Genomic DNA, 55,216 nt, shown 5'->3' on the forward strand with positions numbered 1-55,216 from the left:
AGTCCTTGGGCCGGCCGTCGAGCGCGTCCACCAGGAACTCGAAGTGGTTGTGCCACCCGGCGAGGCAGTCGCGCCGGAACGAGTCGTCGCTGACCAGCTCGTTGGTGAAGCGCAGCACCGTCCGCCGCGCACCCGCGGGCTCCAGGTGGAACCGGCACCGCCCGTGCAGGTCGATGGTGTACTCCGCGACGACGTCCGGGTCCCACGCGGTGACGCGGCCGGAGTGCACGGCGAGGGCGGGATCCGGACCCGGGGGCGGAGCCCCCTGAGCAGGCACAGTGAGCCAGCGCAGCGTCACGGCTCCGCCGAGGCGCGGCTCCAGCACGTCGGCGGCGGCGAGCCACCCCGGCAGTCCCTCCGGGGTGGCCACCGCCGCCCACACCTCCTCCACCGGGTGCGGCAGCCGCAGCACCCAGTGGAGCGTGTGCGTGTCCCCCTCGGTCCGGCTCGTCCCCCACTCGATGATGTCCCTGGCATCGCTCATGGGCCCAGCCTCACGCACCCGGTGCCCCAGGTCACGTACCCGGAAGGGAGCCGCTAGGGGCGTTCGCCCGCCTTGTCGACGATCTTGCGCTCCAGGACGGCGGTCCTGGCGACCACCTCGCCCTTCTTGGCGTACGGCTTGTCCTCGGTCATGACGGTGCGCTCGCCCAGATACGCCTTGGTCCGCTTGTCGAAGATCAGCTCCTCGCGCTCACCGTCGTCCTCCCAGGCGATGGCCACCCCGTGCCGCCCCGCCGCGTCCACCGCGTCGTCCACCAGCTCCACGCCGGGGATCTTCGCCGCGGCGAGGTAGAGGGCAGCGGCCTGCTCCGGTGGCATCAGGGCCTCGCGGGTGAGGTCGCCGACGGCCACGAACGGCTTGCCGTTGTTCTCCTCGTCGGCCACCTTGTTCAGCCAGTCGAGCATGTTGACCGGGTCGGTCGGCAGCTTCTCCAGGTTGCGGTAGTTGCTGTCGGTCACGAACAGGGGCAGCTCCGGCTTCATGCGCGTGTTCTTGTGGCCGTTCGCGGGCTCGTGCAACAGGCTCGTGTGCCTGCCGTCCACGGAGAGCCAGATCTCCCGCTGGTGCAGGGGCTCGGGCCCTTCGTCGGAGCTGTAGCTGACCTTGCTCTTGATGTAGGTGAACTGGTCGTCCCGCACGTCCTTGGGTGCGGGCGAGCGCTTCGCGGCCGCCGCGATCTCCTTCAGCATGGCCACCGTCTCCTTCGACGGCGCGGCCTCGGCGGAGTCGCCGCCGAACGGCGAGGCGACGAACAGCCCCGCCGCGACGGACGCGGCCACCGCACCCGCGACGAGCGCGGGCCGCAGCCACGGCTTCCGCCGCCGCGCCGTGGCAGGGGCCCCGGGGGTCTCGGCCCGGGTCTGGTCCTGGGACTGCCGGATCTCGGTCATCAGGTGCTCCTTGAGCAGAAGGTGACGGCCCGGCGGGAGGTCCCGCTCGCTCGGAGACGGGAAGTCGGAGTCGGCTTCGGACGTCATCGGTTTCCCTCCTGGATGGGCCTGACCGCTGTCGTGCGGTCACCTCTCACCTGTCCGCGCCCCGGGGGCGGTTCCATCGCTTTCGCGAGTTTTGTACGGGCCCGGGAGAGCCGCGAACGCACCGTCCCCACCGGCGTCCCGAGCGCCGCAGCCGCCGCCTCGTAGCTGAGCCCCGACCACACGCACAGCGCGAGCACCTCCCGCTCCGCACGCCGCAGCTTCGTCAACGCGGCTTGTACGAGGGCGAGTTGCTCCGCGTCGTCGACGCGCCCCGCGACTTCCTCGGCGAAGTCGGCGACGACCTCGTCGCGCGGCAGCCGGGCGACGGCGGCCGTGTGTCTGCGCGTGGCGCGGCGCTGGTTGCGCGTCACGTTGGTGGCGATCCCGAGCAGCCACGGCCGCACCGAACCCCCCGCCACGTCCAGGCGCTTCCGCAGCCGCCACGCCTCCAGGAACGTCAGCGAGACGACCTCCTCGGCCGTCGACCAGTCCCCCGTCAGGCGGTAGGCGTGGTTGTAGACGGAGCGCGCGTAGGCGTCGAAGACCTCGCCGAAGGCGTCGGCGTCCCCTTCCCGTATCCGTACGCGCAGGGCCTGTTGGCGCTCACGGCGCTCCTGCAGTTCCCCCGGTTCCCCTGGTTCCCCCAGATTCGTGTCCACGCCCTGTTGACTGTCCGTACGACGAAGGCCGGTTCCCGTGACCCGTGTCACAGGAACCGGCCTCAGGCCGTGCCGAGGGTGCTCAGACCCCGGCGTACGAGTGCTTGCCGCTCACGAAGATGTTGACGCCGTAGTAGTTGAACAGCCAGCAGCCGAAGGCGATCAGGGCCAGGTAGGCGGCCTTGCGGCCCTTCCATCCTGCCGTGGCGCGGGCGTGCAGATAGCAGGCGTACGCCACCCACGTGATGAACGACCAGACCTCCTTGGGGTCCCAGCCCCAGTAGCGGCCCCACGCGTCGCCCGCCCAGATCGCTCCCGCGATGATCGTGAACGTCCACAGCGGGAAGATCGCGGCGTTCATGCGGTACGTGAACTTGTCGAGCGAGGCCGACGCGGGCAGCCGCTCCATCACGGAGGTCGCGAAGCGGCCGGGCGTCTCGCCGCGCTGGAGCTTGGCCTCGTAGCTGTCCTTGAACAGGTACGCGGTCGTGGAGACCGCGCCCACGTAGAACGCGGCGCCGCAGAAGATCGCCGTGGAGACGTGGATCCACAGCCAGTACGAGTGCAGCGCCGGGACCAGCTGGTCGGAGTCGGTGTACAGGACGGTGACCGCGAGGCCGAGGTCGAGCAGGACCGTGGTGATCAGCGGCAGGCCGATCCAGCGGACGTTCTTCTTCAGGGCGAGCAGCGTCAGGAAGACGCCGACGGCGACCGTGGAGAAGGTGATGTTGAACTCGTACATGTTGCCCCACGGCGCGCGCTGCACCGACAGGGCGCGGGTGAGGACACCGGCGGCCTCGACGAGGAAGCCGAGCCCGATGAGGGAGACGGCGATGCGGCCGTAGAGGTCGCCCTGCTCGTCGCCCCCGGCGGCGCCGGGACCGTCCGGCACGTCGCGGCTGCCCGCGGCGGAGCGCGTGACGACCTTCGGCGCCCCGGAGCCGGCCGCCTTCGCCGCCGTCTTCGGGCGCTCCAGGGTGGCCGTGCCACCCTTGGCCCGGACGGTGACGGCGGGGCCGGCGGAAACAGCCGCCTTGGCGGCGGGCTCGGCGGCGTCGTCCGCGGCCTGCGCGGTGAGCGCGGCGGCGGTGCGAGCGACCTTGCTGCGGCTGCCGAACAGCCACTCCGCCATGAGCGCGAAGAAGGCCAGCAGATACACGGCCATCGCGGAGTAGATCAGCACATTGCTGATGTGTGCGAGGTTCTCATTCGGCTCGGCGGCGAGGGTGGTGGCGAGAGTCACTGCTCAGCCCCTTCGGCAGGAACAACATCGGGGGTGGGGTCGGAGTCGGACGGGGTCTTGGCGTCGGCGTCCGCGTCGGCCGTATCAGCCTTGGTCGACTCGGCGGCCGTATCGGCGTCGGACGACTCGGCGGCCGTGTCGGCCTCGGACCCTGCCTCAGGGGCAGCGTCCGGGTCCGCGTCCGGCGCGCTCGGTGCGGTTTCGTGGAGGGCGGCGGCCAGGACCCCGAGCTCCTCGGGGACCTTCGCGGACTCGCTGCGGCCGAGGCCCGCCATCTCCACGACGGTGACGCCGTCGGCGCCCGCCGTGGCCCGGACCCACACGCGGCGGCGCTGGATGAACAGCGATCCGGCGAGGCCCGCGATCGCGGCGATCGCGCCGCCGAGCGCCCACTTGCTGCCGGGCTCCTGCGAGATCTGGAAGCTCGCCCACTGCTTGAGCTCCTTCTCGAAGGTGATCGAGCCGGCGCCGTTCGGCAGCTTCATGGTCTCGCCGATCTTCAGCCGCTTCTTCAGCAGCTCGCCCTTGGCGTCCTTGAACTTCTCCATCTTCCGCGTGTCCAGCTGGTACACGTTCTGCGGAACACCGGAGTCCACACCGAGGCTGCCGTGGTACGCCGACAGCGCGAGCCGCGGATTGAAGGGCGCCGGGAACTGGGAGAACATCTGGCCGTTGCCCTCACCGGCGAACGTCGGCACGAAGAAGGCGTTGAAGCCGAGCTGCTCCTTCTTGCCGTCCTTGTTCCGGTAGCCGTCGAGGATCTTGATGGCGCCGGTGGCCGTGCCCATGGAGTCGATGGGCAGCAGCGGCACGGACACCCGCTGGACGACCTTGCCCTTGCCGTCGCGGACGGTGACGGTGGGCGCGTAGCCGTGGCCGATCAGGTAGACCTTCGAGCCGTCGACCTCCAGCGGCTCGTTGACCTCGATGGCCTTCTTCTTCTCCGGGCCGTGGGCGCCTTCGCTGTAGGTGACGTGGGCCTTGTAGGTGCGGGCGGTGCCGCGCTCGGGGCCCGACATCTCGTACGAGCCCTCGAAGCGGTCCAGCTTGAAGCTGAACGGCGCGAGGTTCTCGGTGTCGAAGAGGCTGCCGGACTTGAAGTCGTCGTACTGCGTGAGGGTGTTGGAGAAGCCGTCGCCCTCCATGATCAGCTTGCCGCCCTCGGACTTGAAGAGCTGTCCGGCGGCGAAGGCGACCAGCATCACGATCAGCGCGACATGGAAGATCAGGTTCCCGGCCTCGCGCAGATAGCCCTTCTCCGCGGCGACGGACCCGCCCACCAGGTGCGAGCGGAAGCGCCGCTGCTTCAGCAGCCGGCGCGCGGTCTCGTGCACCTCGTCGGGCGTGGCCTCGGTGCGCCACGTCGTGTACGCGGGCAGCCGGGTGAGCCGCTTGGGCGCGGCCGGCGGGCGGCCGCGGAGCTGGCCGACGAACTGCCAGGTGCGCGGCACGATGCAGCCGATGAGCGAGACGAACAGCAGGATGTAGATCGCGGAGAACCACACCGAGCTGTAGACGTGGAAGAGGCCGAGCTTGTCGTAGAGCGGCCCGAGCGTGGTGTGGGCTGCCTTGAAGTCCTCGACCTTCAGCGCGTCGGGGTTCTCCTGCGGGATCAGCGAGCCCGGGATCGAGCCGAGGGACAGCAGCAGGAGCAGCAGGAGCGCGACCCGCATCGAGGTGAGCTGCCGCCAGAACCAGCGGATCCAGCCGATGACGCCGAGCGCGGGCATGTTGGGCCCGGACGGGGCGGACGCGGCGTCGTCGAGGGGGGCGGTGGAGAGCTGCGCGCCCGCGGCACCGAACTCGTCCCGGGCGCCGGTGGCGCCGGTGGCGTCCTTGGTGCCGGGCGCGTCGGCCGCGGCCGCTGCGTTCTTCGCGTCGGTCTTGGTGTTGCTCATGGATCAGATCCCCACCGTGAAGCCCCTGGACCAGACTTGCATCTCCTGCACGATGCCGTCCCACACGCCGGTCAGCATCAGCAGGCCGGTCACGATCATCATCACGCCGCCGACGCGCATCACCCAGACATAGTGGCGCTTGACCCAGCCGAAGGCGCCGAGCGCCTTGCGGAAGGCGACCGCGGCGAAGATGAACGGCAGTCCGAGTCCCAGACAGTACGCGACGTTCAGTATGGCCCCGCGTCCGGCGGTCGCCTGGTCGATGGCCAGCGCGTTGACGGAGGCGAGCGTCGGCCCCACGCACGGCGCCCAGCCGACCGCGAACAGCGCGCCGATCAGCGGCGCCCCGACGAGCCCGGTCGCGGGCTTCTTGTGGAAGCGGAACTCGCGCTGCGACAGCCACGGCATCAGGCCCATGAAGAACAGGCCGAGCGCGACCATCAGGACGCCGAGCACCTTGTTGATGGTGCTCTGGTAGTCCTGCAGGTTCTGCCCGAAGTAGCCGAAGAGCGCGCCGGTGGAGACGAAGACGGCGGTGAAGCCGAGCACGAAGAGCCCGGCGCCCGCCGCCATCCGCCCGCGCCGGGCCTCGGCGAGGTCGGTGCCGCTGACGCCGGTCACGTAACTCAGGTAGCCGGGCACGAGCGGCAGCACGCACGGGGAGAAGAACGAGATGAGGCCGCCGAGCAGCGCGATCGGCAGGGCGAGCGCGAGGGTGCCGCTGTAGACCGTCTGGTTCATCTCGCCGGGCTGGGCGGCGAGGGTCATGAGGGAGGCGGAGGCGGACAAGGCGCTCACTTCTCCGCGATCAGGGGGTCGACCATCTTGCGCAGCTTCTCCTCGTTGAGGGGCTGCTGGGAGCGCGCCGCGATCTTGCCGTCCCGGTCGATGACGATGGTCGACGGGATGAACTGCGGGTTCAGCGTGCCCTTGGGGAAGCGCAGCATCAGCTTGCCCATCGGGTCGTACAGACTCGGGTAGGTGACCTTGTAGTCCTTCTCGAAGGAGATCGCCGGGCCCTTCTCCGGGTCGCGGGCGTTGATGCCGACGAACTGCACGTCGTCCTTGGTGTCGGCCGCGACCTTCACAAAGTTCGGCGCCTCGGCCCGGCAGGGCGGGCACCAGGAGCCCCAGACGTTGAGGACGACGACCTTGCCCTTGTAGTCGTCGATGCTCAGCTGCTTGCCGTCGAGCGTCTCGCCGTCGATGTCCGGCGCGTCGTGCCGGTCACCCTTCTTGGCGGTGGAGATGCCGTCCTTGCTGGTGAGGAAGTTCGTCTTGCCGGAGCCGCCGGAGGTGCCGCCCGAGCCGCACGCCGACAGGGTCAGTGCGGCCGCCGCGGCGCCCGCCGCCAGCAGTGTCGCGCGGCGGCGACGACTGCCCACGCTGGGGCGGAGGCTGCGGTTCGGGCTGCGGGGGGCGCGGCAGGCGGCACTCATGTGAAAAGTTTCGCATGCCCGTTCCGGGGATCTTCGACGCCCCCCGCAGTAGCGGAAAGTCCCATTTCAGACGGGCTTTCCGGGCGAGTTCAGGCCGCGTTGCCCGTGTCCTTCTCGGCGTCCGTGCGGTTGCCGGACGAAGAGCCCGCGAGGTAGCTCTTCCAGCCGCCGGCCGGCTGCTGTCCGACCTCCAGGCCGCGCAGCTTGGCGAGGACCTCGGGCTTCTGCACGTCGAGCCAGTCCACGAACTGCCGGAAGGACACCAGGCGTACGTCCTTCTTCCCGGCCATGCCCTTGAGGGCGTCCTCGACGGCGTCCATGTAGATGCCGCCGTTCCACTCCTCGAAGTGGTTGCCGATGAAGAAGGGGGCGCGGTTGGACTCGTAGGCGCGCTTGAAGCCCGCGAGGTAGGCCTCGGTGGCCTGCTTGCGCCAGCCCGGGTAGTTGGCCGGCGGGGCCTTCGTGGAGTTCTTCGACTGGTTGGCCAGGATGTTGTAGTCCATCGAGAGGACCTCGAAGGAGTGGCCGGGGAAGGGCACGGCCTGCAGCGGCAGGTCCCAGATGCCCATCTTCTTGTCGGGCCACTTCTGCCGGCCGCCCGGCGAGGAGGCGTCGTAGCGCCAGCCGAGCTTCTTGGCGGTGGGCAGCAGGTTGTCCTGGCCGAGCAGGCAGGGGGTGCGGCCGCCGATGAGTTCCTTCTCGTAGTCGAAGGGCAGCGGCGGCAGGTCGTCCCAGCCGGTGTTCGTACGCCACTTCGTCACGAAGGACTTGGCCTGGTCGATCTCGGACTGCCACTGGGCGGACGTCCAGTTCGCGACGGAGCCGGTGCCGGCGCAGAAGTGGCCGTTGAAGTGCGTGCCTATCTCGTGGCCCTCCAGCCAGGCCTGGCGCACGTACTTCAGCGTGTCCTTGATGTGGCCGTCGGTGAGGTAGCCGATGTCGGAGGCGCCGACGCCGTTGTTCGGCGGCCGGTAGAGCCGCTTCTTGGATTCGGGGAGCAGATAGAGCCCGGAGAGGAAGAACGTCATCCGCGCGTCGTGTTCCTTCGCGAGCTTCAGGAAGCGCGGGAACAGGCCGTTGCCGACTTCGCCGGCGCCGTCCCAGGAGAACACGACGAACTGCGGGGGCGTCTCGCCCGGCTCCAGGGGGCGCGGCTTCTCGGGCTGGTTCGGCTGTTTGCCGGTGAATGCCGTGGAACCGTCGCCGATCGGCTTCGCCGGGCGGCTCGGCTCGCCCGGCTTTCCGTTTCCGTCCTTGGCCTTGTCCGCGCCCGATCCCGAATCGCCGGAACCGGAGCCGCAGGCTGTCAGGCCGAAGGCCGCCGCGGCGCCGACTCCCAGGCCGATGGCACCCCGGCGACTCAGGGAGTTCCGGCCGCCTGTGGGCGCTCCACTGCCCATATCCGTGCGGCTGTCGTCGCGCATTCCAACCCCATTCGTCGCGCCTTCGGTCCTCCCTGGCGGAAGGACAACCCCTTAGAGGGTGCGACGAACATGCGGGTTCCGAACGGCTGCGCATATATGGGATCTATTACAGGGGGGAGACATTCCGCGCCATAGGGTGTTCGCGCAATTACGCGGCGCTCACAGCGGGCGCACAGACTCCGAAAAGGCGGGCGCCCCTCCGTTGTTCACGGAGGGGCGCCCGCCATTTCGTGACCGCGCAACTACGGAAAGTCAGGCTCCAAATGCCTTGCTCTTTCCCTTGACCGGCTTGGCGCCCGCCAGAAGATGCTTGGGCACAAGATCCCGCGCAGGCTCCGAGTACCCCACAGAAACGATCTTGTCGCCGCGATAGGTGAACGTAGTAAGAGAGGCAAGCGTGCACTGCCGCTTGCGCGGGTCGTGCCAAAGCCGCCGCTTCTCGACGAAGCTCCGCACGATCCAGATCGGCAACTGATGGCTGACGCACACGGCCTCATGCCCACGCGCAGCGTCCCGCGCGGCGTCGAGCGCGCCCATCATCCGCACGACCTGCTCGATATACGGCTCGCCCCAGGACGGCTTGAACGGGTTGACCAGGTGCTTCCAGTTCTCCGGGTTCTTCAGGGCGCCGTCGCCGACCCCGAAGGTCTTGCCCTCGAAGACGTTCTCGGCCTCGATGAGGCGCGCGTCGGAGGCGACGTCGAGGCCGTGCGTCTTGGCGATGGGCAGGGCGGTTTCCTGGGCCCGGTCGAGGGGGGAGGCCACGACGTGCGTGACGTCCCGCGACGACAGGTGCTCGGCGACGCGGTCGGCCATCTGCCGGCCGAGGTCGGAGAGGTGATAGCCGGCGAGCCGGCCGTAGAGGATCCCGTCGGGGTTGTGCACCTCGCCGTGGCGCATCAGGTGGACGACGGTCAGCTCTTCGCCGGCGGGCGTGCTGGCCGCGGTCATGCGGTGGCCTCCGGGGAGTTCGTCGCCTCGGCCGCCGCGCGCGCGGCGGCCGGCAGGGCGGCGGCGACACGCTCGACCGCGCGCTCGTCGTGGGCGGTGGAGACGAACCAGGACTCGAAGGCCGACGGCGGCAGATACACGCCCTGCGACAGCATCGAGTGGAAGAACGCGGTGAAGCGGAACGACTCCTGCGCCTTCGCGTCCTCGTAATTGCGGACCTCGCGGTCGGCGAAGAACACGGAGAACATATTGGAGGCGTTCTGCAGCCGGTGCGCGACGCCTTCCTTGTTCAGCGCCTCGCTCACGAGTGCGCGCAGCTCGGCGGAGACGGCGTCCACCTTCTCGTACGCCGCGTCGTCGAGCAGCCGCAGCTGCGCGAGACCGGCGGCCGTCGCGACGGGATTCCCGGAGAGGGTGCCCGCCTGATAAACCGGGCCCGCGGGCGCGAGATACCCCATGACATCGGCGCGGCCACCGAAAGCGGCGGCCGGGAATCCGCCGCCCATGACCTTTCCGAAGGTCATGAGATCGGGTGTCACCCCGTCAACTCCGAACCATCCGGCTTTACTTGTCCGGAATCCCGTCATGACTTCGTCGGAGATGAACAGCGCGCCGTTCTTCGCGCACGCGGACTTCAGGCCCTCGTTGAATCCGGGCCGCGGCGGCACCACGCCCATGTTTCCGGCCGAGGCCTCCGTGATCACGCAGGCGATCTCGCCGGGATACGTGTGGAAGGCCTCGTGCACGGCCTCGAGGTCGTTGTACGGAAGGACGATGGTGTCGCCCGCCTGGGCGCCCGTGACGCCCGGCGTGTCCGGCAGGCCGAAGGTCGCGACGCCGGAACCGGCCGCGGCGAGGAGCGCGTCCACATGGCCGTGGTAGCAGCCGGCGAACTTGATGACCTTGGCCCGTCCGGTGAACCCGCGGGCGAGCCGGATGGCGGACATCGTCGCCTCCGTGCCGCTGGAGACGAGCCGGACCTGCTCGACGGGGCCGACCCGGGCGACGATCTCCTCGGCGAGCGCGACCTCGCCCTCGCCGGGCGTGCCGAAGGACGTGCCGCGCGCGACGGCCTCCTGGACGGCCGCGACGACCTCGGGGTGGGCGTGCCCGAGGATCATCGGTCCCCAGGAACACACGAGGTCTACGTACTCACGTCCATCGGCATCCGTCAGGTACGGACCGGTACCGGACACCATGAAACGGGGCGTACCGCCCACCGCGCGGAAGGCGCGCACGGGAGAGTTCACACCGCCGGGCGTCACGGCCGCCGCACGGTCGAAAAGAGTCTGCGAAACTGGGGCGCTATACGGGAAGCTCACATGAACCATGGTGTCAGAGGGTCCGGACATCGTGTCCGGGCCTCCTGTGCGGCGGCTTTCCGCGCTGCCGACCCCCGGCAGGGTCCGATGTGCGGAAATCCTGTGGACTGGTGTTTCACCCCACGTTTCGGCGGGTGACCGTGGGGGAGGTCACTGACACGATGATCGGGTTGCGCGGCAGGGTCCGGGCGCCCTAGAAAAGCAGTCGGGTGGAGATATGCAGCGCGGTGGCGGACTGGGCGAGGGGACCGACGGCCTGGGTCCCCGGCGTGCCCGGCGGGGAAAGCACCGGCGAGAGGCAGAGGCGGTCCCGGCCCCCGAGCAGCGGACGCCGGACAGGGTCAAGCGTGACCGGGCGGGAAACAGGAGCGGCGGGGTGGGGGTGACGTACAAATACTTCGGCGCCCCGGACGGCGCCACGGCGGCTCGCGTACCGATCTCGATGCGCCCCGAGGAGCTCGGCGGCGACGAGCTGGGCATGGGCGGCATGTTCACCAAGATCAAGCCGGAGACGATGGCCGCGATGGTCCTCACCGGCATCGAAGGCATACCCCTGCACAAGGTCCCCCCGCTGGAACTGGTCGTCCTCCACCCCGACTACGCCGTCGTCAAGCTCCCCATGACGGTCGTCGACCCGCTGCGCGGCGTCGGCGAGGAGTCGGTCGGCGCGGCGGCGTTCATCTGGTCCACGGTCCCCGACCGCGGCGGCCCGCGGGACGCCTTCAACGTCTATCAACTCCTGCACGAGTGGCAGGACTTCAGCCACCGCCTGCACGACGCGGGGCACCAGGCGTACTGCCTGGTGTGGCCGTAAGCCCACACCAGAGCACCACACCGGGCAGGGCCTGCCTCAGGACTTCTTGAGGACCGCCTCCATCACCGCCTTCGCGATCGGCGCGCCCAGCTTGCCGCCCGCGATCTCGGAGCGGGAGATGTCCATGTCCTCGGGGTCGACGAGCACGGCGACCGCCACCGGTGACGATCCGTCACTCTGCTTGGCGTAGGACACGAACCACGCGTACGGCCGCTCGTCGCGCACGTCCGCGCCGTGCTGCGCGGTGCCGGGCTTGCCGCCGACCGTGACGCCGTCGATCGCCACCTTGGATCCGGTGCCGTCGGTCACCGTGTACTCCATCATCTGCTGCACCGAGCGCGCCGTGTCCTGTGAGACGGCCTGCTCCAGCTCCTCCGGCTCGCTCTTGTCGATCGTCGACAGATCGGCGCCGCGCAACTCCTCGACCAGGTACGGCTTCATCACCTTGCCGTCGTTGGCGAGCCCCGCGGTGACCATGGCCATCTGGAGCGGCGTGGTGGTCACGCTGCCCTGGCCCATGCCGGTCAGCGCGGTCTGCGGCTTGTCCAGCTTCTCCGGATAGCCGCTCGCGGCGGTCCGTACGGGCATGAACTGCTCCTTGTTGAAGCCGAACCGCTCCGCCGTCTCCCGCATCTTGTCCTTGCCGGTCTTCAACGCGGCGTCCAGGAAGACGTTGTTGCACGACCACTGCATGGCGGTCTTCATCGAGGCCTTGTCGCACTGCGCGTCCGGCACGACGCTGCCGATCTCCGTCGAGCTCTGCGGCAGCCGGTAGGGGGAGCGGGCGCCGGACGAGGCGTTGATGTCGCTGACCGTGCCGTGCTCCAGGGCGGCGGCCGCGGTGAGGATCTTGAAGGTCGAGCCGGGCGGGTAGGCCTCGCGGAACGCCCGGTTGTTCAGCGGCTTGTCCTTCCGCGCCTCCAGTTTCTTGAACGCCCGCCCGTCCTTGCCGGAGATCCCCGCGAACACCGACGGGTCGTACGAGGGCGTGCTCGCCATCGCCAGGATCTTGCCGGAGCGCGGGTCGAGGGCGACCACCGCGCCCTTCGCGTCCAGGTCGGTGAGGCCCTTGTAGGCGGCCTTCTGCGCCTTCGGGTCGATGGTGGTGACCACGTCGCCGCCCTTGGGCCGCTCGCCGGTCAGCGCGTCGACCGGCGAGCCGAGCAGCCGGCTGTCCTTGCCGGTCAGCAGGTCGTCGTGCACGCCCTCCAGGAACGTCTGCCCCTGAGCCTGCGAGAAGAAGCCGGTGACCGGCGCGTACATCGGGCCGTTCTTGTAGGTCCGCTTGTACTTGAAGTCCGAGCCCGGGGTCGCCACCGAGCCGGTGATCGCCTCGCCGCCGACGATGATGTCGCCGCGCGGCTGGCCGAAGGCCGCTATCTTCACGCGCCGGTTCTGGTCGTGCTCGGCGAGGGTGTCGCTGCGTACGAACTGCACCCAGGTGGCGCGCACCAGCAGGGCGAGCACGAGCAGGCCGCAGAAGACGGCGGTGCGGCGGACGGTCTTGTTCATCGGTCGGTACGCTCCGGGGATTTGGTTGCCTTGGCGGCGGGCCGGGAGGCCTGGTCCTTGCCGGCGGGACGGGGTGCCTGGTCCTTGAGGAAGCCGAGCACCGTGCCCGTCGTGTCCAGGGCCTTGCTGGCGGGGCCGAAGCCCTTGGGCGGGGTGACGCGCGTGCCGGGCCAGGTGTGGCCCGCTTCGCGCACGACGAGGAGTTCGACGGGGACCGTGCCGGGGCCGGGGCGCCACACGGTGCGGTCGTAGCCCTTCCGGGACTGCTCGGCGGGGGCCTTCGTGCGTCCCACCGTGGCGAAGGCCTGCGCGCTGGCGCGGGCCGACCTGGTCGCCATGATCGGTTCCTGGCCCTTGGGTGCCGGGCCCGGACGTTCCAGGCCCGTGACGGGGCGTACGGGATCCTTGGCGCCGTAGACGATCATCACCGGCACCGGCCCGCTCGGCCGCACCGCCGCCCGCCCGGTGGGCAGTTGACCGGCCACCGACACGGCCCCCGCCACCAGCTTCGGCCGCTCCGCCGCCACCCGCAGCGCCATCGACCCGCCGTTGGAGAACCCCACCACGTACACCCGCCGGGGATCGGCCTGCCGCGTCCGGATCAGCTGGTCGACCAGCGCCTCGGTGAACCGCACGTCGGCCTCGGGGGCGGGCCGCTGCCGGGTCGGCGCGGCGCCTGCGCCCCACGCCTTGCGCAGGGCCTCGGGGTAGGCGACCAGCATCCCGCGCGCCTCGGCCGCCTTGTTCAGGCCGGACAGCTCGCGCATCTCCGCCGGGTCGGCGCCGCGCCCGTGGAAGGCGACGACGAGCGGGCGGGGGCCCGGGCCGGGGGCGGTGGGCTTGTGCAGGAGGTACGAGCGGGGGGTGCCGTCCACGCGGAGGTGTTCGCGGGTGTCGGCGGCGGACGTACCGCTGGGCGCGTCCTTGGAAGAGGTGCTTGCCGCTTTCGGGGAGCCGGAATCGTCCGGGGAGCCGGAATCGTCCGCGGTGGAGCAGCCCGTGGCAAGAGCGAGGCCCACCACCAGGACGCCGGGCCAGCCGCGCCCGGTGCGTCGGCGACGTACCGAAGAGAGCAAGGTCATGCCCCGAGGAGTACAGCGCCTCGCACCCTATGTCCAAGTTCGATATCACTTACGCATTCATTAATCCGCGATATCGTCGCTGCTTGTGGACCTGATGCGGCACCTGGAGTGCTTTGTGGCTGTTGCAGAAGAGTCACATTTCGGCAGGGCCGCGGAGCGCCTCGGCATGGCCCAGCCACCCCTGTCCCAACGCATCCAGCGCCTGGAACGCCACCTCGGCGTACGCCTCTTCGAACGCACCAGCAGACAGGTGACCATCACCAAGGCCGGGACGCTGCTGCTCGACGAGGCCCGCGAACTGCTCGCCCGGTCCGAGGCGCTGCTCGCCACCGCCCGCCGCATCCGGGACGGCGAGAGCGGCCTGCTGCGCGCCGCGCTCCCGCCGGACATCGCGGGCGAGACCGTCGCCGCGCTCCTCGCCGACTTCCGGCAGCGGCACGCGGGCGTCGAACTGGAGCTGCGCGAGCTGACCACCGCCCAGCAGCTCGACCAGCTCGCCGCGCACGACCTGGACGTCGGCCTCATCCACCACCCCTGCGACGTCGCCGGGCTCGAACTCGGCCCCGTGCTGCGCCGCGAGGTCGGTGTGCTGCTGCCGCGCGGCGCCCCCGCGGCCGCCCTCGACGAGGTCCCGCTCACCGCGCTCACCGGCTACGACCTGGTCCTCTTCCACCGCAGTGCCGCCCCGGCCCTGCACGACGACCTCCTGACCACCTGCGCCCGCGACGGCTACACCCCCGCCGCCGTCCGGCACGGCCAGGGCGCCAGCTTCGTCCGCGGCCTGCTCCTGTCCTCGCACGCTGTCGCGTTCAGCCCCAAGGACGCGCACCCCCCGCACGCGGCGGGAGCGGATCCCGACATCGTCTGGCGGCCCCTCGCGGGCGCCCCGCTGGCCTGGCGGCACTCGGTGGCCTGGCCGAAGGGGCGCGGCGACGCCGCCGTCGCGACGTTCGCGCAGTCCGTCACCGACGCCCTGCGGAGCACCGCCGCCGCGACCGCCGACGCACCCCCGCGCCCGCTCCACCTGCGCCCGACCGCGGAGTACTGGCTGTGACCAAAGCTGCGAGCACCACCGTCATCCGCCTTCAGGAAGCGTTCGCCGAGGCAGGCGTCACGGGCCGGCTGCACGCCCTCGACATCGACTCCGGCGCGGAACTCGGCGCGGGCGCGGACCAGCCCGTCGTCACCGCGAGCGTCCACAAGCTGTGCGTACTCGTCACGCTGTACGAACAGGCCGCGGCGGGCCGCCTGGACCTCACCGAACAGGTCGAGTGCCCCGTGGACGGCCGCACTTCGGGCCCCACCGGGCTCGCCGCCATGCTCGACCCGGTCCGTGTCTCCCTGCGCGACGCCGCGTACCTGATGATGGCCGTCAGCGACAACACCGCCGCCGAACTCCTCCTGGAGCGCGTCGGCCTGGACGCCGTCAACGCCACCACGGCCCGCCTCGGCCTCACCCGCACCCGCGCCGTGCACACCTTCGGCGAGCTGTTCGCGTCCATGCGCGAGGACGCGGGCCCGGAGGGCGCCCAGGCTCTCACCGACCCGTACGTCATCGCGCGCCTGCGCGCCCTGGACCCGGCGCGCACCAACCACAGCACCCCGCGCGACATGACCCGCCTGCTCGGCGCCCTGTGGCGGGACGAGGCCTGCACCCCCGAACACGGCGCGGCCATGCGCCGCGTCCTCGGCCTCCAGGTCTGGCCGCACCGCCTCGCCGCGGGCTTCCCCTTCGACGACGTGCACGTCGCGGGCAAGACCGGCAGCCTGCCGACGCTGCGCAACGAAGTGGGCGTCGTCGAGTACCCCGACGGCGGCCGTTACGCCGTCGCCGTCTTCACCCGCGCCGCCCGCACCGCGGCCACGCTGCCGTCGGCGGACGCGGTCATCGGGACGGCGGCACGGATCGCGGTGGAGGCGCTGCGGGCGCCGTGAGCTGAGCGGGCGCCGGCGGGCGCCGTGAGCGGGGCGCCTGGTAGGGCTTCCTGGGCTGCGGGGGCTGCCGGGTCGGCTCAACTCCAGTACGGGTCCCGGCCGGTCTCCGCGAGCAGCCGCTCGAAGCCCGACGCGCCCTCGCGGACCGGCACCGGTTCCCCGAGGACGCCCATGGAGCGGGCCGTGGGGGCCAGCTCGGCGACGGCTTCGCGCAGTACGCCGACGACGTCGCCCATGCCCTGACCGGCCGCGTGCTCCTGGCCGGAGGCTCCCGCGTACTCCTGGCCGGAGGCCCCCGCGTACTCCTGGCCGGTCGCCCGGGCCAGATCCCACGCGTGCACCGTCAGATCGAGCAGCACCATCGCGCCGACCGTCCTGGCCGGCATGTCCATCGCGCCGGTGCGGCCCTCGTCGGCGCCGGGCGCGGACCAGGCGGCGACCAGCTTCTCCGTCTCCGCCGCGAACCGCTCGCGCCAGTCGGCGCCGCCCGCCAGGTAGTCGGGCTTATCGCCGCCGAAGTCCGCGTTCCGCTTGGCCGCCAGCTCCTGGAACTGAACGACGACGTGGAAGAGGTGGTTCACCAGGGCACGCACGTCGTACTCGGCGCAGGGCGTGCGGGCGTCGAGCCGGTCGTCGGGGAGGTTCCGGACCACCGGGAGGGCGTGGGCCGCGGCGATGCCGAGCAGATCGCCGGTCTTGTGGGTGGTGTTCATGGGGCGACGGTAGGCGGCGGGGGCGCGGCGCGTCTTGAACAAACGCGACAGCCGCCGGACGGCGAGGCGGGCGGGGCGGGCCCCGCCGCCGGACGGCGCTGTACGCCCCCGCTGTCGGACCCTCGCCCTAAGATCGCGCCATGCCTGCCGCTCCCCGCCGCGACACCCGGGGCATCGTCGACGCCTCCGGCCTGCTGACCCGGGTACGTTTCCGACGCCACGCGCCCGCCGAGCCACTGCGGCCCTACCTGGAGCACTACTGGCTGATCGACTGGGACCTCCCCGAGCCGTACGTGTCGCACGTGGTGCCGCACCCGTCGGTGAACGTCGTCTTCCAGGACCTGCCCGGGCGGCGGCCGTTCGGAGAGGTGGCGGGCGTCGGGCTCGGGCTCTTCAGCAAGGAGCTGGCCGGGCGCGGGCGGGTGTGCGGGGTGCAGTTCCGGCCGGGCGGCTTCCGCCCGTTCGCGCCGGGCCGCGCGGTCGCGGAGCTGACGGGGCTCCAAGTGCCCTTGGCCGAGGTCTTCGAAGACGTGCGGCCGGACGCGGCGGGCGAGGAAGACGCAGCGGGCGAGACAGGCGCGGCGGGCGAGGAAGACGCGGCGGGCGCGGCGGGCGAGACAGGCGCAGTGAGCGAGGCAGCCGCGGCGGACGCCGTCCTGGGCCCCGCCGACGAGCACGCGCGCGTGGCCGCCCTCGACGCCTTCCTGCTGCGCCACGGCCCCACCCCCGACCCCCAGGCCGACCTCGCCATGGAACTGGCCGACCGCATCCGCGCCGACCGCGCGATCCGGCGAGTCGGGGACTTCGCGCGCGAGGCGGGCCTGTCGGTGCGGGCGCTGCAACGGCTGTTCTCGGCGTACGTAGGAGTCGGCCCGAAGTGGGTGATCCTGCGGTACCGCATCCACGAGGCCCTGGAGCGCGCGGAATCGGCGGCGGCGGTGGACTGGGCGGACCTCGCGGCCGGTCTCGGGTACGCGGACCAGGCCCATCTCGTACGGGACTTCACAGCCACGGTGGGGGTGCCGCCGACGGCGTACGCGCCGGGATGAGGCGTTGTCAGACCCTCCGCCTACCGTGAGGACATGGAGAGAACAACGGAGCGAGCACAGACATCGAGCGTGCGGCTCGTGCCCTGGTCCGAGGGCGACTTCGAGCTGCTCGTGCGGCACAACACACCGGAGATGACGGCCCACTTGGGCGGCCCCGAGACCCACGAGAAGCTGGTGGACCGGCACCGGCGCTATCTGGGCCTCGACGACCGGGGCCGGATGTTCCGGATCGTGACGGACCCCGAGGGCGAGAGCGCGGGCATCGTCGGCTTCTGGGAGACCACCCACCGGGGCGAGGACATCTGGGAGGCCGGATGGGGAGTCGTGCCGGAGTGCCAGGGCCGCGGCATCGCGGGCGCGGCGGTGCGCCTGGTGGTGGCCGAGGCGCGCCGCGCGGGCCTGCACCGCCACCTGCACGCGTGCCCCTCCGTGGCCAACGCCGCCTCCAATGGCGTGTGCCGCAAGGCGGGCTTCACGCTCCTCGGCGAGGAGGACATGGAGTATCCGAAGGGGCACTGGATGCGGTGCAACAACTGGCGCCTGGACCTGACGGCGGACCAGAAGTAGCCAGACGCAGTCAGACGCAGTCAAAAGTAGTACGAGTCCCCGGTGTCGAGCACCAGCACCGTGTGCTCGTTGTTCCGCGGGTTGCGGTCGACCGCGCCACCGTTCCAGACGGTGCCCACGGTCACCGTCACCTCCCGCGGCTCCCCCCGCAGCCGGACCGCGAGGGCGAGCCGCTCCCCCCGGCCCCCCGCCGGCAGCGCCCCCGTGCGGCACAGCACGCCGCGCTCACCGGCTCGCACACAGGAGTCCGGCAGCCGCATCGCGTCCTCCAGCGGCACGGACCACACGAGCCGGACGGTCGCGCCCGGCACGCCGTCAGGGCCGTGGTTCTCCGGCGTCAGCGAGACCGCCGCGAGCCCCCGGGTCATGGCCACCTGCCCGTGGTACGCGACGTCCGCCTCCGGCCCCGTCCCCCCGCCGGCCACCGCACCCCCGCTCCCCCACAGCACCGCGCCCAGGACGACGGCTCCCACACAGAGCACCCGCACGACAACCTCCACGACGACCGCGAGCAGAACGAAACGCACCTCATCCATGCCACCGACCGCCCCTCCAGACCCCCCAAACCCCCGCATGCCACCCTGTTGACCATGCTCATCGCCCGCTCCGCCGCGCTGTTCGTCGTCGCCGCCCTGTTCGAGATCGGCGGTGCCTGGCTGGTCTGGCAGGGCGTGCGGGAGCACCGGGGCTGGGTGTGGATCGGCGCCGGAGTCATCGCCCTGGGGGCGTACGGCTTCGTCGCGACGCTCCAGCCCGACGCCGACTTCGGCCGCATCCTGGCCGCGTACGGCGGCATCTTCGTGGCGGGTTCGATCGCCTGGGGCGCGGTCGCGGACGGCTACCGCCCCGACCGCTGGGACGTGGCCGGGGCGCTGATCTGTCTGGCGGGCATGGCCGTGATCATGTACGCGCCGCGCGGGGACTGAGGCGGGCACGGCACCAGGCACTGAGCCTTCCGCCCGGCACCCCCGGGAAGCTCACGCCTATGCTGACCGAACAACGTACGCGCGTTGACGGAACCGCGTACGCACGACCCGAGGGAGCCCGCATGTCCGCCGCTGAAGCGACGCCCCGCAAGCCCGGTATCGCGATCGTCACCGGCGCCAGCGGCGGCATCGGCGCGGCGACCGCACGCGGCCTCGCGGCGGCCGGCCACCGGGTCGTCCTGACAGCCCGCCGCAAGGACCGCATCGAGGCGCTGGCCGCGGAGCTGACGGCAGCGGGGCACGACGCGACGGCGTACGCACTGGACGTCACCGACCGCGCGGCCGTCGACACCTTCGCGACCGCCTTCCGCGAGGTCGCGGTCCTGGTGAACAACGCGGGCGGGGCGCTCGGCGCCGACCCGGTGGCGACGGGCTCGCCGGACGACTGGCGCCAGATGTACGAGACGAACGTCATCGGCACCCTGCACGTCACCCAGGCCCTGCTCCCGGCCCTCACGGCGAGCGGCGACGGCACGGTGGTGGTCGTGTCGTCCACGGCGGGCCACGGCACGTACGAGGGCGGCGCGGGCTATGTGGCCGCCAAGCACGCCGAACACGTCCTCGCCGAGACCCTGCGCCTGGAGATCGTCGGCACCCCGGTCCGCGTGATCGAGGTCGCCCCCGGCATGGTCAAGACGGAGGGCTTCGCGCTGACCCGCTTCGGCGGCGACGAGGAGAAGGCCGCCAAGGTCTACGCGGGCGTGGCGGAGCCGCTGACGGCGGAGGACGTGGCGGACACGATCACCTGGGCGGTGACCCGCCCGCCCCACGTGAACATCGACCTCCTCGTGGTCCGCCCCCGAGCCCAGGCGTCCAACACGAAGGTCCACCGGGAGCAGCAATGACCTACGCCGCCGACGACCCCGGCACCCCCGGCGGCTCACCCGACTCCCCCGACCCCCTGGACCGGCTCCGCCACGAACAGGAGTCCCGCCGCCTGGCCCAGGAAAAGAAGAACGAACGCATGGTGTGGTGGTACCTCGCGTACTTCCTCTTCGGCATCCACATCGTGGCGTTCGTCATGATCTACGCGGTCACGCACGGGAAGTAGACGTCCCGAAGGTTCAGCCCTTCACGCACACCACCTGCTTGAGCTTCGCCACCACCTCGACCAGGTCCGTCTGCTGGTCGATGACCTTGTCGATGGACTTGTAGGCGCCAGGGATCTCGTCCACGACGCCGGAGTCCTTGCGGCACTCGACGCCGCGCGTCTGCTCCTCCAGGTCCTGCGTGGAGAACCGCTTCTTCGCGGCGTTGCGGCTCATCTTGCGGCCCGCGCCGTGCGAGGCGGAGTTGAAGGACGCCTCGTTGCCGAGGCCCTTCACGATGTACGAGCCGGTGCCCATGGAGCCCGGGATGATGCCGTAGTCCCCGGAGCCCGCGCGGATCGCTCCCTTGCGGGTGACCAGCAGGTCCATGTCGTCGTACCGCTCCTCCGCCACGTAGTTGTGGTGGCAGGAGATCTCCTGCTCGAAGGTCGGCGCGGCCTTCCTGAACTCCTTGCGGATCACGTCCTTCAGGAGCGCCATCATGAGCGCGCGGTTGTACTTCGCGTACTCCTGGGCCCAGAACAGGTCGTTCCGGTACGCCGCCATCTGCGGGGTGTCCGCGATGAACACCGCCAGGTCGCGGTCCACCAGGCCCTGGTTGTGCGGCAGGTCGCGGGCCACGCCGATGTGGTGGTCGGCCAGTTCCTTGCCGATGTTCCGGGAGCCGGAGTGCAGCATGAGCCAGACCGCACCATCCGAATCGGTGCAGACTTCAACAAAGTGGTTTCCGGACCCGAGCGTTCCCATCTGCTTGACGGCTCGCTCCTCACGGTACTTCACCGCCTCCGCAACCCCCTCGAACCGCCCCCAGAAGTCGTCCCAACCCCCCGTGGCCAGCCCATGGAAGCGCCCCGGCCCGACGGGGTCGTCATGCATCCCCCGCCCCACCGGAATCGCCTGCTCGATCTTCGACCGCAGCCGCGACAGATCGTCGGGCAGGTCGGCGGCCGTCAGCGAGGTCTTCACGGCCGACATCCCGCACCCGATGTCGACGCCCACCGCCGCCGGGCACACCGCACCCCGCATCGCGATGACGGAGCCGACCGTCGCGCCCTTGCCGTAGTGGACGTCCGGCATGACGGCCAGGCCCTTGATCCAGGGCAGCGTGGCGACGTTCCGCAGCTGCTGCATCGCGGCGCCCTCGACCGTCTTGGGGTCCGCCCACATCCTGATGGGCACGTTCGCGCCCGGTACCTCGACGTACGTCATGACTTCCTCATTCCCCCGTACAACAACAAAAGACTTGAAGCGCAAATACTGGTGCCAAGGTCGACGTATGGGATAACGGACCGGCATCCACAGCGGCGCGTGCGATACACATTGTGTCCACCGGCCGTCCGCCGGCGGCAACCGAATAACCAGGCCGGACGGGCCCGGCGGTCCGGCCCCGCGGCCGGCGGACCGGAACCGTCCACGTCGAGAGGAGCCAGCACGGTGCAGCGGAGGGTCTACGTACCGGGCGTCGCCGCGCTCCTCGTGGCGCTGCTCGCCGGCTGTACCGGCAGCTCGGGGACCGAAAGCGGGGACGACGGCAAGTCCGGCGACTCCGGAAGTTCCACGGCGGCCGCCGAGCCCGGCAAGTACCGCACCCTGCCCGAGCCCTGCGGCGCGGTCGACCAGTCGACGCTCGACTCGATGCTGCCCGGCATCCAGGACATCGAGAACGCGGAGCAGCAGGAGAAGGCGTACGAGGGCGTCGCCACGGCCACGTACGACACCGACCGGCGTGTGGGCTGCCGCTGGAAGGTCGAGTCGCCGGACGCCACGCACCACCTCCTCGTCGACTTCGAGCGCGTGGTGTCGTACGACGGGACGGTCAGCGACGAGGATCGGGCACACGGGATCTATCGCACGAAGCTCCGCGACTCGGGCATTCCGGAGCCGTCTTCGTCGGAGGAGTCGGAGGAGCCGGACGGGTCCGATGACCCGGGCGAGCCGGATGATCCGGATGTGTCGGAGGGGTCCGGTGGTTCGGAGAGTCCCGGCAGCAGCCCGGGCGGCTCCGACGACGCCAACGGCTCGGACAGCGGCAACGACACCGACGCGAGCGGCGCCAACAGCTCCCACCAGGCCCAGCGCGCCTCCGCCGTCGGCGCCAAGAAGGGCTCCAAGAACGGCGACAGCGGCGCTGCGGCCGAGGGCGACCAGGAGCCCGGCAGCAGCAGCCCGGAGGGCGACGCGTCGGGCGAGGCCACACCCCCCGGCTACGAACCGCGCACCCTGGACGACGTGGGCGACGAGGCCTTCCTCGACGACGCGCTCACCACCGCCGCGTCGGCCACTCGCCAGCGCACCGTGACTGTGGTGTTCCGCACGTCGAACGTGATCGTGACGGTCCAGTACGACGAGCAGCCGGCCCGCCGTACAGAGGTCCCCGACTCCAAGGAAATGCAGGACAACGCGCGGGAACTGGCCGAAAGCCTGGCCGACAGGTTCGACGACTGACGCGCGTCGGGGGCGCATACGGGCTGCCCGGAAGCCGGGTCGCCGACGCCGGGCACCGCGTACCGTGACCCAACGGACCCATCGAACGGCACGGACGCCAACGAGCGAACACGAGTGAAGGAACCATGCACCGACCCGCACAGCGACAGCGACAGCGACTCACCCGCGTTCTTGTGGGCGCGGCCGCCGTACCGGTGATCCTCTTCGCCTCCGCCTGCAGCAGCGACTCCGGATCGGACGGGGACAAGAAGGACTCCGGCGCCAAGCCCTCCGCGTCCGCCTCCGGCGGCGCCGGCAGCGGCTCCGGCGGCCAGGCCGCGACCGTGGAGAAGGCCGCGTTCGCCAAGCTCCCCGAGCCCTGCGAGACGCTCTCCAAGAAGACGCTCGGCGAGCTGGTCCCGGCCGCCAAGGACAAGTCCGGCAAGACGGGCACGTCGGATGATGTGTCCACGCGTGGCAACTGCACCTGGGACAGCCTCGACAACAACGGCGTCGACGGTTCGCAGTTCCGCTGGCTGCGCGTGTCGCTGAACCGCTTCGAGTCCGACCAGTCGCTCGGCAGCGGCGCCAAGCGCGCCCAGACCAACTTCACCAAGCAGGTCACCGACGCCCAGGCGGCCAAGGGTGCCAAGGGCGTCAAGACCACGCCCGTGCAGGGTGTGGGCGACCAGGCGACGCTGGTCAGCTATGACGTGAAGAAGGACAAGGACACCTTCAAGCAGCAGACGCTCGTGGCGCGCGTGGAGAACGCCGTCGTCACGGTCGACTACAACGGCGCGGGCCTCGCGGGCGACAAGTCGCCGGACGCGGGCGACCTGGCCAAGGACACGCAGAAGGCCGGCAAGGAGGCCGTCGCCGCGGTCGCCGCCGCGAACAAGGCGGGCGGCTCCGGCACTTCGGGCAAGCCGTCCGGCGGCGCGGACAAGTCCAAGGACGGCTCGGACAAGCCGAAGGACGGCAAGGACGGCGCGGACGACTCCAAGGACGGCTCCGGCGCCAAGCCGAAGACCGACACCAAGCCGAAGAGCTAGTCCAACGCGGCGCTTGCGCAAGGAAGTTACCGGAGCCCGGCCGTCCGCACGGCCGGGCTCCTGCCGTCTCCGCTCGGCTGCCGTAGCGGCACAGGGCTCACAACCCCTCGGCCCGCGCGTGGAGCGCCCCCGCCGCCGCGCCCAGGACCTCGCCCCGCATGACCGACCCGCCCTCCGCCGCGTCGCCGGAGCTGTTCACGGACACCAATTTGCCGCGGCCCGACTTCTCCTCGAAGTCGGCCAGCCAGGGCCCGCCGCTCGCCCCGCCCTCCATCGGGCAGCGCACGCTCTGCGTACCGTCGGGCGTGGCCGACGTGGTGCCCGCGCAGTGCATCAGCCGCTCACCGCGCTGCTCCCGGCTGTCGGGGTAGCCGAAGACGGTCACCTTGTCGCCGGGCTTGCGGCCGACGGCCACGGCCTGGCCGCCAACCGCGTCGGTCAGTGACGTGCCGTCCCGCGGGTCCACCACGACGGCGGCGATGTCGTTCTTGCCGTCCTGCTCCCAGCCGCGCGGCATCACGACCGCCCGCACCACGAACGCCCCGTACGGGCGCTCGCCCTCGCTGTAGCCCGGCACGAAGACCATGTTGCTGTAGTGGTTCGCCGGGGAGGCGGGCAGCTGGACGCAGTGCCCGGCGGTCAGTACCGCGGAACGGTTGCGGCTGCGGACCGCGGTGGCGGTGCAGTAGGAGTCCTGGCCCTTCTCGTTGGTGAAGAAGAGCCGTCCCACCGTCTTCATGGCCGGGCCGCGCCAGGGTGTGACGGACGCGGCGTCGTGCCCGAGGTCGACACCGGCGGCGACCTCCCGCATCCGGTCCGCCGTCCAGTACGCCAAGGTCTCGCGGCGCTCGGCCGCGGTGAACGTCACCGTACTGAGCGCCGGATCACCGCTGGGCGTGCCGCCGAGTGTGCTGCCGGGCGCGCTCCCGGCAACGACCGCCACAACGGAGGCGACGGCCAGCGCGGGTGCAACGATCCGGGGTGCAACGATCCGATGCATGCCTCGCACCTCCTTGCCCACGCACAACCCATGGGCCCGGGACACACCCCGTACACGACGATAGGCAAGGCCCGGACGATCCGCCCGTCGAGCGCCGCTCATTGGGTTGCCGCAGGTCAGCCGGGTCGGAGTGGAAGCCGGACGCGCAGGCCTGGGCGCAGGCACTGGGCGAGCCGGACCTGGCCCGCGGTCACGTGGCGTCCAGCGCTGACGCCTGCTCCCGGAGGGCGTCGATCAGGGTCGCGAGCTGGGGGTGGTCGCGGCGGCGGCCGATAGTGGCGACGCCGATGTGCCGGGTCGGGCCCGGCTCCTTGACCGGGACGGTGCGCACGCCCGGCACCTCCGGGGCCAGCACGATGGAGGGGATCAGTGAGATCCCCAGGCCCGCCGCGACGAGCGAGCGCGCGAAGAAGTAGTCGGTCGTCGTGCCCCGCATCTCCGGGTCGAACCCGGCGCGCTCGGCGTACCGCAGCAGGTACGCCTCTGTCTTGTGGCAGCCGAACACCCAGGGCTCGGCGGCCAGTTCGGCGATGTCGAGCGTGGCGCGGTCGGCCAGTCGATGGCTCTCGGGCAGCACGACGCGCAAGGGGTCTTCGAGCAGCGCGGTCCACTCCATGCCGGAGTTCTGGCTCACCCCGCCGGGCAGCGGGCCGTCGAAGTGATAGGCGAGTGCGAGGTCCACGGCGCCCTGGCGGACCAGCGGCAGGGTGTCTTCGGGCTCGCCCTCCCTGACGTGGAGCACGGTGCGGGGATGGGCTGCCGTCAGCCGGGCGAGGGCGCCGGGCAGCAGGAGCCTGCCGCCGCTGGTGAACGTGGCGACGGTGAGCTGCGAGCGGCCCGTGCTGAGCTGGTCGACCTGCTGTTGGGCGTGCGCGAGCTCCGCGGTGACCGACTCGGCGGCCTGGACCATGATCCGGCCGGCCGGGGTGAGGGCGACCCCGCGGGTGCTGCGCGCCACAACCTGGGCGCCGAGGCTGCGTTCCAGGACCGCCACGTGCTGGGAGACCGCCGAGGGCGTGAGGTGGAGGGCTGCTGCCGCCTGGTTGAAGCTGCCGTGTTCCGCCACAGCCCGCAGTACGCGAAGGCGCTGCACATCGATCAACAGTATTCCTTAATACCCATCCAGTAAGTGTGCACTTCTGCTGGCGACAGTAGATCCCCACGATGGGGGCATGCAAAGAATCTGCGTCATCGGCGGCAGCCGGTATGCCGGAAAGCTCCTGGTCCGGCGCCTGTTGGCCGCCGGGCACCGGGTCACGGTGATCAACCGCGGCTCCATCCCGCCCCCGCCCGGTGCCGAGCACCTCGTCGCCGACCGCGACGACGAGACCGCCCTGGCCGCCGCGCTCGGCTCCCGCACCTTCGACGTGGTCGTCGACCAGGTCTGCTACACCCCCGTGCAGGCCGCCGTCGCCGCTCGCGTCTTCCGCGCCCGCACGGCCCGGTACGTCATGACGTCCACGATCGAGGTGTACGACCCGGCGACCGCCGCACTGCCCGCCGTCCCGGACGGCACCCCGGTGCCGGAAGACATCGTGGACCCTGCCGCCTGGCTCGTGCGGATGGACTTGCCGTGGCACGACCCTTCGTACCTGGAAGCCCACTACGCCGAGGGCAAGCGCCAGGCGGAGGCCGTCCTCACCCGGGACGGCGGGTTCGCCTTCGCCTCCGTGCGCAGCGCCCACGTACTCGGCGGCGGCGCACGGGAGTTCACCGGCCGTCTGGCGCACTACACCGAGCGCGTCGGCCGGGGCACGGAGATCGCCGTACACGCCGAGGCGCTGCCCACGTCCTTCATCCACTACGAGGAGCTGGCGGACCTGCTGCTGTGGGCGGCCGTGGCCACGGACTTCGCCGGCCCGGTGAACGCCTGCTCCGACGGGCTGCTCGACGTACGCGGTCTGGCCGCCGTCGTCGCGGCGCGGACCGGCCGGGAACCCGTGTACCGGACCGTCGCCGCGGGAGAGGCGGCCTCGCCCTTCTCCTTCGACCGCCACTACGCCATGAGCAACGCCCGCGCGAAGGCGCTGGGTTTCGCCTTCTCCCGCACAAGCGACTGGCTGCCCGGCGCAGTCACCGAGGCCTTCGACGCACCCACCGCCCAAGCCACCTGAGAAACAGAAGGAACAGACCACCATGCGGTACCGCACCATCGGGAACACCACCGTCAGCGCCGTCGGCCTGGGCGCCATGCCGCTGTCCATCGAGGGGCGACCGGACGAGGAGCGGGCCGTCGCCACCGTCCACGCCGCCCTCGACGCGGGCGTCACGCTCATCGACACCGCCGACAGCTACCACTGGCACGCAGGCGAGAGCGGCCACAACGAACTCCTCGTCGCCCGCGCCCTGGCCAGCTACGGCAGCGACACCTCCGGCGTCCTCGTCGCCACCAAAGGCGGCCGCGGGCGGCCCGGCGACGGCAGCTGGACGGTCACCGGCACCCCCGGACACCTCAAGCGCGCCGCCGAGGCGTCCCGGAAGCGGCTCGGTGTCGAGGCCATCGGCCTCTACCAACTCCACAAGCCGGACCCGGCCGTGCCCTGGGCCGACTCCGTCGGCGCTCTGCGCGAACTGCTCGACGCCGGCACGATCCGCGCCGCCGGGATCTCCAACGTCGACACCGCGCAGATCCGCGAGGCGCACGCGATCCTCGGCGACGGGCTCGTCTCCGTCCAGAACCAGTACTCACCCGCCGTGCGCGACAGCGAGCCCGAACTGCGGCTGAGTACGGAACTGGGCCTGGCCTTCCTGCCCTGGAGCCCCCTGGGCGGCATCGCCCGCAGCTCCCTCGACGGCCCCTCGGGCCCGACGTCCGCGGGCACCGCCTTCCACCGCGTCGCGGCCGAGCGCGGCGTCAGCCCTCAACAGACGGCCCTGGCATGGCTGTTGACCCGCTCCCCGGCCGTGATCCCGGTGCCGGGAGCCAGCCGCCCGGCATCCATCCAGGACTCGGCGCGGGCCGCCGAACTAGAGCTGAGCACGGCGGAACTGGCGCAGCTCGACGACGCGCCACCGGCCTGAACCTCCTGCGTCGTCGTACCGGGCCACACTCCCCCGCACACGTGTGCCAGGCTATCGCTCGCAACACACCGAGCAGGGAGGGGTTCGCGGGTGGCCGCGATGCAACTGACACGCACACACCGGATACTCATCGGGGTGGTCGTCTTCGGTGCGCTCGTCATCGCCGGGATCGGCTTCGCCGGCTCGTACGCCGCCGTGCGCGAACTGGCCGAGAAGAAGGGCTTCGGCACCTTCTCGATCGTCTTCCCCATCGGCATCGACGCGGGCATCTGTGTCCTGCTCGCCCTCGACCTGCTGCTGACCTGGCTGCGCATCCCCTTCCCGCTGCTTCGCCAGACGGCGTGGCTGCTGACCGCGGCCACCATCGCCTTCAACGGCGCGGCCGCCTGGCCGGATCCGCTGGGCGTGGGCATGCACGCGGTGATCCCGGTCCTGTTCGTGGTCGCGGTGGAGGCGGCCCGGCACGCGATCGGCCGGATCGCGGACATCACGGCCGACAAGCACATGGAGGGCGTGCGCATCAGCCGCTGGATGCTCTCGCCGCTGCCCACCTTCCTCCTCTGGCGCCGCATGAAGCTGTGGGAGCTGCGCTCCTACGACCAGGTGATCAAGCTGGAGCAGGAGCGCCTGGTCTACCAGGCCCGCCTGCGCTCCCGCTTCGGCCGCGGCTGGCGCCGCAAGGCTCCGGTGGAGTCCCTGATGCCGCTGCGCCTGGCCCGCTACGGCGTCCCGCTCGCCGAGACGGCCCCCGCGGGCCTTGCCGCGGCCGGCATCGAGCCCGCGCTGCTCCCGCCCGCGCCCGCGGCCACCCATACGGCGGAGTTGACGAAGGCTCAGCCCGCGACCCCGGCGGCCCTGACCAAGGACCCGTCCCCCGACCCCCGCCCCCTCCCGGAGCCCGAGCCCGAGCCCGAGGAGCACCCGCACCCCGAGGAGCAGCAGCCCGGCGCCCACGTGAGCCCCTGGTTCGCGGCCCCGCACCCGCCGCAGCAGTACGGGGAGGGCCCGGTGTCGTACGACCCCGAGGCCCCGTACGACGAGTGGTACGAGGAACAGGCGCAGCAGCAGGGGTACGACGAGCGGGCCTACACCGAGCAACTGGCGTACGAGCAGCAGCAGTACGCCGACCAGCAGGCCTATGACCAGCAGCAGTACGTCCAGGGCCGGCAGCACGCGCAAGGTCGGCGGTACGCCGAAGGCCAGGCGTACCCGGAGCAGGGCCACGAAGTCCTCGAAGACGCCCCCGAAGCGGCCGACGACGGCTCGGGCTTCCGGGTCCCGGCGGGCCCCGGCCGCACCCGCCCCCTCGCGAACGCCCACCTGATCCCGGGCCCGCGCGGGGAACAGGCCCCCGCCGCCGCGCCCGCCCCCGAACCCGCCCCGGAACCGGAGCCCCTGCCCGAACCGGCGGCCGCGGAAGGCTCCGGACTACCGGACGACATGACCCGCGAAGAGGCCTACTTCAACGCGTTCCGCAAATACGTCAGCGAAATGGGCGACTACCCCAACGCCCGCCAGTTCAGCCTCTACTTGATGGACCTTTACGGCGTCACGGGCCAGTCCGGCGGCCCGCTCACGGAGAGCACCCTCCGCCCCTACCTCCGCGGCTTCCGCGACCGTTACCAGCGTTCCCTTGACGAAGACGCCGCGGACGCCGAACACATCGCGTAGCCCCGAAATGCGGCGGCGCGGTATGGGCGTTATCGCGTAGCCCCGAAATCCGCCCAGCCGTACCGCAGTCGCTCGAACACGGCCTTCAGATCCTCCGGCGAGTGATCGCCGTACGTGGCGAGGAAGTTGGCGTCCAGCACGAAGCGGGCGAGGGTTTTCGCGAGCAGGTCGTCCTCCGGAACCCCGACCTCCTGCGCGAGGGTGGCGGCGAGGCTGGCCTCCCAGCGGTGCCGCACCCGGCCGGCGTAGTCCAGCAACGCCGGTGTGGACTTGACGAGTTCGACGAAGTCCTCGCCCGACGGGCCGCCCGCCGCGGGCGGCGCCACCGGCACGAGATGCGCCTCGAGGGCGTCCAGGATCGAGACGCCGGCGTCGCGGTCGCGGACCGCGGCCGTCAACGCGCGCTCGTACTCGTCCTCCGCGTCGAAGACCAGCGCCTCTTTGCAGGGGAAATAGGCGAAGAGCGTACTCACGGCCACTTCCGCGGCGTCGGCGATCTCCGCGACGGTCACGTTCTCGAATCCACGCTCGCGAAAGAGGATGAACGCGGTGTCCGCCAGACGCTTTCGCGTCTGCGCCTTCTTTCGTTCTCGCAGTCCCGACACTCCGGCAACCCCTCGCAATCAAGAGACGTTTCACATCGTCGTCCGCGGACCGTATGGGCCCCGCCCGATCGCCCCTGACTCCTCGGCAGAAGGGGACGGCCCGACGCCCGGATAGCGGAAAAGGCGCCGCCGGCCTGCAAGGACGCGAGTACACGGATGGTATCCGGCGCGGAAGCCGCGAGCTCAGCACCCTTCGGGCACCACGCCCCGCAGCACCCATCCACACCCCACCCGCGAGGCCCACCCGCAGCCCACCTCGGCGCGGGCCCGAAGCGAGCCCGGAAGACGAGTGGGTCCACATTGACATCCATGCGTATCCCGTATCTACTTTGAACTCGTAGTGACTTCGGAAATGTGAGGGACCCCATGGAAGTGACGGCCACGCGCCGCTGGCTGGCCCTCGGTGCGCTCGCGCTCGCGATGCTCACCGTCGGGCTCGACATGACCGTGCTCAACATCGCCCTGCCGACACTCGCCCGCGACCTGGGCGCCGGCACCGCGGCCCTGCAGTGGTTCAGCACCGCCTACACGCTGACGCTGGCGGGCGTGATGCTGCCCGCCGGTGCGCTGGGCGACCGGTTCGGGCGGAAGAAGGTCGTGTTCGGCGCCCTGGTGCTGTTCGGCGCGGCCTCGGTCTGGTGCGCGTTCGCCGGGTCGTCCGGCGAGCTGATCTCGGCCCGCGTGCTTCTGGGCGTCGCGGCGGCGGCGCTGATGTCCCTGTCGATGGGGATGATCCCGGTGCTGTTCCCCGACCCGGCGGAGCGCGGCCGGGCCACCACCGTGTGGATCACCGCGGTGACGCTCGGGATGCCGCTCGGCCCCATCGTCGGCGGCCTGCTGCTCAACCACTTCTGGTGGGGCTCGGTGTTCCTGGTGAACATCCCGACCGTCGTCATCGGCGCGGTCGCGGTGGGCCTGTGGATGCCGGAGTCCCGCAGCCGGGTCCGCCGGCCCATCGGCCCGGTCAGCGTGGCGCTCTCGGCGGCCGGCCTGGTCGGTCTCACCTACGGTCTGATCCGGTTCGGCGACCTGGGCTGGGGTGACGGCGCGGCCTGGGGCACCTTCCTCGCGGGCCTCGCCCTGATCGCGGGCTTCATCGCCTGGGAGCGGACCCGGGAACACGCCCTCGCGGATCTCAGCCTCTTCGGGGACCGCGGATTCCGCATGGGCACCATCTACCAGCTGATCAACGCCTTCGCGATGTTCGGCCTGTTCTTCACCATCCCGCTGTACTTCCAGTCGGTGCTCGGCGTCGATTCGCTCGGCAGCGGCCTGCGCATGCTCCCGATGATCGGTGGCCTGCTCGTGGCCTCGAACTTCCTGGAGGGCCTGCGCGACAAGATCGGCCTCAAGCCGACCCTGATGATCGGCTTCGGTCTGCTCGCGGTCGGGATGGGACTCGGCGCGCTGACCGACATCGGCACCTCGTACGGCTTCGTCGCCACCTGGATGGCGATCGTCGGCCTCGGCATCGGCCTGGTGCTGCCCACCTCCATGGCCCTGGCCGTGGGCGCGCTCACCCCCGAGCGGGCGGGCGCCGGATCGGCCCTGCTCTCGGCCCTGCGCCAGGCGGCCGGCACCACCGGCGTGGCGGTGCTCGGCACGGTGCTGTCCACCCGCTACCACTCCGAACTCGGCCCGCTCAACCACAAGCCGGTCTCCGACGGCGTCGGATCCGGCGTGGCCGTCGCCGATTCGCTCGGCGACAAGGCGATGCTCCACGACGTCCAGACGGCCTTCGTGAGCGGCATGAACCTGCTCCTGATCGTCTGCGCCGGAATCGCGGTGGTCGGCCTCGTCCTCGCGGCGGTCACCACCAAGAGCCGCACCACCGAACCCGAGGCACAGCTGCCCGAGTCGGAATCCGCGCCGGTCGCGTAACCAAATATCGATTTTTTCCCACGAGGAAGTGATGAACATGCGCAGCATGGTTACCGTCTCGAAGATGGATCACAATTCCATCCCCGAGGTTTCGAAGCTGTTCACCGAGTTCGACAGTACGGAAATCCCGAACCTGATCGGACTCTGCCGCCGCCAGCTCTTTGTGTGCGATGACATCCAGATCCATCTGTACGATTTCGCCGAGCAGGCCGACCAGTCCGCGCTCGCCAAGGTGAAGGGCGATCCGCGCATGGCCCGCCTTTCGACGGACCTGCAGCCGTTCGTCGCGCCGTACGACCCCGGGACCTGGAATTCCCCGGCCGATTCCGCGGCTTTCTGTTTCTACGACTGGGAGGACGAGCCGATCGAGAACGCAGGCCGGACGAACACCACCGTCACCATCGCCCGGATGGACCAGGCCTCGATTCCCGTCGTCACGAGCATCTTCCGGGAGTCCGACTCCGCCGAATCCCCTCGATTGATGGGCACCCGGCGGCGCCAGCTGTTCGCCTACAAGGATCTGTGCATCCACATTCAGGACCACGCCGGCTGCAATGGTGCGGACATCGCGCAGAAAGCCGCATCGGACATCTGGTTCGGCAAGGTGGTCCGGGACCTGCCGCAGCTCGCCCCCCAGGAGCCCGCGGCGGACGGCCACGCAAGCCGCTTCTACGGCTGGGAAGCACCGTGACACGCTGAGCCGCCGAGCGTGATGGATCGTGACGCTGAGTGAGGGATTCCGGTCCACTCACACAGCGTCACAGATCTCCGCTGGTGAGAGCCCCGCCGAAGAGCGGAGCGGAGAGAATTACATAGCGACTATGATTACGATGTGACTCCGATTCGGGTACGCTGGACCCGCGCCCAGGCGGGGCGCCGCCGGGAGCGCGCCGGCGCCGACCGCGCGGCCGGAGGCGATACGACGACCCCTCCACCCCCCTATTCACGGAACGTCACATCACCGTAGTTGGCCACACTCTGCGATTACCTCCTCAACGTATACGGATTGAAAAGACCTGATAAAAAACCGGCGGTAACCCCTTCTGGTTCGTGCAAGTCGAAACTACTCGGTCTACGGTGATGATCGTCACGCCCTCTATAGTTGCGTGAGCACGAGAGGAGTTGCACGATGTAATAATGAGCATTAACCATGCAGATGCCGAAGTAAGTTCGCTTCTCGACCGCTATGTTCTTGGGCTCGACTACGACAAACTCGATGACGAGTGGGCGTACAGTCTTTTCACGAATGATGTGCTCATCGAGTTCCCCATCAGTCGGCATACGGGGATCGACGGCCTCGTCGAATACCACCAGAAGGCACTTTCGATGTGGGCCAGGACGCATCATGTGAATACGCCGTCGATTGTGGAAGTCGACGGCGACCGCGCGACGCTTCGGGCCAATATGACGGCGGTGCGTGTGCTGCACGAGCAGGAGGGCGAGACGCTGCCGCACTACTCGACCGGTACCTACATCACCGGCGACGCGGTGCGCACCGAGCACGGCTGGCGCCTTTCACGTCTTTCATTCGAACTGATATGGAAGACGGGCAACCCGCCGGCCTAGCGGGATGGGCATTCATGGCCCAGGAGGAAAAAGCTGAGAACGGGGGAGGTCAACACAGATGAAAGCGATTCCTCAACAGGAGCTACTCGAAACCCACGACGCCGAGCACAGCGCGACGGTCCGGTCGATCTTCGGCAGTCGGCGCGGCGCCCCGGCATCACCGCAGGCGCCGCCCCGGAACGTCTCGGACACCTGGCGGATCCTCGTCGTCGAGGGCAACAAGGCCGATCGCGCGACCCTCACTGAAGCGCTCGCGCGACAGGGTCACGATGTCGGTGCCGTCAACTCGGGCGGGGACGCGCTGGCGTCGTACGAGGCCGCGGACCTCGTCGTGCTGGACCTCGATCTGCCGGATCTGGACGGCCTCGAGGTGTGCCGCGAGATCCGGGCGGCCCGCGACACCCCGGTCATCACCGTCACCTCACGAGGGTCGGAGCTCGACTGCGTTCTCGCTTTACAGGCCGGAGCGGACGACTATGTCGTCAAGCCCTATGGGCTCCGGGAACTCATGGCCCGGCTGAACGCGGTGATGCGGCGTTCGCGCCGGACCGCGTGCGCGGGCGCAAGCCCCGATGATGCGGCTGTCCTCGAGCACGGCCCGCTCCGGATCGACAACGACTCGCGCGAGGTCGAGATGCGCGGCCGGCCGATTCCGGTGACGCGCAAGGAATTCGATCTGCTCGCCCTACTGGCCAGCGCTCCGGGACGGGTGATCTCGCGGGAGTCCATCATGCATCAGGTCTGGGGCGAATCCTGGTCACGCCGTACCGTCGACACACACGTCAGCAGCCTCCGGAACAAGCTGGGCGGGCCCGAATGGATCGTCACCGTCCGTGGCGTGGGCTTCAAACTCCGCAGTATGCGCTGACACTTCATTTGCAGCGAATTGACATTCGTTGAACCTGGCCGTGTATATGCCCTGGCTATCGTGAGTCCGCAGGAAGTGCAAACTCCGATCGAGGGACCTCATGGCGAACGCCGATATCGACGAAACCAACGAGCTCGTCAGTTTCCCAATTCAACGCACCTGCCCTTTCGCTGTGCCGCCGGTCTACACCAAGTTCCGGGAGGAGTCACCGATCACCCAGGTGGTCCTCCCGGACGGCGGAAAGGCCTGGTTGGTCACCAAGTACGACGACGTGCGGGCCGTGATGGCCAATCCCAAGCTCAGCTCGGACCGCCGCGCGCCGGATTTCCCGGTCGTGGTGCCCGGCCAGAACGCGGCCCTGGCCAAGCACGCCCCGTTCATGATCATCCTCGATGGCGCGGAGCACGCGGCGGCGCGACGGCCCGTCATCAGTGAATTCTCGGTGCGGCGGGTCGCCGCGATGAAGCCGAGGATTCAGGAGATCGTCGACGGATTCATCGACGACATGCTGAAGCTGCCGAAACCCGTCGACCTGAATCAGGTCTTCTCCCTGCCGGTTCCTTCGCTCGTGGTCTCCGAGATCCTCGGCATGCCCTATGAGGGCCACGAGTACTTCATGGAACTGGCCGAGATCCTGCTGCGCCGCACCACCGACGAACAGGGCCGGATCGCCGTCTCGGTCGAGCTGCGCAAGTACATGGACAAGCTGGTCGAGGAGAAGATCGAGAATCCCGGCGACGACCTGCTCAGCCGGCAGATCGAACTGCAGCGGCAGCAGGGCGGCATCGACCGGCCGCAGCTCGCCAGCCTGTGCCTGCTGGTACTCCTCGCCGGGCACGAGACCACCGCGAACATGATCAATCTCGGTGTGTTCTCCATGCTCACGAAGCCGGAACTGCTCGCGGAGATCAAGGCGGATCCCTCGAAGACCCCGAAGGCCGTCGACGAGCTGCTGCGCTTCTACACGATTCCGGACTTCGGCGCGCACCGTCTCGCGCTGGACGACGTCGAAATCGGCGGCGTTCTCATCCGCAAGGGCGAGGCCGTCATCGCCTCCACCTTCGCGGCGAACCGCGACCCCGCGGTGTTCGACGATCCGGAGGAGCTCGACTTCGGCAGGGACGCACGGCATCACGTGGCCTTCGGCTATGGGCCGCACCAGTGTCTGGGCCAGAACCTCGGCCGCCTGGAGCTTCAGGTCGTGTTCGACACGCTGTTCCGGCGACTGCCGGATCTGCGCCTTGCCGTGCCGGAAGAGGAACTGTCGTTCAAGAGCGACGCGTTGGTCTACGGCCTCTACGAACTGCCCGTGACGTGGTGAAAGAGAAGGCCATGAAACTCGAGAAGAATCACGACCGCTGCATCGGCGCGGGTCAGTGTGTGCTGACCGATCCGACCCTCTTCGACCAGGACGACTGGGGCCTGGTGAACATCCTGGTCGAGCGGCCGCAGGGCGCCGACCAGGACGCCGCCCGCAAAGCGGTCTACATCTGCCCGGCGAAGGCGCTGTCCCTCGTGGAGGAGTGAGCCGGTACGAAACCGCGCCGGGGCCTTCCCTGAATGGGAAGGCCCCGGCGCGGTTTCACTCGTTGTCAGTCGTCGTGCATTCCCTGATCGTCACCCGTGGTCCAGACAGGCTCGATCTCGATCCGGGACAGCAGCCACGCCCCGTCGGCCGTCCGCACCGCGGTGAAGGTATAGCGGGCGCCCAGGTCGAAATGCTTGGCCGCCCCGTCCCGGCTCACATGCACCGCGGTGACGTTCGCGCGAATGGTCGCGCTGTCGCCCTCCGGCTCGGGCAGCACATTGCTGATGTAGTGCATGGTGGTCGCCCACATCCGGTCGTCACGCAGCATGCCGGCCAATTTCTCACGGCCGTCTATGCGGATGTCCGGCACCACTTCCATCGTCACATCCGGAACGAATACCGTGGACAGCGCCTCGTGGTCACGGGTGTCGACGGCGTGCGCGAATCGCGTCACCAGATCCTGCAATGCGAAGAGATCTGCCATGCGCTCGATCGCGGTGGTCGTATCCATGTCTGTATCTATGTTGGTCTTCATGTTGGTCATGCCGCGATTCTGCGCCGCGAAGCACCGGCCCTGCCTCGGCTGCACGGTCCTCTGACGAAGATCTGACGAAGATTTACCTCTGTGCACATCGTTGAATCTCTCGCGCCGAAATACCACAGAGTCCTGAAGTTGCCCGTATTGAAACCTGTATCGGGCGCCGGAAGACTCGTTCCTCGTCACCGGCTCGATCAGTGCAGAAGTGCGGAGTAAAAAGCATGCACAGCAGTGTCATCGTGGGCAGGCTGAAACCTGGATCCACCGAAGAGGTAGTCGGCGCCTTTGCGAAGCTGGACGGCGAGCCGTCCGGTACCCGGAATCTCCTGCGCCGCCAGCTCTTCGCGTACAAGGGCGTCTACATCCACCTCCAGGACCACACCGAGGAGAACCTGACCGAGGTCGTGGAGCACGGCCCCGGCACGGCGTTGGCCCCGTTCGTCGACGTCTACGACCCGGCCACCTGCACCGCACCGTCGGACCTGGTCGCGACCAAGTTCTACGAGTGGCACGGGCAGCCGGTGACCGACGAGCACCGGATGTACAGCACCATGATCGTGGCCCGGCTCGACCCCGCCGACATCGGCACCGTCGCCAAGCTGTTCGGGGACTTCGACAGCGGCACCGAGCTGCCGCACACCATGGGCACCCGGCGCCGGCAGCTGTTCGCCTACAACGGGCTCTACTTCCACATCCAGGACTTCGAGTCCGACAACGGCGGCGAGCTGATCGAACAGGCGAAGTCCGACCCGCGCTTCGTGCAGATCCAGAAGGACCTGCTGCCGTACATCCACGTCTTCGACCCGGAGACCTGGCGCTCGCCCTCCGACGCCATGGCGTCGCGCTTCTACACCTGGCAGGTCGCGGCATGAGCGGGCGTCGCGTGGTCGTCACCGGGATGGAGGTGCTGGCCCCCGGCGGTGTGGGCACCGACAACTTCTGGTCCCTGCTGAGCGAAGGCCGCACGGCCACCCGGGGCATCACCTTCTTCGACCCCACCCAGTTCCGCTCGCGCGTGGCCGCGGAGATCGACTTCGATCCGTACGAGCACGGCCTGACCCCGCACGAGGTACGGCGCATGGACCGTGCCGCGCAGTTCGCGGTGGTCGCGGCGCGCGGTGCCGTCGCGGACAGCGGCCTCGAGACGGACGCCCTGGACCCCTACCGGATCGGTGTCACCATCGGCAGCGCGGTGGGCGCCACGATGAGCCTCGACGAGGACTACCGCGTTGTCAGCGACGCGGGCCGGCTCGATCTGGTCGACCACACCTACGCCGACCCCTTCTTCTACAACTACTTCGTGCCGAGCTCCTTCGCCGCCGAGGTCGCCCGGGTCGTCGGCGCGCAGGGGCCGAGCAGCGTGGTGTCGGCGGGGTGCACGTCCGGCCTCGACTCGGTCGGGTACGCCGTCGAGCTGATCAGGGAGGGCACGGCGGACGTCATGGTCGCCGGCGCCACCGACGCGCCGATCTCGCCGATCACGATGGCCTGCTTCGACGCGATCAAGGCGACCACGCCTCGGCACGACGAGCCGGAGCACGCCTCCCGGCCGTTCGACGACACCCGCAACGGCTTTGTGCTCGGGGAGGGCACGGCGGTGTTCGTCCTCGAGGAGCTGGAGAGCGCGCGACGCCGCGGTGCACGGATTTATGCGGAGATCGCGGGATACGCGACGCGTAGCAACGCCTACCACATGACGGGCTTGCGCCCCGACGGCGCCGAGATGTCCGAGGCGATCACGGTGGCGCTCGACGAGGCCCGGATGAACCCGACCGCGATCGACTACATCAACGCGCACGGCTCGGGCACCAAGCAGAACGACCGGCACGAGACCGCCGCCTTCAAGCGCAGCCTCGGCGAGCACGCGTACCGCACCCCCGTGAGCTCCATCAAGTCCATGGTGGGGCACTCGCTGGGCGCGATCGGCTCGATCGAGATCGCGGCGTCGATCCTGGCGATCCAGCACGACGTGGTCCCGCCGACGGCGAATCTGCACACCCCCGACCCCCAGTGCGACCTCGACTACGTCCCCCTGAACGCACGCGAGCAGATCGTCGACGCCGTGCTCACGGTCGGCAGCGGCTTCGGCGGCTTCCAGAGCGCGATGGTGCTGGCCCAACCCGAAAGGAACGCGGCATGACGGCCTCTGTGGTGGTGACCGGACTGGGCGTCGTCTCGCCCAACGGGCTCGGTACGAAGGACCATTGGAGCGCGAGCCGGGTCGGCAAGAGCGCCATCGGCCCGCTCACCCGCTTCGACGCGACGCCGTACCCGGCGAAGCTGGCCGGGGAGATCAGCGGCTTCGCGGCCGAGGAACTGCTGCCCAGCCGCCTGATGCCGCAGACCGATCAGGTAACCCGGCTCTCGCTGGTCGCGGCGGACTGGGCGTTCGCCGACGCCGGTGTGAACCCCGCCGAGCTGGACCCCTTCGACATGGGCGTGATCACGGCCAGCTCGGCCGGCGGCTTCGAGTTCAGCCAGAACGAGCTCAAGAGCCTGTGGAGCAAGGGCGGGGAGTACGTGAGCGCGTACCAGTCGTTCGCTTGGTTCTACGCGGTCAACACCGGCCAGATCTCCATCCGCAACGGGATGAAGGGCCCCAGCGGCGTCGTCGTCACCGACCAGGCCGGCGGTCTCGACGCGGTGGCGCAGGCCCGGCGTCAGATCCGTAAGGGCACCTCCCTCGTGGTGGCCGGCGCCGTGGACGCGCTGCTGTGCTCCTGGGGCTGGGTGGGGCTGCACACCAGCGGTCGGCTGAGCACCGAGCAGGAGCCCGGCCGCGCCTACCTCCCCTTCGACGACCGGGCGGCCGGCCATGTGCCCGGCGAGGGAGGCGCCCTGCTCATCCTGGAGTCCGCCGACTCCGCCCGCGCCCGCGGAGCCGAGGTGTACGGCGAGATCGCCGGATACGCCGCCACGTTCGACGGACGCGAGCCGGGCCTGCGCAAGGCCGTGGAACTGGCCCTCGACGACGCCGGCATGACGGCGTCGGACGTGGACGTGGTCTTCGCGGACGGTGCGGCCGAGCCCGAGCTCGACCGGATCGAGGCCGCTGCCCTCGTCGAGGTGTTCGGCGAGCGGGGCGTCCCGGTCACCGCGCCCAAGACGATGACCGGCCGCCTGTACGCGGGCGGGGCCGCCCTCGACCTCGCCACCGCCTTCCTCGCGATGAAGGAGGGCCTGATCCCGCCGACCGTCCACACGGAACCCGCCGACCGGTACGGCCTCGACCTGGTCGTCTCGCAGCCGCGCAGCGCCGACGTGCGCACGGCGCTCGTCCTCGCCCGCGGCCACGGCGGCTTCAACTCGGCGATGGTCGTACGTTCCTGAGCCGCTCTTCGCCCCTCAAGCCCACCCTCACGAAAGGCAGAACCCTCATGTCCCAGTCCACCTTCACCCTCGACGACCTCACGCGGATCCTCCTCGAAGGCTCCGGCGCCCCCGAGGGCGGCGGCCTCGACGGCGACATCCTCGACACCGAGTTCACCGACATCGGCTACGACTCGCTCGCGCTGCTCGAGACCGCGAGCCGGATCGAGCGCGAGTACCGGATCGAGCTGGACGAGTCCGTCATCGGCGAGGCCACGACGCCGCGCGCCTTCATCGCCGCCGTCACCGGACACCTCGCGGTCGCGGCCGCCTGAGTACACCCGGCCCCACCCAGCCACACAAGATCCGAGAAGACAGCAAGACCCTCGAAGGGGAGACATGACACAGCAGGAACAGCGCGTCGCTCTGGTGACCGGCGCCACCAGCGGAATCGGTCTGGCCGTGGCCCGGCTGCTGGCCGGGCAGGGCCACCGGGTGTTCATCGGTTCGCGTACCGAGGACAAGGTGCGTACCACGGTCAAGCAGCTTCAGGAGGAGCAGCTCGACGTGGACGGCACGGTCCTCGACGTGCGGTCGACGGACTCGATACGCGACTACGTCCAGGCCGCCGTCGACCGCTTCGGCAGGGTCGACATCCTCGTCAACAACGCGGGCATCAGTGGCGGCGGCGTGACGGCCGACATCGCCGACGACCTGTGGGACGACATCATCGACACCAACCTCAACAGCGTGTTCCGGCTGACCCGGGAGGTCCTCACCACGGGCGGCCTGCGGGACAGGAGCTGGGGCCGCGTCATCAACATCGCCTCCACCGCGGGCAAGCAGGGCGTGGTGCTCGGGGCGCCGTACTCCGCCTCCAAGCACGGCGTCGTCGGCTTCACCAAGGCGCTGGGCAACGAGCTGGCGCCCACCGGCATCACCGTCAACGCCGTCTGCCCCGGCTATGTCGAGACGCCGATGGCCGAGCGGGTACGGCAGAACTACTCCCGCCTCTCCGGCGCTCCCGAGAGCGCCATCCTGGAGAAGTTCCAGGCCAAGATCCCGCTGGGCCGCTACTCGACCCCCGAGGAAGTGGCCGGTCTCGTGGGCTATCTGGCCTCCGACACGGCGGCGTCCATCACCTCCCAGGCCCTGAACGTCTGTGGTGGCCTCGGCAACTTCTGATCGCACCGCACCCGTTTCTACCCGAGGATCCCCATGCCGTCCGAACTGCGCACATCCGAGCACGAGATCAAGATCGCGGCACCGGCCGAGAGCGTCTACCGGCTGCTGGCGCACGCGGAGAACTGGCCCCAGCTGTTTCCTCCGAACATCTACGTCGACCATGTGGAGCGCACCGAGCGCGAGGAGCGCATCCGCATCTGGGCGACGGCCGGCGACACCGTCAAGAACTGGACCTCGCGCCGCACCCTGGACCCGGACAAGCTCCGCATCGACTTCCGGCAGGAGGTCAGCACGCCCCCCGTGGCCGCCATGGGAGGAACCTGGCAGATCGAGGCTCTCCCCTCGGGAGAGACCCTGGTGCGCCTGGGCCACGACTTCCGGGCGACCGACGACGACGGCCTTACCTGGCTCGAGGAAGTCGTGGACCGCAACTCCCGCTCCGAGCTGGAGTCGTTGAAGGCGCTCGCCGAGCCGACGGGCGCGGCCACCGGCGAACTGACGTGTTCCTTCGAGGACACGGTGCAGATCAAGGGCGACGCCCAGGACGTGTACGACTTCATCTATGAAGCCGACCTGTGGTCCGAGCGGCTGCCCCACGTGATGACGGTGCGCCTGGACGAGCCGGTGCCGGGGCTGCAGACCCTGGAGATGGACACGCTGTCCAAGGACGGCAGCACCCACACCACGAAGTCGCACCGGGTGGGCCTTGCTCCGCACCGGATCGCGTACAAGCAGACGACGCTGCCCGCCCTCATCACGCTGCACACGGGCTACTGGACGTTCACGCCGAACGACGACGGTGTCGCGGCGTCCTCGCAGCACACCTTCACGGTCAATACGGACAACATCGCCAAGGTGCTCGGCGCGGACGCGACGGTGCAGGACGCGATCGCGTACGTACGCACCGCGCTCAGCACCAACAGCATGGCGACCCTCGGCATCGCGAAGACGTACGCGGAAGGGCTCGCCGGGGCAGGCCGGTCATGACCACGGCACCCGTTGCCCCGCCTCCGGGGCGGTCGGTCGGCCAACGCGTCGACCGGCGCCACATCACGCTGGACGCGGACGGCGTCACGCTGTCCGCCCGGCTCGCCCGGCCGGCGCACGTCCCGCCGCGGGCCACCGTCGTCGCGCTGCACGGGGCGGGGATGAGCGCGGGGTACTTCGACGGCCCGGCGCACCCGGAGACCTCGCTCCTGACGGTCGCCGCGGAACTGGGCTTCACGGCCGTGGCCGTCGACCGCCCCGGATACGGCCGGTCGGCCGACCAACTCCCCTACGGTCAGGGGGTCTTGGAGCAGGCCGACACTCTGGCCGCGGCACTGCGCGGTCTGCTCGCGCGGCACGAGACGGGCGCGGGGATCTTCCTGATGGGGCATTCGTTCGGGTGCAAGCCCGCGTTGCGGATCGCGGCGGACGGCACGGTGCCTGAACTCCTCGGCCTCGACCTGTCCGGCTGCGGGGCCGAGTACCTGACCTCTCCCGACGCACCGGCCACCCGCGCCGGCAGCTGGAAACTCAACTGGGGCCCCCTGCGGCTGTATCCGCCCGGGACGTTCCAGTCCAGCATCGATGTCGTCGCCCCGGCCCCGGCACGTGAGCTGGCGGACGCCGCCCACTGGCCGACCGTGTTCCCCGCACTCGCGGAGCGGATACGTGTTCCGGTCCGGTTCACCTTCGCCGAGCACGAGGCCTGGTGGCGCCGCGACCACGAGGCACTCGCGCGGCTGCGGAACCGGCTGGCCGCGGCACCTCGCGTCCTGATCGACCACCAGCCCGACGCGGGCCACAACATCAGCCTCGGCTGGGCGGCACGCGCCTACCACCTGCGGGCGCTCGGCTTCGCGGAGGAGTGTCTGCGCCGGTACGCGGCCCACGGCAAGGTCGTGTACCCGTGATGGCCGCCCTGGTGCACGTCCCGCTGCCGCCCGTCACGGACGGCGAACACCCCCTGGTCGCCGTCCTCGACATCTTCGCCCCCGGCGCCACGGGCACGTCCCGCGGCGCGGAGCGGGAGCCGGAAGACGACGCGGCCTCCGTTCCGCAAAAGGCCGCCGTCACCGCCTAGGCGCGCCGCCTGCGTCGTACGACGAAGAAGGCGCCCGCCGCGACGGCGACAACCGCTCCCGTGGCGAGGCCGACGACCGTTCCGCTCCCCCCGTCGGAACCGGCCTCGTCACGGGCCCCCTCCACGCACTCGGAGCCCTCGGCCGGGCCACCGGCCTCGACCCGCACCTTGCCGCCGTACGTGTCGTCGGGCGGGATCGACTCGGTGAAGCGGACGGCATGGGTGCCGGGCTTGGCGTCGCAGCGGATCTGTGCGCGGCCTTTCCACATCACCTTGCCGGGGCTTTCGAGTCTCACCGTGCCGGCGAAAGCCCCGGACTCCACGACCGCGTTGCCGTCGTCGAGTTCCGTGTTCACCACGGACAGCCGGACCCAGTCGCCGGGACGGACCGCGCCGGGCGACACCACCAGTTCGCCGTTGTCGCCCGGCCCCGCCACCGCGCTCGGAACGGCCGTCAGACAGACGGCGAGGGTCATCGCTCCGACAGCGGCGGGGCGCAAGCGGGTCATCAGGTGCGGTCCTGGGCAGGTCACGTACAGAAGGCCCTAGGCGCCGAGCAGCTTCCGCACCCGCTCCGCCCCCACGGCAAGCAGCAGCGTGGGCAGCCGCGGACCCGTGTCGCGCCCCACCAGCAGGTGGTAGAGGAGCGCGAAGAAGGTCCGCTGGGCCGTCTTGATCTCCGGCGGGAGCTCCTTGGGCCCGGCGTCGGCGGAGAAGCCGGCGCGGACCTTCGGGACGCCGTACACGAGGTGGGTCAGGCCGTCCAGGGACCAGTGGGAGTCCAGGCCGTCCAGGAGCAGCCGGAGCGACTCGCGGCTCTCGTCGTCGAGGGACGACAGGAGCTCGGCGTCCGGGGCCTCGCGGACGATCGTGCGCTGGTCGGCCGGCACCTGCGTGTTGATCCACGCCTCGGCCCGGTCGAGCCGCGGCCGCACCTCGTCGAGGGAGGCGAGCGGCGCGGACGGGTCGAGCTCGGAGAGGATCCGCAGCGTCTGGTCCTCGGCGCCGGCGGTGATGTCGGCGACAGAGGCCAGCGTGCGGTACGGCAGCGGCCGCGGCGTCGCCGGCAGCGGACCGGCCGCGGTGCCCACGGCGCGCGCGTACGCCGCCGAGTCGGCGGGCAGCACCGTCCCGTCGGCGACCTTCGCGCCGAGCTTGTCCCACTCGTCGTACAGCCGCTGGATCTCCTGGTCGAAGGCGATCTTGAAGGCCTGGTTGGGCTTCCGGCGGGCGTACAGCCAGCGCAGCAGCGGCGCTTCCATGATCTTCAGCGCGTCGGCGGGCGTGGGCACGCCACCGCGCGAGGAGGACATCTTGGCCATGCCGCTGATGCCCACGAAGGCGTACATGGGACCGATGGGCTGCACGCCGTCGAAGATCTGCCGGACGATCTGGCCGCCGACGACGAACGACGAGCCCGGCGAGGAGTGGTCCACGCCGCTGGGCTCGAAGATCACGCCCTCGTAGGCCCAGCGCATCGGCCAGTCGACCTTCCAGACCAGCTTGCCGCGGTTGAACTCGCTCAGCCGCACGATCTCCTCGAAGGCGCACGCCGTGCACGCGTAGGCGAGCTCGGTCGTCTCGTCGTCGTAGGAAGTGACGGTGGTGAGGTCCTTGCCGCACTGCCCGCAGTAGGGCTTGTACGGGAAGTAGCCGCGGAAGCCGCTGCCGTCGTCCTCGGTCGCGGCGCCGGAGCCCTCGGCGGCCTCCAGCTCGGCCTCGTCCACGGGCTTCTGCTGCTTCTTGCCGCCGCCCTTGGCCGGGTCCTTCTTCGTGCGGTACTGATCGAGGATCGCGTCGATGTCGGCGCGGTGCTTCATCGCGTGCAGGATCTGCTCGCGGTACGCCCCCGACGTGTACTGCTCGGTCTGGCTGATCCCGTCGTACTCCACGCCGAGCTCGGCCAGCGACTCGGCCATCGCGGCCTTGAAGTGCTCCGCCCAGTTCGGGTACGCCGACCCGGCGGGCGCGGGCACGGAGGTCAGCGGCCTGCCGATGTGCTCGGCCCAGGACTCGTCGACGCCGGGGACGCCGGCCGGGACCTTGCGGTACCGGTCGTAGTCGTCCCAGGAGATCAGGTGCCGGACCTCGTGGCCGCGGCGGCGGATCTCGTCGGCGACGAGGTGCGGGGTCATGACCTCGCGGAGGTTGCCCAGGTGGATGGGGCCGGACGGGGACAGGCCGGAGGCCACGACGACCGGTTTGCCCGGGGCACGACGCTCCGACTCGGCGATGACCTCGTCCGCGTAGCGGGAGACCCAGTCGGTGGTATCGGTGCTCTGAGCCACGATCGGCACGTCCTCTTGTTTCCTCGGGATTCAGGGAATCTGGCGTAAGCCATTCTCCCAGACGGCGGGACCCGGTCGCGGGTTGCGTCGCGGAGGCCCCGCCCGGGGCCCCGGTCGTCCAGGCGCCCCGGTTGTCCGGGCGCCCCCGGTGATCCGGGCGCCCCGGTTATCCAGGCGAACCGGCGTCCCTCCCCATGGGACACTTGACGCTCACCCTGATGCACGCCATTTACCAGAACGGAAGCTCATGGCCCCGGTCCAGTCCCTCAGCGCGTCGGTCCACCAGCGTCTCGCGGACGCCCTCTCGGCAGCCCTGCCGGAGGCCGCCCCCGCGGATCCGCTGCTGCGACGCAGCGACCGGGCCGACTTCCAGGCCAACGGCATCCTCGCGCTCGCGAAGAAGGCCAAGGCCAACCCCCGCGAGCTGGCCACGAAGGTCGTCGACTCCCTCGAGGGCACCGACGCCCCGGAGCTCCTGAAGGACGTCGAGGTGTCCGGCCCCGGCTTCCTGAACATCACGGTCTCGGACCGGGCCATCGTCGAGACGCTCGCCGCCCGCGCCGCCGACGGCGACCGCCTGGGCGTGCCGTTCGCCGACGAGCCCGGCACCACGGTGATCGACTGGGCGCAGCCGAACGTGGCCAAGGAGATGCACGTCGGCCACCTGCGCAACTCGGTGATCGGCAACGCCGTCGTGCGGATCCTCGAATTCACCGGCGAGAAGATCGTCAGCCGCCACCACATCGGCGACTGGGGCACCCAGTTCGGCATGCTCATCCAGTACCTGCTTGAGCACCCGCACGAGCTGGACCACAAGAAGGCCACCGAGGGCGAGACCGCGGGCGAGGAGGCGATGTCCAACCTCAACCGCATCTACAAGTCGGCCCGCGTGCTCTTCGACTCCGACGAGCAGTTCAAGACCCGCGCCCGGCGCCGGGTCGTGGACCTCCAGGCGGGCGACGAGGAGACCCTGGCGCTCTGGCAGCGGTTCGTGGACGAGTCGAAGATCTACTTCTACTCGGTCTTCCACAAGCTGGACGTCGAGATCGCCGACGAGGACATCGTCGGCGAGTCCGGGTACAACGACATGCTGGCCGAGACCTGCCGCCTCCTGGAGGAGTCGGGCGTCGCGGTCCGCTCCGAGGGCGCGCTGTGCGTCTTCTTCGACGACGTGAAGGGCCCGGACGGCAATCCGGTGCCGCTGATCGTCCAGAAGTCCGACGGTGGCTTCGGCTACGCGGCGACCGACCTCTCGGCGATCCGCGACCGCGTCTTCAACCTCAAGGCCGACACGCTTCTGTACGTGGTCGACGCCCGCCAGGGCCTGCACTTCAAGATGGTCTTCGAGACCGCGCGCAGGGCGGGCTGGCTGACCGACGACGTCAAGGCGGTGCAGCTCGCCTTCGGCACGGTCCTCGGCAAGGACGGCAAGCCGTTCAAGACCCGCGAGGGCGAGACGGTCCGCCTGATCGACCTCCTGGACGAGGCGATCGACCGGGCCACGGCCGTCGTGCGGGAGAAGGCCGAGAAGGTGGGCCTCACCGAGGAGGAGATCGTCGAGAACGGCCGGCAGGTCGGCATCGGCGCCGTGAAGTACGCGGACCTGTCCACCTCGGCGGTGCGGGACTACAAGTTCGACCTGGACCAGATGGTCTCGCTGCACGGCAACACGTCGGTCTACCTCCAGTACGCGTACGCCCGCATCCAGTCCATCCTGCGCAAGGCGGGCGACGCCAGGCCGGCGGCCCACCCGGAGCTCGCCCTGGCCCCGGCCGAGCGCGCCCTCGGCCTGCACCTGGACCAGTTCGCGGAGACGCTGGCCGAGGTGGCCGAGGAGTACGCGCCGCACAAGCTGGCGTCGTACCTGTACGAGCTGGCGACGCACCTCACGAGGTTCTACGACCAGTGCCAGGTGCTCAGCGACGACAACCCCACCGAGGTCGTGGAAAACCGCCTGCTCCTGGTCGACCTGACAGGCCGCACCCTCCACCAGGGCATGGCCCTCCTGGGCATCAGGACGCCCGAGCGCCTCTAGCTGCGTCCCACCCGCTCCCGCTGTGGGCAGGCGTTCCGCACGGCGGATCCCGACCCTTAAAGGCAGCCCCAGGCCAACAGCAACTGTTACGACAGCCCGAGCCGAAGCCGACGCAGCCCTTCGGCGATCTCCTCCGGCGTCTGAGTAACAAAGCACAGCCGCAAAGTCTCAGCCTCCGGCGCGCCCGCGTAGAACGGCGCCCCAGGAACGTACGCCACGTCGTGCGCGACAACCCCACGCAGCAGCGCCGTCGCGTCAGACCCCTCAGGCAACCGCACCCAAAGAAACATCCCGCCCTCGGGCCGATTCCAGGTGGACCCCGCGGGCAGTGCCCCCGGCAGCCCCGCGAGCATCGCGTCCCGCCGCTCCCGATACACCCCGGCGACCCGCGCCACATGAGCGTCGAGATCGAACTGCTCCAGATACCAGGCGGCGGCAAGCTGGTTGACGGTGGGAGTGTGCAGGTCGGCGGCCTGCTTGGCGACCGCGCAGGCCCGCCGCAGGGCGGCGGGAGCCCGCAGCCACCCGAGCCGCAGCCCCGGCGCCATCACCTTGGAGAAGCTCCCGAGGAGCGCGGTCCGGTCCCCGGCCCCGGGGTACGAGGCGATCCACGGCACCCGCTCCCCCTCGAACCGCAGCTCCCCGTACGGATCGTCCTCGACGATCCACAGCCCGCGCCGCGCGGCGACCGCGGCGACGGCGGCCCGCCGTCCGGCGGGCATGGTCCGCCCGGACGGGTTCTGGAACGTGGGCACGGTGTAGAACAGCTTGGCCCGGTGCTCGGTGACGAGGGCGTCCAGGGCGTCCGGGTCGACCCCGTCGGCGTCCCCCGGAACGGGCACGACCCGCGCGCCCGCGAAGGCGAACACCTGGAGGGCCGCCAGGTAGCAGGGGTTCTCGACCAGGACGGTGTCGCCGGGCTCGACGAGCGCGGTGGCGATCAGCGACAGGGCCTGCTGCGACCCGGCGGTTATCAGCACGTCGTCGGCGCCGGTGGCGAACCCGCGGGCCGTGTACCGCTCCGCGACGGCCGCCCGCAGCGTGGGCTCGCCCTCGGTCGTCGAGTACTGCAGCGCCTGGGCGGGCGCCTCGGCGAGCACGGCGGCGTACGCGGCGGCCACGCCCTCCGCGTCGAAGAACTCGGGCGCGGGCAGCCCGCCCGCGAAGTTGATGACCTCGGGCCGCGCCGTGACCGCGAGCATGTCCCGTACGGGCGAGCCTCCGATGGCGGCGGCACGCGCGGCGAGCGGCGGCGTGGGGGCATCGGCGGGGGCACTGCTGGTGACGGTCATCGGGGTTCCCTCTCCTCCATGGGTCCCCGGCAGGGTAGACACGTGAATGCCGTCTACAACAGGCATTTCGCGATAAGGAGCGCGCGCTACCCCAGCTCTTCCTCGGACCCGTTGGCGTGGCGGCGGATCGCGACCCACTTCTTGCTGTCGAGCGAGAACCCGAACACGGGACGGCCCTGGTCGCCGCTCGTACGGAACGGCTTGCCCGTGTCGTCGATCCGTACGGTGCCGTGGCGGCCGCCGCTGGACCACTCCAGCTCCAGGTACCAGCTCACGTCGCGCGTCTTGACGGTCGCGTCGACGAAGAAGGCCTCGGGGTCGTTCTCGCTCACCTTGTACGGGAAGTTGGTCTCCCCCGACTTGGGGGCCGGGCGCGGGACCGACGCGTCGAGGTTCAGGTCGAAGGAGTGCTGGGGCACCTTGCCGCCGCAGCCGACGCCGACGTACCCCATCTCGTAGCTGTTCCGCGCGAGCGGCTTGCCGCTGCCCGCGACACGGACGTTCAGCGACTCCAGGACGACGGTGTCCTTGCCCGTGCCCTGGACGGTCAGCTTCACGGTCTGCCGCCCCGCGGGGACCGCGCCGTTCGCGGCCACCCAGCCGGGGGCGTCCTGCTCGTTCGGGGGCGGCGAGAGGAGGTTCGGCTCCCGGGCGACGAGGTACGGCTGGCCGCAGGGGTCGTACCAGTAGTGCGGCTGCGTGGACACCGTCAGGGGCACCGCGCCGGACGCCGGGCCGTCGCCGGCGTCCCCGCCGCCACCGGAGGCCCCGGGTACCGAACCCCCCTTGCCGGTACGCCCCTTGTCCCCGCCGGCCTTCCCGTCACCGCCACCTTCGCCCCCGCCGCGCGCGCCCTTCCCCTTCTTCCCGGCCTCCTGCCCCGGGGACGACTTGGCCGAGGGACTCTGCTTGCGCTCCCCGCCCTCGGCGGCCTCGTTCCCGGCGGACGGGCCGCTCCCGGACGCTCTGTCGCCCGACGAGCCGCCCGACGCCCCGTCGGACGCGACCTGCAACGCGAGCGCGGTCCCACCGAGGGCAAGCACGGCACCGACGGCGGCAACCACGACAACCTGCCGCCGCTTCCGCCGCGGCCCGGCAGCGGGGCTATGGGTGACGAGAGGAGGCTCGGGCTGCGCCGGGCCGACTCGCGCTTCCTGTTCCGGCTCGGGCTGCGCTTCCTGTTCCGGTCCCTGCTCGGGCGCAGGCGCAGGCCGCGCCTCCTGTTCCGTTCCCCGCTGTGGGCAATCGTCCCGCAGGGCGGGACGGGTGGGCACAGCCCCACGCCCAGGGTCACCGGACTCGGTGGTCAGCCCAGCTTCCGCTACGGGAGCAACAGGCTCCGGCACCGACCCCGCCCCAGGCCGCTGCCCGCGGCTCGCGTCGGCGACGATCCACCTCCGGTGAAGCTCCAACAGCTCCGAAGGCGACGCCTTGCAAAGGCGAGCCAACCGCTCCACAGGAGCGAACTCCACCGGCACAGCCGTGCCGTTCACGTACCGGTGCAACGTCGACGTACTCACGTGCAACCGCTTGGCCAACACCCCGTAACTGAGCCCCGACCGCTCCTTGAGTTCCTTGAGCAGCCCCGCGAACCCCTCGGCTCCCACCATTCCTCCGTCCCGCCCGACCGTTCCAGGCACGGCCCATTCCCCCAGGTCAGAGCCAGTACGGCCGTTCCGGCGTCCCGTACTTCCCGCCTGGGCTGGCCCCCGGGACGGGACGGCGTACAAGCTTCCGTCATCCAAGCACGCCGACCGGGGCCCTCAGCCAGGCGGCTCGCTTCACCCCCCGCGTCATCTCTCTCACTCACCGACCCTCGAAGGGGATCACCCATGCGCACCCGCATGCTCGCCGCCGCCACCGTCGCCCTCGCCGCGCTGTCCCTGACGGCGTGCGGATCCGAAGAAAAGGTGCGCGACGAGGGCGCGTCGAAGCCGTCCACGTCCACGTCCGAGGAGGCGGCCGGAGGCACCTCGGCCGGATCCGGGAGCGACGACGCGACCCCGAGCGGCGACCGCACGAAGACCCCGGGGAACAGCGACACCGGAAGCACCGGCACCAGCGGCGGCAAGGGCACGACCGCGGGCAACGGCACCGGCACCGCCGACGGCTCCGACCCCAACGCCCCCGAGAACCGCGTCCCGTGCACCGCCTCCAACACGTCGATCACGGCCGCCCCCGTCTCCCGCCCGCTGAACCACATGCTGATCACCGTCACCAACACCGGCTCCAAGATGTGCGACCTGCCGGGCCACCCGATCCTCAAGTTCGAGGGCGCCCAGTCGGTGCCGCCGGTCGTCGAGGACAGCAAGCCGCAGGCGGTCACGTCGCTGAAGCCCGGCGGCAAGGGCTACGCGGCGGCGATCCTGTCCGCCGGCGACGGCAGCGGCGGCGAGGGCCGCACGGCCACGAGCCTCCAGATCGGCTTCCAGGGCAGCGACCGCATGGCCGACGCGGCGCTCCAGGCGCGCGGCGTGCACATCGACGACTCCCTGCGCGTCACCTACTGGCAGTCCGACCCGGCGACGGCCCTCGCCTCCTGACCGGCGCCGACGAACCACCTCGACTCACCAAGAGAACTCAACTCACCACACACCAGACCGGAAAGGCACCACCACCATGCGCATCAAGCAGCCCCGCGCCTTCACCACCGCCGCCCTCGCCCTGGCCACCGCGGCCCTGACCGCGACGGTCTCCGCGGGCACCGCCCAGGCCGCCGCCCACTCCGCCCCGGCGAAGCCCGCCGCCTGCACCGCCGCGAAGACCAAGCTGACCGTCCAGAAGGTCGACCGCCCGATCAACCACCTCCTGCTGAAGGCCACCAACACGAGCGGCAAGACGTGCTTCGCGTACAACGCGCCGCACCTGCGCTTCGACGAGGCGCAGTCCCCGACCCAGGTCTACGAGGACAGCAAGCCGCAGGCGGTCGTCACGCTCAAGCCGGGCCAGTCGGCGTACGCGGGCATCACCACGTCGTCCCCGGAGGGCTCGGACGGCTACGAGGCCCGTGACCTCGGCGTGCTGTTCGCCAACCGCGCGGCCACCGGCGGCGTGGGCGGCGAGAAGACCCTGAAGCTGCCCGGCGGCGGTGTGTACGTGGACAGCTCGGCGCGGGTCACGTACTGGCAGCAGGACATCGCGGACGCCCTGGTCTGGTAGTCGGCGTAGGCGGCGCAATCGGTGCCGTCGGCGGCCAGTTCACTTACCTGTTCGTAAGTACCGCACTAAATAGTCGGTACTTGTCGGGCAGTTCGGGCACGGCGAGGATCAAGGTGTTCCGCAGAACCCCGCAGCTTCATCTCCGAAGGAGCCCCGCCGTGCCCGCCACCGACGTCACCCCCGCCGCCCACCCCGTCTCCGTCTTCGGGCTCGGCATGATGGGCTCCGCCCTGGCCGCGGCCCTGCTGAAGGCGGGCCACCCCACGACGGTCTGGAACCGCACGGCCGCGAAGACCGGGCCGCTCGTCGCGCAGGGCGCGGCCCCGGCCGACACCCCCGCGGCCGGGGTCACCGCGAGCCCGCTCGTGATCGCCTGCCTGACGACGAACGACAACGTGCGCGAGCTGTTCGGGCCGCTCACCGCGGAGCTGCGCGGCCGCACCCTGGTGAACCTCACCAACGGCACGCCGTCCCAGGCCCGGGAGTTGGCGGCCTGGGCCCAGGAGCACGGGATCGCCTACGTCGACGGCGGCATCATGGCCGTACCGCAGATGATCGCGGGCCCGGGGGCGTACATCCTCTACAGCGGCGACGAGGCGGCGTACGCGGCGCACCGCGACACGCTCGCCGCGCTGGCCGACACCAAGTGGGTCGGCACGGACGCGGGCCTCGCCGCCCTGTGGGACCTGGCCCTGCTGACCGGCATGTACGGCATGGGCATCGGCGTCGCCCAGGCCTACGCACTGATCGGCAGCGCGGGCGTGCCCGCGAAGGACTTCGCGCCGCTCCTGGCGGACTGGGTCATCGCGATGACCCAGGGGATCGTGCCCGGCACGGCCGAGGCAATCGACTCCGGGCAGCACCTCACGGACGTGTCCAGCCTGGAGGTGAACCGGGCGGCGGTGCCGAACCTGACCGCCACGTTCGCCGAACACGGCGTGAGCGACCTGCTGTTCGGCTCCATGCAGCCGCTCCTGGATCGCGCGGTCGCCGAGGGGTACGGCGCCGACGGCCTGTCCCGGCTCGCCGAGCTGCTCAAGACGCCGTAGGGCAGGAGGGCACCCAGACGCCACGGCATCACGGGACGAGCACCACCTTGCCGGTCGTCTCCCGCCGCTCCAGCGCCGCGTGCACCTCGGCGGCGTGGGCCAGCGGGAACGACTGGACGGCGGGGACCAGCCGCCCCGCGGCGGCGGCAGCGAGGGCACGCCGCTCGTGGTCGGGCCGGTCCGAGGGCCGCTCGAGCAGCCGCAGCAGAGCGTTCACGTACGTGATGCCCCGCTCGGCGAGCACCGCATCGCTCGGCACGAACTCCACCTGGGACGCGGCCCCGATCGACACGAACCGCCCGCCGTCGGCGAGCAGCCCGAACGCGGCGGCGGCCGTCTCACCACCCACCCCGTCCAGCACGACGGTGACCCGCCGCCCACCGACGCGGGCCCGCACTTCGGCGTCCCACCCGTCCTCGCGGTAATCAACGGCAACAACTTCCGAGCGCCCGGAATCATCGCGACCGCCCCCGCTACCGAGCTTCCGCACCGCGGCGACCTTGGCGGCACCACCGGCCACACCCACGACCGTCGCACCCAGCTCGTGCGCGTACTGCACGACGAGCCGCCCGACGCCCCCGGCGGCCGAGGTCACCAACACCACGTCGTCCGCGGTGAGTTCGGCGATGTCGAGCAGCCCGATGGCGGTGGTCCCGGTGACGACCATGGCGACGGCGGCCTCGAAGCCGAGCCCGCCGGGCACCGTGTGCAGCTCCCCGACGTCGGCGACGGCCAGCTCGGCATAGCCGCCGGGCGTACCGTGCGCGGTCACGACGGACCGCCCCAGCCACTCCTGCCCCACCCCGGGCCCCACGGAGTCGACGATCCCGGCCACTTCCCCACCGAAGATCGACGGCAACTCGGGCGCGGGCGGCGCCAGCTCCCCGGCGGTCCCCGCCCGCAACACGGTCTCGATGAAGTGCACCCCCGCGGCCCGCACGGCGATCCGCACCTGCCCGGGCCCGGGCTCGGGGTCGGGCACGGTCTCGTACGAAAGGTTCTCGGCGGGCCCGAACTCATGAAGTACGACGGCGTGCATCTGGTCCTCCCGGAACATGGGAAACGAGTCGATGCCCCCACCCTCAAACCTCAACAGCGGTTGAAGTCAAGTGACTCCAACCGCTGCGCGGGCCTCTCCGAGCGTGCTTGGGCTTACAGCCCCCGGGCCACCTCGGTGGCCCAGTACGTGAGAATCATCTGCGCCCCCGCCCGCTTGATGCCGATGAGCGACTCCAGGATCGCCTTGTCGCGGTCGATCCAGCCGCGCTCGGCGGCGGCCTCGATCATCGCGTACTCGCCGCTGATCTGGTACGCGGCCACGGGCACGTCGGACGCGTCGGCGACCTTGGCCAGGATGTCGAGGTAGGGCCCCGCGGGCTTCACCATCACCATGTCGGCGCCCTCTTCGAGGTCGAGCGCCAGCTCGCGCAGGGACTCACGGCTGTTGGCCGAATCCTGCTGGTAGGTCTTCCGGTCGCCCTGCAGCGACGAGCCGATGGCCTCCCGGAACGGCCCGAAGAACGCCGACGCGTACTTCACCGTGTACGCGAGCACCGCCACGTCCTCGTGCCCGGTCTGGTCGAGGGCGTCCCGGACGACGCCGATCTGGCCGTCCATCATCCCGCTCGGCCCGACCACGTGCGCCCCGGCGTCCGCCTGGACCTGCGCCATCTCGGCGTACCGCTCCAGGGTCGCGTCGTTGTCGACCCGCCCCTGCGCGTCCAGCACCCCGCAGTGCCCGTGATCGGTGAACTCGTCCAGGCACAGGTCGGACATGACGATCAGGTCGTCCCCGACCTCCGCCCGCACATCGCGCAGCGCGACCTGCAGGATCCCGTCCGGGTCGGTACCGGCGGTGCCGAGGCCGTCCTTCTTGGCCTCCTCCGGCACCCCGAACAGCATGATCCCCGAGACCCCCGCCTCGGCCGCCTCCACGGCGGCCTTCTTCAGGCTGTCCCGGCTGTGCTGGAAGACGCCGGGCATCGCCCCGATCTCCACCGGGTCGCTGATCCCCTCCCGCACGAAGGCGGGCAGGATCAGATCGGCCGGATGCAACCGCGTCTCGGCGACCATGCGCCGCATGACGGGAGTGGTACGCAGCCGCCGGGGCCGCGTACCGGGGAAGGAACCGTACGTGCTCACTGCAGAATCCACCTCACCGTGAGAATTTCAGCCCCTCCGGCGTTTGAGGAGCGGGGGTCTGGGGGCAGAGCCCCCAGTTTCGGGAAGGGGCGGGGCTGGGGCGCCCCCGCGAGGGCACCCTACGGCGCCGCAGCCCGCCGCCGACGGGCCCCCGGCCGCCGCTCACTGGGCCGGGTGACGGTCTCCCCGGCCTCCACGGCGGCAGCCCGCCGCTGCGCCCCGAACTCCGCCAGGGCCTCGGCCAGCTTGTGCACGGAAGGCTCCGGAGCCATCACATCCACCCGCAGCCCATGCTCCTCCGCGGTCTTCGCGGTGGCGGGCCCGATGCAGGCGATCACGGTCACGTTGTGCGGCTTCCCGGCGATACCCACCAGATTCCGCACCGTCGAAGACGACGTGAAGAGCACGGC

Annotated in this window: 57 protein-coding genes and 2 pseudogenes (2 of these 59 running past the window's edge); 32 read left to right on the plus strand and 27 right to left on the minus strand. The window is 70.6% G+C overall.

Features of this window, described 5'->3' with window-relative positions:
• The 10 genes from AC0KTA_RS16055 to hemL form a co-directional block, all read right to left on the minus strand.
• On the minus strand, positions 1-484 hold the 5' portion of the coding sequence (locus tag AC0KTA_RS16055) for an SRPBCC domain-containing protein (RefSeq protein WP_481055799.1). Its footprint begins 53 nt before the window's first position; the window shows 484 of its 537 coding nt (coding positions 1-484); the start codon lies at positions 482-484; its stop codon lies beyond the left edge, outside the window.
• A gap of 53 nt (positions 485-537) precedes the next feature.
• Complete coding sequence (locus tag AC0KTA_RS16060; protein ID WP_481055800.1) at positions 538-1,482, minus strand: CU044_5270 family protein; 945 nt, start codon at positions 1,480-1,482, stop codon at positions 538-540.
• Entirely contained in the window at positions 1,479-2,072 is a 594-nt protein-coding gene (locus tag AC0KTA_RS16065) for an RNA polymerase sigma factor (protein WP_481056441.1), read from the minus strand. Before AC0KTA_RS16065 ends, AC0KTA_RS16060 begins: the two co-directional genes overlap by 4 nt.
• Before the next feature lie 151 nt (positions 2,073-2,223).
• Complete coding sequence (gene ccsB, locus AC0KTA_RS16070) at positions 2,224-3,384, minus strand: c-type cytochrome biogenesis protein CcsB (protein ID WP_481055801.1); 1,161 nt, start codon at positions 3,382-3,384, stop codon at positions 2,224-2,226.
• On the minus strand, positions 3,381-5,282 hold the full coding sequence (gene resB, locus AC0KTA_RS16075; protein ID WP_481055802.1) for a cytochrome c biogenesis protein ResB: 1,902 nt from the start codon (positions 5,280-5,282) through the stop codon (positions 3,381-3,383). Before resB ends, ccsB begins: the two co-directional genes overlap by 4 nt.
• A 3-nt stretch (positions 5,283-5,285) precedes the next feature.
• A complete protein-coding gene (locus AC0KTA_RS16080) occupies positions 5,286-6,050 on the minus strand; it encodes a cytochrome c biogenesis CcdA family protein (RefSeq protein ID WP_481056442.1) in 765 nt (254 codons plus the stop codon).
• 26 nt (positions 6,051-6,076) lie between these two features.
• Positions 6,077-6,721 carry a TlpA family protein disulfide reductase gene (locus AC0KTA_RS16085; protein WP_481055803.1) on the minus strand — a complete coding sequence of 215 codons (645 nt, stop codon included), beginning with the start codon at positions 6,719-6,721 and terminating at the stop codon, positions 6,077-6,079.
• 89 nt (positions 6,722-6,810) lie between these two features.
• The gene (locus AC0KTA_RS16090; protein WP_481055804.1) at positions 6,811-8,145 is read right to left on the minus strand and encodes a polysaccharide deacetylase family protein; all 1,335 of its coding nucleotides are present in this window, start codon (positions 8,143-8,145) and stop codon (positions 6,811-6,813) included.
• A gap of 252 nt (positions 8,146-8,397) precedes the next feature.
• Positions 8,398-9,096 carry a histidine phosphatase family protein gene (locus AC0KTA_RS16095; RefSeq protein ID WP_481055805.1) on the minus strand — a complete coding sequence of 233 codons (699 nt, stop codon included), beginning with the start codon at positions 9,094-9,096 and terminating at the stop codon, positions 8,398-8,400.
• A complete protein-coding gene (hemL, locus tag AC0KTA_RS16100; protein WP_481056443.1) occupies positions 9,093-10,427 on the minus strand; it encodes a glutamate-1-semialdehyde 2,1-aminomutase in 1,335 nt (444 codons plus the stop codon). Before hemL ends, AC0KTA_RS16095 begins: the two co-directional genes overlap by 4 nt.
• 367 nt (positions 10,428-10,794) lie before the next feature.
• Here hemL and AC0KTA_RS16105 point away from each other — a divergent pair, with 367 nt between their 5' ends.
• Positions 10,795-11,232 carry a hypothetical protein gene (locus AC0KTA_RS16105; protein WP_030565229.1) on the plus strand — a complete coding sequence of 146 codons (438 nt, stop codon included), beginning with the start codon at positions 10,795-10,797 and terminating at the stop codon, positions 11,230-11,232.
• A 36-nt stretch (positions 11,233-11,268) separates the two neighbouring features.
• Here the strand turns inward: AC0KTA_RS16105 and AC0KTA_RS16110 are convergent, their stop codons facing one another.
• Positions 11,269-12,744 carry a peptidoglycan D,D-transpeptidase FtsI family protein gene (locus AC0KTA_RS16110; RefSeq protein ID WP_481055806.1) on the minus strand — a complete coding sequence of 492 codons (1,476 nt, stop codon included), beginning with the start codon at positions 12,742-12,744 and terminating at the stop codon, positions 11,269-11,271.
• Positions 12,741-13,826 (minus strand): CE1 family esterase, encoded by a 1,086-nt coding sequence (locus AC0KTA_RS16115; protein WP_481055807.1) that lies wholly within the window; start codon positions 13,824-13,826, stop codon positions 12,741-12,743. Before AC0KTA_RS16115 ends, AC0KTA_RS16110 begins: the two co-directional genes overlap by 4 nt.
• Before the next feature lie 85 nt (positions 13,827-13,911).
• On the opposite strand from AC0KTA_RS16115, the gene AC0KTA_RS16120 reads away from it, so the two are divergent.
• Entirely contained in the window at positions 13,912-14,880 is a 969-nt protein-coding gene (locus AC0KTA_RS16120; RefSeq protein ID WP_481055808.1) for a LysR family transcriptional regulator, read from the plus strand.
• Complete coding sequence (locus AC0KTA_RS16125) at positions 14,877-15,761, plus strand: serine hydrolase (protein WP_481055809.1); 885 nt, start codon at positions 14,877-14,879, stop codon at positions 15,759-15,761. The genes AC0KTA_RS16120 and AC0KTA_RS16125 overlap by 4 nt, the downstream gene beginning before the upstream one ends.
• Before the next feature lie 77 nt (positions 15,762-15,838).
• Here AC0KTA_RS16125 and AC0KTA_RS16130 read toward each other — a convergent pair whose 3' ends face one another.
• Positions 15,839-16,474 (minus strand): TIGR03086 family metal-binding protein, encoded by a 636-nt coding sequence (locus AC0KTA_RS16130; protein ID WP_481055810.1) that lies wholly within the window; start codon positions 16,472-16,474, stop codon positions 15,839-15,841.
• Positions 16,475-16,614: 140 nt separating this feature from the next.
• Here AC0KTA_RS16130 and AC0KTA_RS16135 point away from each other — a divergent pair, with 140 nt between their 5' ends.
• Positions 16,615-17,523: a DUF6597 domain-containing transcriptional factor gene (locus AC0KTA_RS16135; RefSeq protein WP_481055811.1), complete on the plus strand. Its 909-nt coding sequence runs from the start codon at positions 16,615-16,617 to the stop codon at positions 17,521-17,523.
• Positions 17,524-17,556: 33 nt separating this feature from the next.
• Positions 17,557-18,090 (plus strand): GNAT family N-acetyltransferase, encoded by a 534-nt coding sequence (locus tag AC0KTA_RS16140; protein ID WP_481055812.1) that lies wholly within the window; start codon positions 17,557-17,559, stop codon positions 18,088-18,090.
• Positions 18,091-18,110: 20 nt separating this feature from the next.
• On the opposite strand, the gene AC0KTA_RS16145 is transcribed toward AC0KTA_RS16140, so the two are convergent.
• Entirely contained in the window at positions 18,111-18,626 is a 516-nt protein-coding gene (locus tag AC0KTA_RS16145) for a hypothetical protein (protein ID WP_481055813.1), read from the minus strand.
• Between the two features lie 54 nt (positions 18,627-18,680).
• Between AC0KTA_RS16145 and AC0KTA_RS16150 the strand changes: the two genes are divergently transcribed.
• The 3 genes from AC0KTA_RS16150 (at position 18,681) to AC0KTA_RS16160 (ending at position 20,127) form a co-directional block, all read left to right on the plus strand.
• Positions 18,681-19,016, plus strand: coding sequence for a YnfA family protein (locus AC0KTA_RS16150; protein ID WP_481055814.1), 336 nt, complete (start codon positions 18,681-18,683; stop codon positions 19,014-19,016).
• A gap of 122 nt (positions 19,017-19,138) precedes the next feature.
• Complete coding sequence (locus AC0KTA_RS16155) at positions 19,139-19,921, plus strand: SDR family NAD(P)-dependent oxidoreductase (protein ID WP_481055815.1); 783 nt, start codon at positions 19,139-19,141, stop codon at positions 19,919-19,921.
• Entirely contained in the window at positions 19,918-20,127 is a 210-nt protein-coding gene (locus tag AC0KTA_RS16160; protein ID WP_481055816.1) for a hypothetical protein, read from the plus strand. The genes AC0KTA_RS16155 and AC0KTA_RS16160 overlap by 4 nt, the downstream gene beginning before the upstream one ends.
• Before the next feature lie 13 nt (positions 20,128-20,140).
• Here AC0KTA_RS16160 and AC0KTA_RS16165 read toward each other — a convergent pair whose 3' ends face one another.
• Positions 20,141-21,334 (minus strand): RtcB family protein, encoded by a 1,194-nt coding sequence (locus AC0KTA_RS16165; RefSeq protein ID WP_481055817.1) that lies wholly within the window; start codon positions 21,332-21,334, stop codon positions 20,141-20,143.
• Positions 21,335-21,559: 225 nt separating this feature from the next.
• On the opposite strand from AC0KTA_RS16165, the gene AC0KTA_RS16170 reads away from it, so the two are divergent.
• Positions 21,560-22,570 carry a DUF3558 domain-containing protein gene (locus AC0KTA_RS16170; protein WP_481055818.1) on the plus strand — a complete coding sequence of 337 codons (1,011 nt, stop codon included), beginning with the start codon at positions 21,560-21,562 and terminating at the stop codon, positions 22,568-22,570.
• Between the two features lie 125 nt (positions 22,571-22,695).
• Positions 22,696-23,601, plus strand: a complete 906-nt coding sequence (locus AC0KTA_RS16175) for a DUF3558 domain-containing protein (RefSeq protein ID WP_481055819.1) — start codon at positions 22,696-22,698, stop codon at positions 23,599-23,601.
• Between the two features lie 97 nt (positions 23,602-23,698).
• Here AC0KTA_RS16175 and AC0KTA_RS16180 read toward each other — a convergent pair whose 3' ends face one another.
• Positions 23,699-24,601, minus strand: coding sequence for a trypsin-like serine peptidase (locus AC0KTA_RS16180; RefSeq protein WP_481055820.1), 903 nt, complete (start codon positions 24,599-24,601; stop codon positions 23,699-23,701).
• Between the two features lie 190 nt (positions 24,602-24,791).
• Positions 24,792-25,703, minus strand: a complete 912-nt coding sequence (locus tag AC0KTA_RS16185) for a LysR family transcriptional regulator (RefSeq protein ID WP_481055821.1) — start codon at positions 25,701-25,703, stop codon at positions 24,792-24,794.
• 70 nt (positions 25,704-25,773) lie between these two features.
• On the opposite strand from AC0KTA_RS16185, the gene AC0KTA_RS16190 reads away from it, so the two are divergent.
• The 3 genes from AC0KTA_RS16190 to AC0KTA_RS16200 all read left to right on the plus strand — a co-directional run bounded on the left by AC0KTA_RS16190 (position 25,774) and on the right by AC0KTA_RS16200 (position 29,293).
• Positions 25,774-26,715, plus strand: coding sequence for an NAD-dependent epimerase/dehydratase family protein (locus AC0KTA_RS16190; RefSeq protein WP_481055822.1), 942 nt, complete (start codon positions 25,774-25,776; stop codon positions 26,713-26,715).
• 22 nt (positions 26,716-26,737) lie between these two features.
• On the plus strand, positions 26,738-27,622 hold the full coding sequence (locus AC0KTA_RS16195) for an aldo/keto reductase (protein WP_481055823.1): 885 nt from the start codon (positions 26,738-26,740) through the stop codon (positions 27,620-27,622).
• A gap of 99 nt (positions 27,623-27,721) precedes the next feature.
• Positions 27,722-29,293, plus strand: coding sequence for a DUF2637 domain-containing protein (locus AC0KTA_RS16200; RefSeq protein WP_481055824.1), 1,572 nt, complete (start codon positions 27,722-27,724; stop codon positions 29,291-29,293).
• A gap of 29 nt (positions 29,294-29,322) precedes the next feature.
• Here AC0KTA_RS16200 and AC0KTA_RS16205 read toward each other — a convergent pair whose 3' ends face one another.
• The gene (locus AC0KTA_RS16205) at positions 29,323-29,898 is read right to left on the minus strand and encodes a TetR family transcriptional regulator (RefSeq protein WP_481055825.1); all 576 of its coding nucleotides are present in this window, start codon (positions 29,896-29,898) and stop codon (positions 29,323-29,325) included.
• A gap of 366 nt (positions 29,899-30,264) precedes the next feature.
• On the opposite strand from AC0KTA_RS16205, the gene AC0KTA_RS16210 reads away from it, so the two are divergent.
• The 6 genes from AC0KTA_RS16210 to AC0KTA_RS16235 all read left to right on the plus strand — a co-directional run bounded on the left by AC0KTA_RS16210 (position 30,265) and on the right by AC0KTA_RS16235 (position 35,740).
• A complete protein-coding gene (locus AC0KTA_RS16210) occupies positions 30,265-31,779 on the plus strand; it encodes a DHA2 family efflux MFS transporter permease subunit (RefSeq protein WP_481055826.1) in 1,515 nt (504 codons plus the stop codon).
• A 37-nt stretch (positions 31,780-31,816) separates the two neighbouring features.
• A complete protein-coding gene (locus AC0KTA_RS16215; protein WP_481055827.1) occupies positions 31,817-32,470 on the plus strand; it encodes a TcmI family type II polyketide cyclase in 654 nt (217 codons plus the stop codon).
• A gap of 446 nt (positions 32,471-32,916) precedes the next feature.
• A complete protein-coding gene (locus AC0KTA_RS16220) occupies positions 32,917-33,345 on the plus strand; it encodes a nuclear transport factor 2 family protein (protein WP_481055828.1) in 429 nt (142 codons plus the stop codon).
• Between the two features lie 58 nt (positions 33,346-33,403).
• The gene (locus AC0KTA_RS16225) at positions 33,404-34,213 is read left to right on the plus strand and encodes a response regulator transcription factor (protein ID WP_481055829.1); all 810 of its coding nucleotides are present in this window, start codon (positions 33,404-33,406) and stop codon (positions 34,211-34,213) included.
• Between the two features lie 100 nt (positions 34,214-34,313).
• A complete protein-coding gene (locus AC0KTA_RS16230; RefSeq protein WP_481055830.1) occupies positions 34,314-35,534 on the plus strand; it encodes a cytochrome P450 in 1,221 nt (406 codons plus the stop codon).
• A gap of 11 nt (positions 35,535-35,545) precedes the next feature.
• Positions 35,546-35,740 carry a ferredoxin gene (locus tag AC0KTA_RS16235; protein WP_481055831.1) on the plus strand — a complete coding sequence of 65 codons (195 nt, stop codon included), beginning with the start codon at positions 35,546-35,548 and terminating at the stop codon, positions 35,738-35,740.
• Positions 35,741-35,805: 65 nt separating this feature from the next.
• On the opposite strand, the gene AC0KTA_RS16240 is transcribed toward AC0KTA_RS16235, so the two are convergent.
• Positions 35,806-36,285 carry a nuclear transport factor 2 family protein gene (locus AC0KTA_RS16240; RefSeq protein ID WP_481055832.1) on the minus strand — a complete coding sequence of 160 codons (480 nt, stop codon included), beginning with the start codon at positions 36,283-36,285 and terminating at the stop codon, positions 35,806-35,808.
• Between the two features lie 215 nt (positions 36,286-36,500).
• Between AC0KTA_RS16240 and AC0KTA_RS16245 the strand changes: the two are divergent.
• The 9 genes and pseudogenes from AC0KTA_RS16245 to AC0KTA_RS16285 form a co-directional block, all read left to right on the plus strand.
• A pseudogene (locus AC0KTA_RS16245) lies at positions 36,501-36,776 on the plus strand (TcmI family type II polyketide cyclase); the annotation flags it as partial.
• Between the two features lie 42 nt (positions 36,777-36,818).
• The gene (locus AC0KTA_RS16250; RefSeq protein ID WP_481056444.1) at positions 36,819-37,151 is read left to right on the plus strand and encodes a TcmI family type II polyketide cyclase; all 333 of its coding nucleotides are present in this window, start codon (positions 36,819-36,821) and stop codon (positions 37,149-37,151) included.
• Positions 37,148-38,419, plus strand: a complete 1,272-nt coding sequence (locus AC0KTA_RS16255; protein ID WP_481055833.1) for a beta-ketoacyl-[acyl-carrier-protein] synthase family protein — start codon at positions 37,148-37,150, stop codon at positions 38,417-38,419. Before AC0KTA_RS16250 ends, AC0KTA_RS16255 begins: the two co-directional genes overlap by 4 nt.
• Entirely contained in the window at positions 38,416-39,609 is a 1,194-nt protein-coding gene (locus AC0KTA_RS16260; protein ID WP_481055834.1) for a ketosynthase chain-length factor, read from the plus strand. Before AC0KTA_RS16255 ends, AC0KTA_RS16260 begins: the two co-directional genes overlap by 4 nt.
• A gap of 47 nt (positions 39,610-39,656) precedes the next feature.
• Positions 39,657-39,923 (plus strand): acyl carrier protein, encoded by a 267-nt coding sequence (locus tag AC0KTA_RS16265; protein WP_481055835.1) that lies wholly within the window; start codon positions 39,657-39,659, stop codon positions 39,921-39,923.
• Positions 39,924-39,987: 64 nt separating this feature from the next.
• Positions 39,988-40,773: a 3-oxoacyl-ACP reductase FabG gene (gene fabG, locus AC0KTA_RS16270; RefSeq protein WP_481055836.1), complete on the plus strand. Its 786-nt coding sequence runs from the start codon at positions 39,988-39,990 to the stop codon at positions 40,771-40,773.
• A gap of 33 nt (positions 40,774-40,806) precedes the next feature.
• Positions 40,807-41,760, plus strand: a complete 954-nt coding sequence (locus AC0KTA_RS16275; protein ID WP_481055837.1) for an aromatase/cyclase — start codon at positions 40,807-40,809, stop codon at positions 41,758-41,760.
• Positions 41,757-42,671 carry an alpha/beta hydrolase gene (locus AC0KTA_RS16280; protein WP_481055838.1) on the plus strand — a complete coding sequence of 305 codons (915 nt, stop codon included), beginning with the start codon at positions 41,757-41,759 and terminating at the stop codon, positions 42,669-42,671. Before AC0KTA_RS16275 ends, AC0KTA_RS16280 begins: the two co-directional genes overlap by 4 nt.
• Positions 42,671-42,841, plus strand: a complete 171-nt coding sequence (locus AC0KTA_RS16285) for a hypothetical protein (protein ID WP_481055839.1) — start codon at positions 42,671-42,673, stop codon at positions 42,839-42,841. Before AC0KTA_RS16280 ends, AC0KTA_RS16285 begins: the two co-directional genes overlap by 1 nt.
• On the opposite strand, the gene AC0KTA_RS16290 is transcribed toward AC0KTA_RS16285, so the two are convergent.
• Together AC0KTA_RS16290 and lysS are read right to left on the minus strand one after the other, a co-directional pair.
• Positions 42,838-43,350, minus strand: coding sequence for a hypothetical protein (locus AC0KTA_RS16290; RefSeq protein ID WP_481055840.1), 513 nt, complete (start codon positions 43,348-43,350; stop codon positions 42,838-42,840). The two genes, AC0KTA_RS16285 and AC0KTA_RS16290, sit on opposite strands and share 4 nt — an antisense overlap.
• Before the next feature lie 36 nt (positions 43,351-43,386).
• A complete protein-coding gene (gene lysS, locus AC0KTA_RS16295) occupies positions 43,387-45,138 on the minus strand; it encodes a lysine--tRNA ligase (protein ID WP_481055841.1) in 1,752 nt (583 codons plus the stop codon).
• 238 nt (positions 45,139-45,376) lie between these two features.
• Between lysS and argS the strand changes: the two genes are divergently transcribed.
• A complete protein-coding gene (gene argS / locus AC0KTA_RS16300; RefSeq protein ID WP_481055842.1) occupies positions 45,377-47,164 on the plus strand; it encodes an arginine--tRNA ligase in 1,788 nt (595 codons plus the stop codon).
• Positions 47,165-47,250: 86 nt separating this feature from the next.
• Here the strand turns inward: argS and AC0KTA_RS16305 are convergent, their stop codons facing one another.
• The 3 genes and pseudogenes from AC0KTA_RS16305 to AC0KTA_RS16315 all read right to left on the minus strand — a co-directional run.
• Complete coding sequence (locus AC0KTA_RS16305; protein ID WP_481055843.1) at positions 47,251-48,456, minus strand: aminotransferase-like domain-containing protein; 1,206 nt, start codon at positions 48,454-48,456, stop codon at positions 47,251-47,253.
• A gap of 86 nt (positions 48,457-48,542) precedes the next feature.
• On the minus strand, positions 48,543-49,520 hold the full coding sequence (locus AC0KTA_RS16310) for a hypothetical protein (protein WP_481056747.1): 978 nt from the start codon (positions 49,518-49,520) through the stop codon (positions 48,543-48,545).
• Between the two features lie 399 nt (positions 49,521-49,919).
• Positions 49,920-50,066: pseudogene (locus AC0KTA_RS16315) on the minus strand (helix-turn-helix domain-containing protein); the annotation flags it as partial.
• 222 nt (positions 50,067-50,288) lie between these two features.
• Here AC0KTA_RS16315 and AC0KTA_RS16320 point away from each other — a divergent pair.
• From AC0KTA_RS16320 to AC0KTA_RS16330, 3 genes are all read left to right on the plus strand, one after another.
• Positions 50,289-50,999 (plus strand): DUF4232 domain-containing protein, encoded by a 711-nt coding sequence (locus tag AC0KTA_RS16320; protein WP_481055844.1) that lies wholly within the window; start codon positions 50,289-50,291, stop codon positions 50,997-50,999.
• Positions 51,000-51,075: 76 nt separating this feature from the next.
• Entirely contained in the window at positions 51,076-51,615 is a 540-nt protein-coding gene (locus AC0KTA_RS16325; protein WP_481055845.1) for a DUF4232 domain-containing protein, read from the plus strand.
• 158 nt (positions 51,616-51,773) lie between these two features.
• Positions 51,774-52,664 (plus strand): NAD(P)-dependent oxidoreductase, encoded by an 891-nt coding sequence (locus AC0KTA_RS16330; protein WP_481055846.1) that lies wholly within the window; start codon positions 51,774-51,776, stop codon positions 52,662-52,664.
• Positions 52,665-52,692: 28 nt separating this feature from the next.
• Here AC0KTA_RS16330 and AC0KTA_RS16335 read toward each other — a convergent pair whose 3' ends face one another.
• From AC0KTA_RS16335 to AC0KTA_RS16345, 3 genes are all read right to left on the minus strand, one after another.
• On the minus strand, positions 52,693-53,703 hold the full coding sequence (locus AC0KTA_RS16335) for a zinc-binding dehydrogenase (RefSeq protein WP_481055847.1): 1,011 nt from the start codon (positions 53,701-53,703) through the stop codon (positions 52,693-52,695).
• A 113-nt stretch (positions 53,704-53,816) separates the two neighbouring features.
• Positions 53,817-54,806, minus strand: coding sequence for a porphobilinogen synthase (hemB, locus tag AC0KTA_RS16340; RefSeq protein WP_481055848.1), 990 nt, complete (start codon positions 54,804-54,806; stop codon positions 53,817-53,819).
• A gap of 119 nt (positions 54,807-54,925) precedes the next feature.
• On the minus strand, positions 54,926-55,216 hold the final stretch of the coding sequence (locus tag AC0KTA_RS16345) for a bifunctional uroporphyrinogen-III C-methyltransferase/uroporphyrinogen-III synthase (RefSeq protein WP_481055849.1). It continues 1,371 nt past the right edge of the window; 291 of the gene's 1,662 nt are visible here — the last part of the coding sequence; its start codon lies beyond the right edge, outside the window; the stop codon is at positions 54,926-54,928.

The organism is Streptomyces sp. Y309, from assembly GCF_056712025.1.

Excerpts from the sequence above, each read along its gene's own strand:
- AC0KTA_RS16320 (WP_481055844.1), top strand. The coding sequence starts at position 50,289 with ATGCGCACCCGCATGCTCGCCGCCGCCACCGTCGCCCTCGCCGCGCTG.
- AC0KTA_RS16080 (WP_481056442.1), bottom strand. The coding sequence starts at position 6,050 with ATGACCCTCGCCGCCCAGCCCGGCGAGATGAACCAGACGGTCTACAGC.
- AC0KTA_RS16060 (WP_481055800.1), bottom strand. The coding sequence starts at position 1,482 with ATGACGTCCGAAGCCGACTCCGACTTCCCGTCTCCGAGCGAGCGGGAC.
- AC0KTA_RS16305 (WP_481055843.1), bottom strand. The coding sequence starts at position 48,456 with ATGACCGTCACCAGCAGTGCCCCCGCCGATGCCCCCACGCCGCCGCTC.
- argS (WP_481055842.1), top strand. The coding sequence starts at position 45,377 with ATGGCCCCGGTCCAGTCCCTCAGCGCGTCGGTCCACCAGCGTCTCGCG.
- AC0KTA_RS16175 (WP_481055819.1), top strand. The coding sequence starts at position 22,696 with ATGCACCGACCCGCACAGCGACAGCGACAGCGACTCACCCGCGTTCTT.
- AC0KTA_RS16240 (WP_481055832.1), bottom strand. The coding sequence starts at position 36,285 with ATGACCAACATGAAGACCAACATAGATACAGACATGGATACGACCACC.
- AC0KTA_RS16255 (WP_481055833.1), top strand. The coding sequence starts at position 37,148 with ATGAGCGGGCGTCGCGTGGTCGTCACCGGGATGGAGGTGCTGGCCCCC.
- AC0KTA_RS16155 (WP_481055815.1), top strand. The coding sequence starts at position 19,139 with ATGTCCGCCGCTGAAGCGACGCCCCGCAAGCCCGGTATCGCGATCGTC.
- AC0KTA_RS16115 (WP_481055807.1), bottom strand. The coding sequence starts at position 13,826 with ATGACCTTGCTCTCTTCGGTACGTCGCCGACGCACCGGGCGCGGCTGG.
- AC0KTA_RS16110 (WP_481055806.1), bottom strand. The coding sequence starts at position 12,744 with ATGAACAAGACCGTCCGCCGCACCGCCGTCTTCTGCGGCCTGCTCGTG.
- AC0KTA_RS16160 (WP_481055816.1), top strand. The coding sequence starts at position 19,918 with ATGACCTACGCCGCCGACGACCCCGGCACCCCCGGCGGCTCACCCGAC.
- AC0KTA_RS16135 (WP_481055811.1), top strand. The coding sequence starts at position 16,615 with ATGCCTGCCGCTCCCCGCCGCGACACCCGGGGCATCGTCGACGCCTCC.
- AC0KTA_RS16280 (WP_481055838.1), top strand. The coding sequence starts at position 41,757 with ATGACCACGGCACCCGTTGCCCCGCCTCCGGGGCGGTCGGTCGGCCAA.
- fabG (WP_481055836.1), top strand. The coding sequence starts at position 39,988 with ATGACACAGCAGGAACAGCGCGTCGCTCTGGTGACCGGCGCCACCAGC.
- AC0KTA_RS16090 (WP_481055804.1), bottom strand. The coding sequence starts at position 8,145 with ATGCGCGACGACAGCCGCACGGATATGGGCAGTGGAGCGCCCACAGGC.
- AC0KTA_RS16210 (WP_481055826.1), top strand. The coding sequence starts at position 30,265 with ATGGAAGTGACGGCCACGCGCCGCTGGCTGGCCCTCGGTGCGCTCGCG.
- AC0KTA_RS16260 (WP_481055834.1), top strand. The coding sequence starts at position 38,416 with ATGACGGCCTCTGTGGTGGTGACCGGACTGGGCGTCGTCTCGCCCAAC.
- hemL (WP_481056443.1), bottom strand. The coding sequence starts at position 10,427 with ATGGTTCATGTGAGCTTCCCGTATAGCGCCCCAGTTTCGCAGACTCTT.
- AC0KTA_RS16250 (WP_481056444.1), top strand. The coding sequence starts at position 36,819 with ATGTACAGCACCATGATCGTGGCCCGGCTCGACCCCGCCGACATCGGC.
- AC0KTA_RS16130 (WP_481055810.1), bottom strand. The coding sequence starts at position 16,474 with ATGAACACCACCCACAAGACCGGCGATCTGCTCGGCATCGCCGCGGCC.
- AC0KTA_RS16150 (WP_481055814.1), top strand. The coding sequence starts at position 18,681 with ATGCTCATCGCCCGCTCCGCCGCGCTGTTCGTCGTCGCCGCCCTGTTC.
- AC0KTA_RS16140 (WP_481055812.1), top strand. The coding sequence starts at position 17,557 with ATGGAGAGAACAACGGAGCGAGCACAGACATCGAGCGTGCGGCTCGTG.
- AC0KTA_RS16335 (WP_481055847.1), bottom strand. The coding sequence starts at position 53,703 with ATGCACGCCGTCGTACTTCATGAGTTCGGGCCCGCCGAGAACCTTTCG.
- AC0KTA_RS16285 (WP_481055839.1), top strand. The coding sequence starts at position 42,671 with ATGGCCGCCCTGGTGCACGTCCCGCTGCCGCCCGTCACGGACGGCGAA.
- AC0KTA_RS16200 (WP_481055824.1), top strand. The coding sequence starts at position 27,722 with ATGCAACTGACACGCACACACCGGATACTCATCGGGGTGGTCGTCTTC.
- AC0KTA_RS16265 (WP_481055835.1), top strand. The coding sequence starts at position 39,657 with ATGTCCCAGTCCACCTTCACCCTCGACGACCTCACGCGGATCCTCCTC.
- AC0KTA_RS16230 (WP_481055830.1), top strand. The coding sequence starts at position 34,314 with ATGGCGAACGCCGATATCGACGAAACCAACGAGCTCGTCAGTTTCCCA.
- AC0KTA_RS16165 (WP_481055817.1), bottom strand. The coding sequence starts at position 21,334 with ATGACGTACGTCGAGGTACCGGGCGCGAACGTGCCCATCAGGATGTGG.
- AC0KTA_RS16225 (WP_481055829.1), top strand. The coding sequence starts at position 33,404 with ATGAAAGCGATTCCTCAACAGGAGCTACTCGAAACCCACGACGCCGAG.
- AC0KTA_RS16145 (WP_481055813.1), bottom strand. The coding sequence starts at position 18,626 with ATGGATGAGGTGCGTTTCGTTCTGCTCGCGGTCGTCGTGGAGGTTGTC.
- resB (WP_481055802.1), bottom strand. The coding sequence starts at position 5,282 with ATGAGCAACACCAAGACCGACGCGAAGAACGCAGCGGCCGCGGCCGAC.
- AC0KTA_RS16290 (WP_481055840.1), bottom strand. The coding sequence starts at position 43,350 with ATGACCCGCTTGCGCCCCGCCGCTGTCGGAGCGATGACCCTCGCCGTC.
- AC0KTA_RS16180 (WP_481055820.1), bottom strand. The coding sequence starts at position 24,601 with ATGCATCGGATCGTTGCACCCCGGATCGTTGCACCCGCGCTGGCCGTC.
- AC0KTA_RS16095 (WP_481055805.1), bottom strand. The coding sequence starts at position 9,096 with ATGACCGCGGCCAGCACGCCCGCCGGCGAAGAGCTGACCGTCGTCCAC.
- AC0KTA_RS16190 (WP_481055822.1), top strand. The coding sequence starts at position 25,774 with ATGCAAAGAATCTGCGTCATCGGCGGCAGCCGGTATGCCGGAAAGCTC.
- AC0KTA_RS16215 (WP_481055827.1), top strand. The coding sequence starts at position 31,817 with ATGCGCAGCATGGTTACCGTCTCGAAGATGGATCACAATTCCATCCCC.
- AC0KTA_RS16275 (WP_481055837.1), top strand. The coding sequence starts at position 40,807 with ATGCCGTCCGAACTGCGCACATCCGAGCACGAGATCAAGATCGCGGCA.
- AC0KTA_RS16235 (WP_481055831.1), top strand. The coding sequence starts at position 35,546 with ATGAAACTCGAGAAGAATCACGACCGCTGCATCGGCGCGGGTCAGTGT.
- AC0KTA_RS16085 (WP_481055803.1), bottom strand. The coding sequence starts at position 6,721 with ATGAGTGCCGCCTGCCGCGCCCCCCGCAGCCCGAACCGCAGCCTCCGC.
- AC0KTA_RS16220 (WP_481055828.1), top strand. The coding sequence starts at position 32,917 with ATGAGCATTAACCATGCAGATGCCGAAGTAAGTTCGCTTCTCGACCGC.
- AC0KTA_RS16195 (WP_481055823.1), top strand. The coding sequence starts at position 26,738 with ATGCGGTACCGCACCATCGGGAACACCACCGTCAGCGCCGTCGGCCTG.
- AC0KTA_RS16325 (WP_481055845.1), top strand. The coding sequence starts at position 51,076 with ATGCGCATCAAGCAGCCCCGCGCCTTCACCACCGCCGCCCTCGCCCTG.